Origin of the sequence: Roseomonas sp. BN140053, assembly GCF_047690175.1 — a bacterium.
Taxonomy (GTDB): domain Bacteria; phylum Pseudomonadota; class Alphaproteobacteria; order Acetobacterales; family Acetobacteraceae; genus Roseomonas.
On the sequence record NZ_JBLLEB010000006.1, the window covers coordinates 1 to 55,418 of the forward strand.

General features: G+C 72.0%; 45 protein-coding genes, 1 tRNA gene, 2 rRNA genes and 1 pseudogene (1 of these 49 running past the window's edge). 23 read left to right on the top strand and 26 right to left on the bottom strand.

What is annotated here, in order from left to right; translation table 11 throughout:
* The 5 genes from ACLIBK_RS08005 to alaS form a co-directional block, all read left to right on the top strand.
* Positions 1–127: ribosomal RNA gene (locus ACLIBK_RS08005) — 23S ribosomal RNA — on the top strand; the annotation flags it as partial.
* Between the two features lie 108 nt (positions 128–235).
* Positions 236–350: ribosomal RNA gene (rrf, locus tag ACLIBK_RS08010) — 5S ribosomal RNA — on the top strand.
* 41 nt (positions 351–391) lie between these two features.
* Positions 392–465, top strand: a tRNA-Met gene (locus tag ACLIBK_RS08015).
* A gap of 65 nt (positions 466–530) precedes the next feature.
* Positions 531–3,323, top strand: a complete 2,793-nt coding sequence (locus ACLIBK_RS08020) for a phosphoenolpyruvate carboxylase (protein WP_415386721.1) — start codon at positions 531–533, stop codon at positions 3,321–3,323.
* A gap of 99 nt (positions 3,324–3,422) precedes the next feature.
* The gene (gene alaS / locus ACLIBK_RS08025; RefSeq protein WP_415386722.1) at positions 3,423–6,071 is read left to right on the top strand and encodes an alanine--tRNA ligase; all 2,649 of its coding nucleotides are present in this window, start codon (positions 3,423–3,425) and stop codon (positions 6,069–6,071) included.
* A 41-nt stretch (positions 6,072–6,112) separates the two neighbouring features.
* On the opposite strand, the gene ACLIBK_RS08030 is transcribed toward alaS, so the two are convergent.
* From ACLIBK_RS08030 to ACLIBK_RS08050, 5 genes are all read right to left on the bottom strand, one after another.
* The gene (locus ACLIBK_RS08030) at positions 6,113–6,895 is read right to left on the bottom strand and encodes an SDR family oxidoreductase (protein WP_415386723.1); all 783 of its coding nucleotides are present in this window, start codon (positions 6,893–6,895) and stop codon (positions 6,113–6,115) included.
* Positions 6,896–7,030: 135 nt separating this feature from the next.
* Positions 7,031–7,426, bottom strand: coding sequence for a RidA family protein (locus tag ACLIBK_RS08035; RefSeq protein ID WP_415386724.1), 396 nt, complete (start codon positions 7,424–7,426; stop codon positions 7,031–7,033).
* Positions 7,427–7,446: 20 nt separating this feature from the next.
* Complete coding sequence (locus tag ACLIBK_RS08040) at positions 7,447–8,352, bottom strand: alpha/beta hydrolase (RefSeq protein ID WP_415386725.1); 906 nt, start codon at positions 8,350–8,352, stop codon at positions 7,447–7,449.
* A gap of 171 nt (positions 8,353–8,523) precedes the next feature.
* Positions 8,524–9,000, bottom strand: a complete 477-nt coding sequence (locus ACLIBK_RS08045; RefSeq protein WP_415386726.1) for a flavin reductase family protein — start codon at positions 8,998–9,000, stop codon at positions 8,524–8,526.
* Positions 9,001–9,202: 202 nt separating this feature from the next.
* Positions 9,203–10,006, bottom strand: a complete 804-nt coding sequence (locus ACLIBK_RS08050; RefSeq protein ID WP_415386727.1) for an SDR family NAD(P)-dependent oxidoreductase — start codon at positions 10,004–10,006, stop codon at positions 9,203–9,205.
* Between the two features lie 298 nt (positions 10,007–10,304).
* Between ACLIBK_RS08050 and ACLIBK_RS08055 the strand changes: the two genes are divergently transcribed.
* Positions 10,305–10,640, top strand: a complete 336-nt coding sequence (locus ACLIBK_RS08055; RefSeq protein WP_415386728.1) for a hypothetical protein — start codon at positions 10,305–10,307, stop codon at positions 10,638–10,640.
* A gap of 122 nt (positions 10,641–10,762) precedes the next feature.
* Here the strand turns inward: ACLIBK_RS08055 and ACLIBK_RS08060 are convergent, their stop codons facing one another.
* The gene (locus ACLIBK_RS08060; protein ID WP_415386729.1) at positions 10,763–13,876 is read right to left on the bottom strand and encodes an efflux RND transporter permease subunit; all 3,114 of its coding nucleotides are present in this window, start codon (positions 13,874–13,876) and stop codon (positions 10,763–10,765) included.
* Positions 13,873–15,078 (bottom strand): efflux RND transporter periplasmic adaptor subunit, encoded by a 1,206-nt coding sequence (locus tag ACLIBK_RS08065; protein WP_415386730.1) that lies wholly within the window; start codon positions 15,076–15,078, stop codon positions 13,873–13,875. The genes ACLIBK_RS08060 and ACLIBK_RS08065 overlap by 4 nt, the downstream gene beginning before the upstream one ends.
* A gap of 384 nt (positions 15,079–15,462) precedes the next feature.
* Here ACLIBK_RS08065 and ACLIBK_RS08070 point away from each other — a divergent pair, with 384 nt between their 5' ends.
* Positions 15,463–15,633 (top strand): hypothetical protein, encoded by a 171-nt coding sequence (locus tag ACLIBK_RS08070; protein WP_415386731.1) that lies wholly within the window; start codon positions 15,463–15,465, stop codon positions 15,631–15,633.
* Positions 15,634–15,699: 66 nt separating this feature from the next.
* Here the strand turns inward: ACLIBK_RS08070 and ACLIBK_RS08075 are convergent, their stop codons facing one another.
* The 3 genes from ACLIBK_RS08075 to ACLIBK_RS08085 form a co-directional block, all read right to left on the bottom strand.
* Positions 15,700–17,187, bottom strand: coding sequence for a helicase HerA domain-containing protein (locus ACLIBK_RS08075; RefSeq protein ID WP_415386732.1), 1,488 nt, complete (start codon positions 17,185–17,187; stop codon positions 15,700–15,702).
* A gap of 145 nt (positions 17,188–17,332) precedes the next feature.
* Positions 17,333–18,574 carry a hypothetical protein gene (locus tag ACLIBK_RS08080; RefSeq protein ID WP_415386733.1) on the bottom strand — a complete coding sequence of 414 codons (1,242 nt, stop codon included), beginning with the start codon at positions 18,572–18,574 and terminating at the stop codon, positions 17,333–17,335.
* A gap of 176 nt (positions 18,575–18,750) precedes the next feature.
* Positions 18,751–19,434 carry a YqgE/AlgH family protein gene (locus ACLIBK_RS08085; protein ID WP_415386734.1) on the bottom strand — a complete coding sequence of 228 codons (684 nt, stop codon included), beginning with the start codon at positions 19,432–19,434 and terminating at the stop codon, positions 18,751–18,753.
* A gap of 188 nt (positions 19,435–19,622) precedes the next feature.
* Here ACLIBK_RS08085 and ACLIBK_RS08090 point away from each other — a divergent pair, with 188 nt between their 5' ends.
* The 3 genes from ACLIBK_RS08090 (at position 19,623) to ACLIBK_RS08100 (ending at position 21,440) form a co-directional block, all read left to right on the top strand.
* Positions 19,623–20,105: a peroxiredoxin gene (locus ACLIBK_RS08090; protein WP_415386735.1), complete on the top strand. Its 483-nt coding sequence runs from the start codon at positions 19,623–19,625 to the stop codon at positions 20,103–20,105.
* Positions 20,102–20,392 carry a hypothetical protein gene (locus ACLIBK_RS08095; RefSeq protein ID WP_415386736.1) on the top strand — a complete coding sequence of 97 codons (291 nt, stop codon included), beginning with the start codon at positions 20,102–20,104 and terminating at the stop codon, positions 20,390–20,392. The genes ACLIBK_RS08090 and ACLIBK_RS08095 overlap by 4 nt, the downstream gene beginning before the upstream one ends.
* Before the next feature lie 256 nt (positions 20,393–20,648).
* Positions 20,649–21,440, top strand: a complete 792-nt coding sequence (locus tag ACLIBK_RS08100; RefSeq protein WP_415386737.1) for an SDR family NAD(P)-dependent oxidoreductase — start codon at positions 20,649–20,651, stop codon at positions 21,438–21,440.
* A 68-nt stretch (positions 21,441–21,508) separates the two neighbouring features.
* Here the strand turns inward: ACLIBK_RS08100 and asnB are convergent, their stop codons facing one another.
* Genes asnB through ACLIBK_RS08115 form a run of 3 tightly spaced genes read right to left on the bottom strand, consistent with a single transcriptional unit; the run spans position 21,509 to position 25,289 of the window.
* Positions 21,509–23,263 carry an asparagine synthase (glutamine-hydrolyzing) gene (gene asnB, locus ACLIBK_RS08105; RefSeq protein WP_415386738.1) on the bottom strand — a complete coding sequence of 585 codons (1,755 nt, stop codon included), beginning with the start codon at positions 23,261–23,263 and terminating at the stop codon, positions 21,509–21,511.
* Positions 23,263–24,360 carry a glycosyltransferase gene (locus ACLIBK_RS08110; protein WP_415386739.1) on the bottom strand — a complete coding sequence of 366 codons (1,098 nt, stop codon included), beginning with the start codon at positions 24,358–24,360 and terminating at the stop codon, positions 23,263–23,265. The genes asnB and ACLIBK_RS08110 overlap by 1 nt, the downstream gene beginning before the upstream one ends.
* Entirely contained in the window at positions 24,357–25,289 is a 933-nt protein-coding gene (locus ACLIBK_RS08115) for a glycosyltransferase family 9 protein (protein ID WP_415386740.1), read from the bottom strand. Before ACLIBK_RS08115 ends, ACLIBK_RS08110 begins: the two co-directional genes overlap by 4 nt.
* A gap of 126 nt (positions 25,290–25,415) precedes the next feature.
* Here ACLIBK_RS08115 and ACLIBK_RS08120 point away from each other — a divergent pair, with 126 nt between their 5' ends.
* On the top strand, positions 25,416–26,264 hold the full coding sequence (locus tag ACLIBK_RS08120; protein WP_415386741.1) for a YgfZ/GcvT domain-containing protein: 849 nt from the start codon (positions 25,416–25,418) through the stop codon (positions 26,262–26,264).
* 116 nt (positions 26,265–26,380) lie between these two features.
* Here ACLIBK_RS08120 and mdoH read toward each other — a convergent pair whose 3' ends face one another.
* The 3 genes from mdoH to ACLIBK_RS08135 form a co-directional block, all read right to left on the bottom strand.
* Positions 26,381–28,570 (bottom strand): glucans biosynthesis glucosyltransferase MdoH, encoded by a 2,190-nt coding sequence (mdoH, locus tag ACLIBK_RS08125; protein ID WP_415386742.1) that lies wholly within the window; start codon positions 28,568–28,570, stop codon positions 26,381–26,383.
* Positions 28,558–30,075: a glucan biosynthesis protein gene (locus ACLIBK_RS08130; RefSeq protein WP_415386743.1), complete on the bottom strand. Its 1,518-nt coding sequence runs from the start codon at positions 30,073–30,075 to the stop codon at positions 28,558–28,560. The genes mdoH and ACLIBK_RS08130 overlap by 13 nt, the downstream gene beginning before the upstream one ends.
* A 170-nt stretch (positions 30,076–30,245) precedes the next feature.
* Positions 30,246–31,388: an NAD(P)/FAD-dependent oxidoreductase gene (locus ACLIBK_RS08135; RefSeq protein WP_415386744.1), complete on the bottom strand. Its 1,143-nt coding sequence runs from the start codon at positions 31,386–31,388 to the stop codon at positions 30,246–30,248.
* 360 nt (positions 31,389–31,748) lie between these two features.
* On the opposite strand from ACLIBK_RS08135, the gene ACLIBK_RS08140 reads away from it, so the two are divergent.
* From ACLIBK_RS08140 to ACLIBK_RS08165, 6 genes are all read left to right on the top strand, one after another.
* Positions 31,749–32,831 (top strand): methionine ABC transporter ATP-binding protein, encoded by a 1,083-nt coding sequence (locus ACLIBK_RS08140; protein WP_415386745.1) that lies wholly within the window; start codon positions 31,749–31,751, stop codon positions 32,829–32,831.
* A complete protein-coding gene (locus tag ACLIBK_RS08145; RefSeq protein ID WP_415386746.1) occupies positions 32,831–33,496 on the top strand; it encodes a methionine ABC transporter permease in 666 nt (221 codons plus the stop codon). The genes ACLIBK_RS08140 and ACLIBK_RS08145 overlap by 1 nt, the downstream gene beginning before the upstream one ends.
* Positions 33,497–33,570: 74 nt before the next feature.
* A complete protein-coding gene (locus ACLIBK_RS08150) occupies positions 33,571–34,398 on the top strand; it encodes a MetQ/NlpA family ABC transporter substrate-binding protein (protein WP_415386747.1) in 828 nt (275 codons plus the stop codon).
* A gap of 246 nt (positions 34,399–34,644) precedes the next feature.
* Positions 34,645–35,652 (top strand): MBL fold metallo-hydrolase, encoded by a 1,008-nt coding sequence (locus ACLIBK_RS08155; RefSeq protein ID WP_415386748.1) that lies wholly within the window; start codon positions 34,645–34,647, stop codon positions 35,650–35,652.
* Positions 35,653–35,748: 96 nt separating this feature from the next.
* A complete protein-coding gene (locus ACLIBK_RS08160) occupies positions 35,749–36,099 on the top strand; it encodes a cupin domain-containing protein (RefSeq protein WP_415386749.1) in 351 nt (116 codons plus the stop codon).
* 236 nt (positions 36,100–36,335) lie between these two features.
* On the top strand, positions 36,336–37,997 hold the full coding sequence (locus tag ACLIBK_RS08165) for a peptide chain release factor 3 (RefSeq protein WP_415386750.1): 1,662 nt from the start codon (positions 36,336–36,338) through the stop codon (positions 37,995–37,997).
* A 129-nt stretch (positions 37,998–38,126) separates the two neighbouring features.
* Here the strand turns inward: ACLIBK_RS08165 and ACLIBK_RS08170 are convergent, their stop codons facing one another.
* Complete coding sequence (locus tag ACLIBK_RS08170; RefSeq protein ID WP_415386751.1) at positions 38,127–38,996, bottom strand: YihY/virulence factor BrkB family protein; 870 nt, start codon at positions 38,994–38,996, stop codon at positions 38,127–38,129.
* Positions 38,997–39,200: 204 nt separating this feature from the next.
* Between ACLIBK_RS08170 and ACLIBK_RS08175 the strand changes: the two genes are divergently transcribed.
* Complete coding sequence (locus tag ACLIBK_RS08175; RefSeq protein WP_415386752.1) at positions 39,201–39,368, top strand: hypothetical protein; 168 nt, start codon at positions 39,201–39,203, stop codon at positions 39,366–39,368.
* Between the two features lie 129 nt (positions 39,369–39,497).
* Here the strand turns inward: ACLIBK_RS08175 and ACLIBK_RS08180 are convergent, their stop codons facing one another.
* The 4 genes from ACLIBK_RS08180 to ACLIBK_RS08195 all read right to left on the bottom strand — a co-directional run bounded on the left by ACLIBK_RS08180 (position 39,498) and on the right by ACLIBK_RS08195 (position 44,071).
* Positions 39,498–39,743 (bottom strand): DUF2171 domain-containing protein, encoded by a 246-nt coding sequence (locus tag ACLIBK_RS08180; protein WP_415386753.1) that lies wholly within the window; start codon positions 39,741–39,743, stop codon positions 39,498–39,500.
* Between the two features lie 149 nt (positions 39,744–39,892).
* The gene (locus ACLIBK_RS08185) at positions 39,893–41,188 is read right to left on the bottom strand and encodes a multidrug effflux MFS transporter (protein WP_415386754.1); all 1,296 of its coding nucleotides are present in this window, start codon (positions 41,186–41,188) and stop codon (positions 39,893–39,895) included.
* Entirely contained in the window at positions 41,185–43,011 is a 1,827-nt protein-coding gene (locus ACLIBK_RS08190; protein ID WP_415386755.1) for an ABC-F family ATP-binding cassette domain-containing protein, read from the bottom strand. The genes ACLIBK_RS08185 and ACLIBK_RS08190 overlap by 4 nt, the downstream gene beginning before the upstream one ends.
* Positions 43,012–43,321: 310 nt before the next feature.
* Complete coding sequence (locus ACLIBK_RS08195) at positions 43,322–44,071, bottom strand: hypothetical protein (protein WP_415386756.1); 750 nt, start codon at positions 44,069–44,071, stop codon at positions 43,322–43,324.
* A 200-nt stretch (positions 44,072–44,271) separates the two neighbouring features.
* On the opposite strand from ACLIBK_RS08195, the gene ACLIBK_RS08200 reads away from it, so the two are divergent.
* On the top strand, positions 44,272–45,285 hold the full coding sequence (locus ACLIBK_RS08200) for a hypothetical protein (RefSeq protein WP_415386757.1): 1,014 nt from the start codon (positions 44,272–44,274) through the stop codon (positions 45,283–45,285).
* Between the two features lie 326 nt (positions 45,286–45,611).
* Positions 45,612–47,321, top strand: a complete 1,710-nt coding sequence (locus tag ACLIBK_RS08205) for a DEAD/DEAH box helicase (RefSeq protein WP_415386758.1) — start codon at positions 45,612–45,614, stop codon at positions 47,319–47,321.
* A 282-nt stretch (positions 47,322–47,603) separates the two neighbouring features.
* On the opposite strand, the gene ACLIBK_RS08210 is transcribed toward ACLIBK_RS08205, so the two are convergent.
* From ACLIBK_RS08210 to ACLIBK_RS08225, 4 genes are read right to left on the bottom strand one after another with little or no spacing between them, the layout of a single operon-like run.
* Positions 47,604–48,416, bottom strand: coding sequence for an ABC transporter permease (locus ACLIBK_RS08210; protein WP_415386759.1), 813 nt, complete (start codon positions 48,414–48,416; stop codon positions 47,604–47,606).
* On the bottom strand, positions 48,416–49,255 hold the full coding sequence (locus ACLIBK_RS08215) for an ABC transporter ATP-binding protein (protein ID WP_415386760.1): 840 nt from the start codon (positions 49,253–49,255) through the stop codon (positions 48,416–48,418). Before ACLIBK_RS08215 ends, ACLIBK_RS08210 begins: the two co-directional genes overlap by 1 nt.
* Before the next feature lie 39 nt (positions 49,256–49,294).
* Entirely contained in the window at positions 49,295–50,437 is a 1,143-nt protein-coding gene (locus ACLIBK_RS08220) for a hypothetical protein (RefSeq protein ID WP_415386761.1), read from the bottom strand.
* Positions 50,434–51,453, bottom strand: a complete 1,020-nt coding sequence (locus ACLIBK_RS08225; RefSeq protein ID WP_415386762.1) for a hypothetical protein — start codon at positions 51,451–51,453, stop codon at positions 50,434–50,436. Before ACLIBK_RS08225 ends, ACLIBK_RS08220 begins: the two co-directional genes overlap by 4 nt.
* A gap of 179 nt (positions 51,454–51,632) precedes the next feature.
* Here ACLIBK_RS08225 and rfaE1 point away from each other — a divergent pair, with 179 nt between their 5' ends.
* Positions 51,633–53,108, top strand: coding sequence for a D-glycero-beta-D-manno-heptose-7-phosphate kinase (rfaE1, locus tag ACLIBK_RS08230; RefSeq protein WP_415386763.1), 1,476 nt, complete (start codon positions 51,633–51,635; stop codon positions 53,106–53,108).
* A gap of 94 nt (positions 53,109–53,202) precedes the next feature.
* Positions 53,203–54,546 carry a dGTP triphosphohydrolase gene (dgt, locus tag ACLIBK_RS08235; protein ID WP_415386897.1) on the top strand — a complete coding sequence of 448 codons (1,344 nt, stop codon included), beginning with the start codon at positions 53,203–53,205 and terminating at the stop codon, positions 54,544–54,546.
* 190 nt (positions 54,547–54,736) lie between these two features.
* On the opposite strand, the gene ACLIBK_RS08240 is transcribed toward dgt, so the two are convergent.
* Entirely contained in the window at positions 54,737–55,210 is a 474-nt protein-coding gene (locus ACLIBK_RS08240) for an MmcB family DNA repair protein (protein WP_415386764.1), read from the bottom strand.
* Between the two features lie 89 nt (positions 55,211–55,299).
* Here ACLIBK_RS08240 and ACLIBK_RS08245 point away from each other — a divergent pair.
* Positions 55,300–55,418: pseudogene (locus tag ACLIBK_RS08245) on the top strand (YcgN family cysteine cluster protein) (its annotated part continues 360 nt past the right edge of the window); the annotation flags it as partial.

Consider the following 55,418-nt stretch of genomic DNA (forward strand, 5'->3'; position numbering starts at 1 on the left):
CGGGAAACCAGCCTCAAAACCAGGTCTCCCCAAGGGCCGTGGAAGACCACCACGTCGATAGGCCGCAAGTATACGCCAGGTAACTGGCTCAGCTGAGCGGTCCTAATCGCCCGATCGATCTCATCCCATCACCGCCGCAGGGGACTTCGTGTCCCCGCCGCGCGCAGCACCAAACCGCACCACACCGCACCACACACACACACTCACCCCTCCCTCATACGTTCCCCTCCGGTGGCCTGGTGGCCCTAGCGGGGCTGCCACACCCGATCCCATCCCGAACTCGGCCGTGAAACGCCCCTGCGCCCATGGTACTGCAGCTCAAGCTGCGGGAGAGTCGGTCGCCGCCAGGCCGCCCGAGAGGAACGTTTCCCTGTCCCACAAACACCACCGACGCGGGGTGGAGCAGCCCGGTAGCTCGTCAGGCTCATAACCTGAAGGTCACAGGTTCAAATCCTGTCCCCGCATCTCCCTTTTGCCCTCAAGCATTATTGCACACGACAGTTGGCCTTCGCAGGCGCAGCATGGTCGTGATGCTCGACATTCCCAAACCCGACCTGCTCACCCTCGTATCCGATGCCCGCAAGGCGGCAATGGATGATCCGTTCGGAAGTCCGGCACTCGCTGTGGCTCTGGGACTGAGCCGGCGGTTGGACGATGGAACACTGTCCCGCAGTGATCTCGCGACAGAGCTGGAACAACTCGGCCAAGGTGCCTTCCTTCAGCGCGCTCACCACCTGAACCAAGCTGTGGGCGGTGCGGTGATGAACCGTGCCGATCGCGACCTCGCCCTGGTGGCAACCCAGGTCGCGCGTCCCGACCCTGATGACAGTCCCGTGCCTCTCGCAGTGTTCCGGTCTGCCATCGAGCGGCCCCGCGCCGCGGCGGTGTTCACCGCACATCCCACCTTCAGCCTCTCGCCCGACACCAATCGGGCCCTGACACAGGCTGCGGAGGGCACCCCACCCGCCGGACCTTTGCCGCTGCGGCCCCGACCTCCAACACTGGACCAGGAATTCGCACAAGCGACCGCTGCCATCATCAACGGTCGTGATGCTTTGGACCGCCTTGCCGCGGCCGTATTCGGCACGGCCAGGGAAATCTGGCCGGACCGTTGGACCTCACTCAATCCCCGGCCTGTGCTACTCGCCTCCTGGGTGGGGTACGACACCGATGGCCGAACCGACATCGGCTGGCAGGATACACTGCGGCTTCGACTCGCCATGAAGCGTTTGCAACTCGTGCGCCTAGCCGCGCAATGTGCCGCCCTACCCGAAGACTGTGCCGGTCCGCTGCATCAGCGTGTGTCCCAGGCACTGGAGGCCGTTGAGGCGCAGATCGCTGCCTGCCCCCCATCTGGTGCACCCTCGGCGGAAGCGACCCAGGCTTTCGCCCGAGCATTGATCACGCAGCGCGATACCGCCACCACCACCCTCGACCCTTTCCTGGAACTCTTTCCGGCAGCCCTGAAGGCGGCACCGGATGATCAGACACGCCTGGCGCTCTGCGTCGCGCGGGCCGGACTCGTGGCCCATGCGCTTTCCCTGGCCCATACCCATGTCCGCCTGAACGCGTCTCAACTGCACAACGCCGCCCGCCTCCGCTTCCCGCAGCTGGGCGGCGGCCCCGACGATCCTGCGCTTCGCCGCACTCTCTTCTCGGCGGTCAACGCCGCGCTGGACGAGGTGCGGCCTGAACCTGTGGACCTCGGCGGCCTCCTGGCGGAACAGGCCAGTGCTCTGCGCCTGATCATGACCGTTACGCAGATCGCCAAGCACGTCGACGCCAGCCAGCCGATCCGCTTCCTCATCGCCGAAACCGAGAGCGGCCTCACGCTGCTGGTTGCCCTGCTCCTCGCTCGCCTGTGCGGCGTCGAGGACCGCCTGGAGATCAGCCCGCTCTTTGAAACTGCCGAAGCGCTGGAGCGCCGCGGCGAGCGCGTGGTGGAAGAAGCGCTGCGTTCGCCGCATTGGCGCGCCCACCTCAAGCGCGTCGGACGGCTCTGCCTGCAGTTCGGCTATTCCGACTCTGGCCGCTACATCGGCCAGGTCGAAGCGTCACACCTCATCGAACGCCTCAAGCTCCGCGTGGCCGAGCTACTCGGCCGCTACGGCCTGGGCGAGCTCGAAGTCGTGCTCTTCGACACCCACGGCGAAGGCCTGGGCCGCGGCGGCCACCCCGATGGCTTGGCGGCCCGCCTGGACTACCTCGATCCCCCCGCCGTGCGCGCAGCCTTCGCGGCACACGGGATCCACACCCGGCTGGAAACCAGCTTCCAGGGCAGCGACGGCTACCTGAACTTCGGCACTCCCGCGCTTGCGGAGGCTACCGTCGCCCGCATCGCCGAGCACGCCTTCGCTCCCACCCGCCAGGACCAGCCGGACCCCGTCTACGCGGAAGGTGGTTTCGCTGCCGACCTCTTCGCCGGCGCCCGCGCCGATGTTGCCGCCTTGGTGGAAGACCCCGGCTACGCCGCCCTGCTGGGCGCCTTCGGCCCGGCGCTGCTGGACCGCACCGGCTCCCGCCCTGCTGCGCGCCAGAGCGATACGGGTGGTCCCGCCACCATCCGCCATCCGCGTGAACTGCGCGCCATTCCCAACAACGCCGTGCTCCAGCAGCTCGGCTTCCTCGCCACGGTGACGCATGGCATGGGGCAGGGCGCCTCGCGTGAGCCGGAGGCCTTCGCCGACCTGCTGGAGCGCTCCCCACGCTTCCGCAACGCCATGGCCTTCGTGCGTGCCGGGCTGACGCTGTCCGACCCGGATGTGCTGCGCGGCTATGTCGCGAGCCTTGACCCCGGCACCTGGCTCGACCGCGCGGCGCGGACCCGCCGACCTGGCCGGGCCGCCGCACTGATGAAGGTCGCCGACGCGCTGGAAGAGCTCGGGCTGGGCGATCGGGCGCGTGGCGTGCTCCGGCGGCTTCTGGCCGACGACGTGCTGCTGCGTGGCGCCTGGCCCGGGGAAGCGCCGCGCATGAGCGACCGGCTCTTCGCCGTGCACGCCATCCGACTATGCCTGATCCATCGCATTTGGCTGCTGGCGGTGGACATCCCGGAGTTTTCCCCGCGCCATGGCGTCGTGCGGAATGGGCTGGTGCAGCGCCTGCTACGCCTGGATGTGGAAGGGGCGGCCGCCCTGCTGGACGAGGTCTTCCCCGCCGCTGCCCCGCCGGAAGCCGCCCTGGACTTCGGCGAGCCTCCGGCCCCGCGCCATGAAGGCTACGGCCGCGAGCGCGCCGAGATCACCGAACCGCTGCGCGAGCTCTTCGCCCTGGTGCGGCAGGCCAGCGCCGTGATCTCCCTGGAATGCGGTGCCTTCGGCTAGAGGAGAGGCAGTCTGACCCTGGCCCCTCGACGGGCCAGGGGGGGCGCGCTAAGGGCTGGGTTCCATTCCCGTCCAGTTTCGAGATCACCGCGCCGGACAATGACCAGCAGCAACGACATCCGCGCCACCTTCCTGGACTACTTTGCCCGTGACGGGCATCAGGTGGTCGAGAGCAGCCCGCTCGTCCCGCGCAACGATCCGACCCTACTGTTCACCAATTCCGGCATGGTGCAGTTCAAGAACGTCTTCACCGGCCAGGAGCGGCGCCCCTATTCCCGCGCCACCTCGTCGCAGAAATGCCTACGCGCCGGTGGCAAGCACAACGACCTCGACAATGTCGGCTACACCGCCCGGCATCACACCTTCTTCGAGATGCTGGGGAACTTCTCCTTCGGCGACTACTTCAAGGAACAGGCGATCCTCCACGCCTGGACCCTGCTGACCCGCGACTTCGCCCTGCCCAAGGAGAAGCTGCTGGTCACGGTCTATTCCGAGGACGAGGACGCCGCCGCCCTGTGGCGCAAGGTCGCGGGCCTTTCGGACGACCGCATCATCCGCATCCCGACCTCCGACAATTTCTGGCGCATGGGCGACACCGGACCCTGCGGCCCCTGCTCGGAAATCTTCTTCGATCACGGCCCCTCCATCCCCGGCGGCCCGCCCGGCAGTCCGGACGAGGACGGTGACCGCTTCATCGAGATCTGGAACCTCGTCTTCATGCAGTTCGAGGAAGGACCGCCCGGCATTCGCGCCCCGCTGCCCCGGCCCTCGATCGACACCGGCATGGGGCTGGAACGCTTCGCCGCCATCCTGCAAGGCAAGCACGACAACTACGACATCGACACCTTCCGCGCCCTGATCCTCGCCTCGGCCGAGGTCACCGGCCAGGACCCGGACGGTCCCTTCAAGGTCAGCCATCGCGTGGTCGCCGACCACCTGCGGTCCGGTGCCTTCCTGATGGCCGATGGCGTGATGCCCTCCAACGAGGGCCGCGGCTACGTGCTGCGCCGTATCCTGCGGCGCGCCATGCGCCACGCCCACCTGATGGGCGTCCAGCAGCCGCTGCTGTTCCGCCTCGTGCCCGCGCTGGTGCGCCAGATGGGCGGCGCCTTTCCGGAACTGCTGCGCGCCCAGTCCCTGATCGAAGAAACCCTCCGCCTGGAGGAGACCCGCTTCCGTACGCTGCTGGATCGCGGCCTCGGCTTGCTGGCGGAGGAAACCGCGCGTCTCGGCGAAGGTCAGTCCCTGCCGGGCGACGTCGCCTTCCGCCTCTACGACACCTTCGGCTTCCCGCTCGACCTGACCCAGGACGCCCTGCGCGCCGAAGGCCGCGGCGTGGACACGGCAGGCTTCGAAACCGCCATGACCGAGCAGCGCCGCCGCGCTCGCGCCGCCTGGGCCGGTTCCGGCGAGGCCGCCACGGAAACCCTCTGGTTCGACCTGCGCGAGAAGGTCGGGTCCACGGAGTTCCTCGGCTACTCCACCGAGAAGGCGGAAGGCGAGATCCTCGCCCTCGTGGTGGACGGCCAAGTCGTGGACCGCGCCGCTGCCGGCCAGGAGGTCGCGGTGCTGTTGAACCAGACGCCCTTCTACGCCGAGAGCGGCGGGCAGGTCGGCGACACCGGCCTGATCTCCGCCGGCGATGCCTGCCGCATCGTGGTGCGCGACACCCAGAAGAAGCTGGGCGACCTCTTCGTCCACCTCGGCACGGTCAGCCACGGCGAGGCCAGCACCAGCTTGGCCGTGCTGGCGGAGGTCGACCACGACCGCCGTTCCAGCATCCGCGCCCACCACAGCGCCACCCACCTGCTACACGAGGCGCTGCGCCGCCGGCTCGGTAACCACGTCGCCCAGAAGGGCAGCCTGAACGCGCCGGACCGCCTGCGCTTCGACGTGTCACAGCCCACCCCCATGAGCCCCGCCGACCTCGCCTGGGTCGAGAGCGAGGTGAACGACCGCATCCGCCAGAACGGCGAGGTGACCACCCGCCTGATGACGCCCGAAGCCGCGGTCGAGGTCGGCGCCACCGCCCTGTTCGGCGAGAAATACGGCGACGAGGTACGCGTGGTCGGGATGGGCCACGACCCGCTGGCCACCGAGAAGCACGGCGTCTACTCGCTGGAACTCTGCGGCGGCACGCACGTCGCGCGCACCGGCGACATCGGCCTGTTCAAGATCCTCGGCGAGAGCGCCGTGTCCGCCGGTGTCCGCCGCGTCGAGGCCGTGACCGGCACCGCCGCCCTGGCGGTGATCGAGGCTGCGGAGCGCAACCTGCGCGAGGCCGCGATCGCGTTGAAGAGCACCCCCGCCGAAGTTCCCGCCCGCGTTGCCGCCCTGCTGGAAGAGCGCCGCAAGCTGGAACGCGACATGGCGGAACTGCGCAAGAAGCTCGCCACCGGTGGCGCGGCCGCGGAGGTCGAGGAAGTCGGCGGCCTGCGCCTGGCGCTGCGCGAACTGGGCGAAACCCCGGCCCGCGACCTTAAGGGCATTGCCGACGCGATCCTGAAGGCCGGCACGGCCGACGTGGTGGCGCTGGTTTCCACCGCCGAGGGCAAGGCCAGCATCGTGGTGGCGGTGGGCGAGGCTGCCCGGGGCGGCGCCGACGCGGTGGCGCTGGTGCGTGCCGCCAGTGCCGCGGTGGGCGGCAAGGGCGGTGGCGGCCGGCCGGAAATGGCCCAGGCCGGCGGTCCGGAAGCCGATAAGGCAGCCGAAGCCCTGGCCGCGGTGCGCCGCGCCATCGGCGCCTGAGCCGAGCCGGGCGCGGGTCTCACCCGCGCCTGACTGAACCACTACATCAGCAGTGACTGCGCGCCGTCGATCCAGACGGGCGTGCCGGTGATGTGGCGCGCCCGGTCCGAGGCCAGGAACAGGATCAGCTCCGCCACATCCTCCGAGGTTCCGGCCACCGTGCCGGTGAGCGGGATATCGCCCGCCGGGTATTCCGCCGGGAAGCGCGCCTCTTCCTCGTTCCGCTTATGCGTGTTGTCCGTGATCTCCGTGCCGATGCGGCCGGGGCAGACGGCGTTCACCCGGATATTGTGCTTCGCCAGTTCCAACGCCGCCATCTGCGCCATCGCGACCTGCGCAGCCTTGGTGCAGGAATAGGCGGTGGCGCCGGCGCTGGTGAAGGTGCGCGTGCCGTTGATCGAGGCGGTGATGATGATCGACCCCGACCCGGCCTTCTTCAGGTGCGGCACGCTGTGATGCAGCGTCAGAAAGGCGCCGCGCAGGTTGGTGTTGACCGTGCGGTCCCACTCCTCCGGCGTCAGGTCGTCGATGGGCGCCCAGACGCCGTTGATGCCGGCATTGGCCACCACGATGTCGAGCCGCCCGAAGGTGCTGATCACCTCGGCCACAGCGTGCTTCATGCCGAGGTCCTCGGCGACGTCGGCCACCAGCACCAGCGCCTCGCCGCCCTCGGCGCGGATGGCTTCGGCGGTCTTCTGCACCTCCTCGCCGGTGTGGCTGAGCACGGCAACCTTGGCGCCGGCCCGCGCCAGCAGCTTTGCCGCCGCTTCCCCGATGCCCGATCCGGCACCGGTCACCAGCGCGACGCGACCTTGCAGTTCCATGGAAAACCCCGTCCTTCGATCCCGCCGCACCGGCCCGGCGATCGGGGCCGATCCCGGGGAGTGGTGCGCGAGCTGTTCTCTCAGCGCGAGGCTTCGGAGGCGGTTGCGGACGGAAGCAGCGGCCTCGCGGGGTTCTCAGCGATCCGGCAGGGCGGCGATGGCCTGGATCTCCACGCGCATGCCGGGGGCCACCAGCCCTGCCACCACCACGCTGGCGCGATTGGGAAAGGGCGCCCGGAAGAACTCCCGGTACACCTCGTCCACGGGGGCCATGTCGGCACCGTCCACCAGGAAGATTGTGGCCTGCACCACGCCGTCCAGGCTTCCCCCTGCGGCTTCCAGGCTGTGGCGCAGGTTCTCCAGGGTCAACCTTGCCTGCTGGCGGATGTCGCCCTGCAGAACGCTGCCATTAGGCTGTACGGGCCCATGGGTGGTGAACAGCAACCCGCCCGAGCGGATCGCCCAGGAAAACGGCTGGCCCGGCACTGGCAGTCCCGTGTCCACCTCCTGCTTCAGGCTGTTCTCTTGCATCGGCTGTTGCTCCGTCGGCATCATGGGCTGGCGGGCGTGGACAGTGCCTCGGGAAGGAGGCCGGCCACTGCCCGGCCCAGCGGTGTTCCCAGGTCGGCCAGCTCGTCCAGCAAGCTGAAATGGTCGCGGCGGGACAGCAGCAGGTTCGCCGTGGGGCAGCCCGCCTCCCGCCACTGCCAGGCGAGATGCCGGCTCTGCTCGTGAAAGGCGGTAGGCTCGTTCTCCCCCACAGCTACCACCAGTGGCAGGCTCCGTTCCGGCCGGCTGCGCACCGGGCTGAGCGCTGTCGCTTCCGCCGGCGTCATGCACACCGCCTCATTGACGTAGCTATGCCGGATCGGCTCCAGCTCGAACACGCCCGACAGCAGCGCGAGCCCACCAGCCCTCACCACTGCCGTTCCGCCCGCCCCTATCTGCGACATGGCCGCGAGATGCGCCCCGGCCGAATGGCCCGCGATGACCATCCGCGACGCATCGACGCCAAGCGCGCCTGCCTGCTCCTGCAGCCAGAACAGCCCGCGCCGCACCTGTCGCACAATCTCCGACAGCGACACCTCCGGCGTCAGAGGGTAGTCCAGCACGGCCAGATTGATCCCGGCCGCGGTCCAGGCATCGGCCATGAAGCCGGATTCGTCCTTGGACACCGCCTGCCAGAAGCCGCCATGGATAAACACCAGCAGCGGCGCCCCGGACGCCTCTGTCCGGTACAGGTCCACCACCGCGCGCGGGTGGCTGCCATAGGGCAGGGCGGCGCGGAAGCGGTCCCCGTGTCGGCGCTTCTGCTCGGCCGTGCGGTTACGCCAATCTTCCAGCACCGGTGCGAGGGAGCCGATGAAGCGGCTGGGCGAATAGTCGCGATCCAACTCCTCGCGGCTGCGCTCGGCAGACAGGAAGAGGGAAGTCTGTTGCAGCTCGACGGCGGACATCGCGACCCCGGATGGTTGTCGGCAGGCTAGGCCCGGGACTCGGTCAGCTGGAACATGTCGTGGGCTCGCCGCGGAACGAAGCGGCCCGCTTTCAGGCTCACGCTAACGCTCTCGGAGAAATGCAATTCAGAGTTGCATATCATTCCGAGCCCTCCCGAGGTCGCCGGCGCTTCACGCCAAGCCACGGTAGCGGCCACGGTAATGCACCAGCGGCTCGCGCTCGCTCGCCTCGGCATGCAGCACGTCGCCCACGATGATGGTGTGATCGCCGCCGGGCATGGAGGAAGCGATGCGGCAGTCGATCAGCGCCAACGCACCGTCGATTGCCGGGGTGCCGCTCGGCAGCAGGCGGTAGGGAACCGTGGCGAACTTGTCTTCGGACTTGCCGGCAAAGGTGCGCGACACCTGTTCCTGTTCCGCGGCGAGGTAGTTGATGCAGAAGTGCTCGCTTTCCAGGATCGCCGGCAAGGAGGTGGAGCGGTTGTCCACGCAGATCAGGAACTGCATGGGCGAGATCGAGAGCGAGGTCACGCCACTCATGGTCAGGCCGAAGAGTCGGCCCGCGGCATCTCGGGTGGTGATCACGGCGACGCCGCTGGCCCAATGCCCGGCGACATGACGAAAGGTCGCGACATCAACCTGGGTCATTCTCGTTTACTCCCGTACCAGCAGCGGAATTCCAGCCACGCCGCGCCAGTGCGGGCGATGAGCGGCCCGGGGATGCGGCGCGGAAAGGCCAAGCTGCCATCCCGGCCTTTGTCCGGCTAGAGGGCGGCGGCATTCCACTGGCGAAGGCGGAAGGCTGCCGCTGTGTGACGCGGCGACCTCCCCGGATGCGAAGGATGCCGCGTCACACGGCGGCGGTGGCGCCGCCATCTACAGGGATCACGGTGCCGGTCAGGAAACTGCCGGCAGGTGAGGCCAGCAGCAGCGCCAGCCCCTTGATCTCCTCGGGCAGTCCGATGCGCCCCAGCGGCACCATCTCGGCGAACATGGCCACCACGTCCGGTTCACGGTGCAGCCGTCCGCCGGCGATGTTGGTCAGGAAAGGGCCGGGGGCGATGGCGTTCACCAGCACCTTGTGCGGCGCCAGTTCCACTGCAGCCTGCCGCACGAGGTTGAGCACGGCCGCCTTGGTAGCGGCATAGGCGTAGCCCACCATCGGCTCGGCCCGGATGCCGCCGATGGAGGCCGTCACCACGATGCGTCCACCGCCGCCCGCCTTCATGTGCCGTGCCGCGAACTGCATGGTGTTGACGGTGCCGGTCAGGTTCACCCGCAGCACCTTGTCCCAGTTCGCGTGGTCGAGGTTGCCGAGTTCACCGTCCGGCGACAGCGCGAAGCCGCGCCCGGCACTGATGCCTGCATTGGCGAACACGATGTCGAGCCTTCCATGCTTCGCCGCCGCGCCATCGATCACCGTGGCGAGTCGCTCGGCATCGCCCACGTCCAGTTCCGCCGTGTCGGGCATCACAGCAGCGGTGGCACCGATTCGTGTGGCGGCGGCTCGCAGCCCCGGCATGTCCAGGTCCGTCATCACCACCTGCGCCCCGGCCTCGGCCAGGATTTCCGCGTAGGCGAGACCCAGGCCGCTGGCAGCACCAGTAACCAGCGCGACCTGTCCGTGCAGATCGAACATCCCGGCGATGCTCACGCGAAGTCCCCCGACCGGGGGAGTGGGAAGCTGCGGGTCATCAACCCTCCACCATGGCCGAATCCGTTGCCGGACAAGGTTTTTCCTCCCAGGAAGATTTGCTGATCGGCCCGCTCCGGACGGCTCGCAACGAGGCTAGGACGACCGAACAAGGCGGCGCAATGCCCACCGTGACCTCGATGTGCCGTTCGCGGCCGCGTTCTCCATGCAATCTCCCGTCAGGGCAATTTTCCTATTGCGAACGAAAGCGGAACATGAAGATAGTAGCACTCAGGAACATCGAGCGAGGAACAGTGTCATGGCCACGGGAAAGACCCCTGCACCGACGCAGGCCGCGCTGAAGCGACTGGCGGAACTGGCCCAGAAGGGTGTCGGTTCCGGGCGGATGCAGCGCGAGGTGGAAAGTATCGTCGCGAACTGGCTGGGCCAGCCCGGAGCGGATTCGATCCATGCCGAAGCCAGGGAATGGCTGGCGGAAATCCGGGACGAACTGACCGCCGGGGTTTCCGATGCGGCGGAGCAGGCTGACGACCTGGACCGCAGCGACACGGTGGGGCTGCGTCACGCCGAGAAGTCCCTGGCGGCCCTGGCCGCGGCGCGAGACGCCCTGGTTCGCGCCTATGCCAGCCTGTAGCGGCACAGTGGCCCGCTGCACCCGGCGGCGCTTTTCCCGCCGGGGCACGAGCCTGGGCGGCCGGCGAAGCTCCGGCCGCATCCGCGCCCCACGCGGCAATGTAGGGCGCTGAGGACCGGCGGCTATTCCGCCGGCTGCGGCCGGATGTCGCCGATCCGCGGATTGCCCGCCGCACCGCCGCGCCAGCTGCCCACCCACTTCCCCAGCGCGTCGAAGCCGAGATACAGCACCGGCGTCACGAACAGCGTCAGCGCCTGGCTGACCGCGAGACCGCCGATCACCGCCAGTCCGAGCGGCTGGCGCAACTCGGCGGCGGCACCCCAGCCAGCCGCGATCGGGATGGCGCCGGCCGCGGCCGCCAGGGTGGTCATCAGGATCGGCCGGAAGCGCAGCAGGCTGGCGTGCCGCACGGCGGACAGCGCGTCCTCGCCCTCGCGCTGCCGGGCGAGGGCCACGTCCACCACCATGATGGCGTTCTTCTTCACCAACCCCACCAGCAGCAGCACGCCGATCACGGCGATCACCGACAGGTCCAGCTTGAACAGCCACAGCGTCGCCAGTGCGCCCAGCGCCGCGGCCGGCAGGCCGGACAGGATGGTCAGGGGGTGCACCAGGCTCTCGTAGAGCACGCCCAGCACGACGTAGACCACCAGGATGGCCGCCAGGATCAGCATGCCCTGGCCCGCCAGCGCCTGCTGGAATACCTGCGCCGTGCCGGAATAGGCGCCGATCACGCCGGTGGGCATGCTCAGCTCCTGTTGCGCCTGATCGATCGCTGTGGTCGCGTCGCCCAGTGCCACGCCCGGCGCGAGATTGAAGCCGATAGTCACTGCCGGCAGCTGGCCCTGGTGCCCCACCGTCAGCGGCCCGGTGGTGCGCTGCACCGACGCCACCGCATCCAACGGCACCAGCTTGCCGGAGGAGGAGCGGAGATACAGCTTGCTCAAACCGTCCTCGTTGCGCTGGTCTTCGGGCAGCGCTTCCACGATCACGGGATAGGCATTGGCCTCGGCGTAGATGGTGGAGATCTGCCGCGCCCCGAAGGCCGAGTAGAGCGCCTGCCGCACCTGATCCACCGTGACGCCGAGGGCTGCGGCGCGGTCGCGGTTCACCTGTACGGACACCACGGGGGCATCCAGCGTCAGGTCGGTGTTGACGTCCTGCAACAGCGGGATCTGGCGCAGCCGCGCCGCCAGCCGCTGCGCGAAGTCATAGAGCGGCCCGGTTTCCAACCCCTGCAGCGTGTAGATGTACAGCGTGCGGGCCTGCCGCGCGCCGAAGCTGAGGTTCTGGATCGGCTGCAGGTACACGGCCAGTCCCGGCACGCGCGAGGTCTGCCGCCGCAGCTGCTGGATCACCTCGCCCACCGGCGGCCGCTGGTCGCGCGGCTTCAGCTCCACGAACATGCGCCCCTGGTTGACCGAGAGGCTGTTGCCCGAAGCGCCCACCGAGGACGACACGGTGGTCACGAAAGGGTTGTCCTGGATGATCTGCGCCGCCTGCCCTTGCAGGTCCAGCATCGCCTCGAAGGAGGCGTCGCGCGGCCCTTCGGTGGACACGCTGACGAGGCCGGTGTCCTCGATCGGGAAGAAGCCCTTGGGAATGGTCACCGTCAGCCAGCCGGCCACGGCGAGCGAGGCCAGGAACAGGCCCCAGACCAGCAGCCGCCAACGCAGCGCGTAGTCCAGCAACCAGGCATAGGCGCGCTCCACCGCCTTGAAGCCGCCCTCCAGCATCGAATCCAGGCGCGACGGCTTGGCATGCGCGGGCAGATAAGCGGCCATCAGCGGCGTCAGCGTCAGCGACACCACGCAGGACACGGCCACGGCCAGCGACACGGTGGCGGCAAAGGCGTTGAACACGCGTCCCACCACGCCGCCCATCAATAGGATCGGCAGGAACACCGCGCAGAGCGACAGGGTGATGGAGATGATGGTGAAGCCGATCTCGCGCGACCCGCGCAGCGCTGCCTCGAAGGGCGGCACGCCGTCCTCGATGTGGCGCACCACCGCTTCCAGCATCACGATGGCGTCGTCCACCACCAACCCCACCGCCAGCGTCAACGCCAGCAGCGTCACGTTGTCGATGCCGTAGCCCAGCAGGTACATCAGCCCGAAGGTGCCCGCGAGCGAGATCGGCACCGCCACCATCGGGATCAGCGTCGCCATCAGCCGGCGCAGAAACAGCCACACCACCAGCACCACCAGGCCGATGGCGATCAACAGGCTTTCCTGCACGTCGTGCACGGCAGCGCGGATGGAGGTGGAGCGGTCCAGCCCGACGTCCAGCGTCGCACCCGGCGGCAGCGCGGCACGCAGCGCGGGCAGTGCGGCGCGCACGCCGTCCACCACGTCCACCGTGTTGGCGTCGGGCTGCCGCTGCACCGCGAGCGTCAGCCCTTCCTTGCCATTACGGAAGGAGCGGATGCGGTCGTTCTGCACCCCGTCCGCCACCTCGGCGATGTCGGACAGCCGCACCGGCGCACCGCCGCGCCCGGCAACGACGAGGTTGCCGAAAGCCTCCGCGTTGGGCGGCTGGTCGTTGGCGCGCAGCACGAGCTGCTGGCGCGGCCCGCTCAGCGTGCCCACGGGCGTGTTGGAATTGGCGGTGGCCACGGCGCCGCTGACCTGGTCCAGCGTCAGCCCCAGAGCGGCCAGCCGGTCGGCCCGCATCCGCACGCGCACGGAATAGAGCTGCTCGCCGAAGGTGATCACCTGCGCCACGCCGTTGACGCGCGACAGCGAGGGCGACACCAGCGTCGAGGCGATGTCGTTGAGCTTGTAGAGCGGCACGTCGCCGCCTGACAGCGTCAGCAGCAGCACCGGCGCGTCGGCCGGGTTGGACTTCCGGTAGGAAGGCGGCTGCGTCATCTCCACCGGCAGGCGACGCTGGGCGCGGGTCAGCGCCGCCTGCACGTCCTGCGCCGCAGAATCGATGTCGCGGTTCAGCACGAACTGCAGCGTGATCTGCGTCGTGCCCTGGCCGGAGGAGGAGGAGATCTGGTCGATGCCGGCGATGGTGGAGAATTCGCGCTCCATCGGCAGCGCCACCGAGGTTGCCATGCTCTCGGGACTGGCGCCGGGCAGCTGCGCCGACACGGAGATCACCGGGAAGTCTACCCGCGGCACCGCCGCCACCGGCATGGAGAAGTAGCCGAGGATACCCGCCAGCACTGCCGCCACGGCGAGCAGCCCGGTCATCACCGGGCGGCGGATAAAGGGTTCGGACAGGTTCATCGCGGGGCGGCTTCCCCGGCGGCGGACTGGTCACCGCGGGCCCGGGGCTCGCCCCCGGCACGCGGCCGTTCACCATCCCCGCCGGGCTGCCGCAACGCCACCCGGGCCCCATCCTGCAAGCGCTGCGCGCCTTCCGTCACCACCGGCTCGTTGTTGGCCACTTGCGCCCCGTCCAGCACGGCGCGGCCGGAAGCGTAGCGCGACACCCGCACCGGCACGCGGCGGGCGATGCCGTTCTGGCCGTCCGGCTTCACCGCGAACAGGAAGGAGCCTTCCGCGCCGCGCTGCACGGCCGCGGCAGGAACCGACAGGGTGTTGGGATCGGTGCGGGGGATCAGAGTGACCTCCAGGTACTGGCCGGGCCAGAAGCGGCCTTCCGCGTTGTTGAAGCGCCCCTTAAGCCGGATGGTACCGGTGGTGCTGTCCACCGCCGTATCCACGAAGACCAACTCACCCTCTGCGGCCGGGCTGCCATCTTCCGGCGCACGGGCGCGGACCTTGGGCGTTTCGCCCCGCGCCCGGGCGGCACGTAGCTCCCCCAGCCAGCGTTCCGGCACGGAAAAGGTGACGAGGATCGGGTCGGTCTCGGTGATGGTGGCCAGCACCACGCCTTCGGACGCGCGCACGAAGTTCCCCGCCTTCACCGGCAAGGCGCCGAGCCGGCCATTCCCCTCGGCCCGGATGGTGGCGAAGTCCAGGGAAAGCTGGGTCTGCTGCACCACGGCCTCGTCGGCCCGCACGGTGGCGGCCAGGGCGGTGGCATCGGCCTGGGCCTGCTCGGCCCGCTGCGCCGAGGCATAGGCGTCGGAGCGCAGGCTGGCATAGCGCTGGGCATCCGCCCGCGCCCGGGTCAGCTGGGCGCGGTCGCGTTCCAGGATGGCCTGCTGCTGCGCCAGCAGCGCCTGGCTGGTGCGGCTGTCCAGGGTAAAGAGCACCTGGCCTTCGCGCACCACCTCGCCCTCGCGGACATGCACCTGCTCGATGGCGCCGTCCACGCGGGCGCGAACGGAGATGATCCGGGTGGCCTCGCCGATGCCGTTGCTGACCACCTCCACCGGCACGTCGCCGACGGTGGCGGGCGCGGTGGTCACGGAAACCGGGGGCGCATTGCCAGGACCGGGCTGGGCCGGCCGTTCCTGCGCCAGCGCAGCGGGGGTGGCGAGCAGCAGCAGGGCCAGAAGGCATCGTCGTGCAGGCAGCATGGTCTGGATCGAGCCTCCGGAGCTCCTGATGTGGGTCAGGCCGGGCCGATACCTAGCCCGGCGACATCCTGCCGCAAGTGCGAAGAACGTTTCGTAAGATGTCTTCCGAGTTAGATGACGTCCCCCCGTTCCAGACGCAGGGCGGATGCGGCGTCACGCGACGCCGCCCATGCCGGGGACGTGATCAGCACTGGCCCACCAACGGGAAGGGGCGCCTTTACCTCTTCGCCGACCCGCTCTCCCGCCCGGATCTCACCAGGCTCACGTCAGCAACTCCGGAGTAGCCTGACCGACGGTGTCGCAACGTGCCGACGCGGCCTCCTGCCTTCCTCGCGCGTTGCCAATCGGGACCACCACGACACCCTCCCCGCGGAGAAGCCAGCCATGCCGACCGAACCCACTCCGTCCCGCGACGAGCCACCCGCGGAACAGGAGCCCACCATTCCCCGGCCGCCATCGCCGGAAGCCCTGGACCAGATCAGCGAGGAGCAGGCCATGATCACGGATGAATGGAGCGGCGACGCCCCGGCCAAATCGCCCGAGCCGCAGCGCTGAGGCTGGGCTGACCCGGAGCGTTTCCCGCCGCGCCACCGACGCGCGGCGGGCCTGCGAACCGTTATGTCAGGCAGCCTCGGCCGCGTCGGCATCCCCGGGGGCGGTTTCCCAGCCCAGCACCACCATCGCGACCCGCCGGCCGGCGCGATCCTGCTGCACCACGATCATGCCCTGCTCTTCCAGGTAGGCGAGCTGGCGCCGCGCCCGCCCCAGCGACCGCGTGCCGTAGGCAGTGGCGATGGCGGCGTCGGAAGGGCAGGGCTGGCGGTGCAGCGCCGCCCGCGCCAGCAACAGGAAGATGCCCTGCACTTCCTCGGGCAAGCCCGCGGCGCGGGCCGTGGCCTCGGCCCATTCCGGCCGGGCGGCCTCGGCCGAATCCACCCCGGCCCGCGCCAGGGCAAGCCGCCGGCGGAACGCCGGCAGGTCCAGCGGCTTGCCGGGCAGAGCGCGGATACGGCAGCGCACCAGGAAGTCGGCATAAAGCACGCTGGGCGGCCGGAAGGCGGCTTCCGGGTCCTCCAGCAGCTGCGCCATCACGGCATCCAGCTGCTTCTCCTGCTCGGCCAGGGCTTCCGGGGAGGGCGGCGGCTCGGGCTCCGGGGTGCGGCTGTGCAGCGGTGCCGGTCGGGCAGCAGCGAGTTGCGCCAGGATATCGGCCGGCGGCGCAGGGGCGCGGCGCGGCACGACGCGGCCGGGCTCGGGCGGCGGCGCCAGGATCGCCTCGCGCACCGCCTCGGGCGCCGACTGGGGCAAAGGGGTCAGCTTGGGCCCGGCCGAGCGTGTGGCGGTTTCCACCGCGCCGATCCGCATCGGCAGCGGCCGCCGCGACATGGCCGGGCCGAGCGCCACGAAGTTGCCGCGCGGCAGGTCACGGAACATCTCGGCCTGCCGGCGCTCCATGCCCAGCAGGTCGGCGGCGCGCGCCATGTCGATGTCCAGAAAGGTGCGGCCCATCAGGAAGTTGGACGCCTCGGCCGCCACGTTCTTGGCCAGCTTGGCCAGGCGCTGCGTCGCGATCACCCCGGCCAGGCCGCGCTTGCGCCCGCGTGACATCAGGTTGGCCATGGCGCCCAGCGACAGCCGCCGGGCCTCGTCCGAGACCTCGCCCGCCGCGGCGGGGGCGAAGATCTGCGCCTCGTCCACCACCACCAGGAGGGGAGTCCAAAGGTCGCGATCCGCCTCGAACAGCCCGTTCAGGAAGGCGGCGGCATGGCGCATCTGCCCGTCCGCATCCAGCCCTTCCAGGTTGAGCACCACGGAAACCCGGTGTTCCCGCACCTGTTCCGCCGCCTGGGTGATCTGCCGCTCCGTTTGCGCCGCCGCGTCGATCACGAGGTGCGGGTGCCGGTCGGCCAGAGTGGTGAAATCCCCTTCCGGGTCGATCACCGCCTGCTGCACCCAAGGTGCCGACTGTTCCAGCAAACGGCGCAGCAGGTGCGACTTGCCCGAGCCGGAATTGCCCTGAACCAGAAGGCGGGTGGACAGCAGCTCCTCGAGGTCCAGGGTCGCGGGCGAGCCGGCGCTGGTGGTGCCCATCTCGATCGCGATGGTCATGGAGTCTTCCTGGAAGCAGCAATCGGCACGGTGCGGCCTTGTAGCACCCCGCGCCCGGCGCGTCCTCTCGGGCCGACGACCTTCAATCGTCTCGACCCGGTTGGACCCGCCATCACACCGGCCCGTGCCGCGATGCCACCCCTCCTCAGCCCACCGCGGCCGCCATTCCCGGGCCCATGGCCGCGAACAGGCGTCGCTGTTCCCGGAACTCCGCCGCCAGCGGCTCGTCCACCACGCGCTTGCCGTCGCGCGACTCCACTTCCAGCAACCCATTGTCGCAGTAGCGGTCGTCGTCCCAGCCGAGATGCGACAACACGGGGTAGAAGCAGAAGCCTTCCAGCGGCAGGCCGGCGCGCATGGCGATCCGCACCTCCTCCCCGACATAGCGCAGCCAGCCCGCGCGTCGGTCGCCCTCGATGCTGGTTTCCGACAGGAACACCGGCCGGCCGTAGCGCGCATGGGCGGCCAGCAGCAGCTCGTGCAGTGGGCGAAAGCGAGGATCAAAGGGCGAGAGCGGCTCGCCCCCGTCCAGCCACTGGTTGTTCCAGTAGTAGTTGATGCCCACCACGTCGAGGATCTCGGGCCCGCCACCTAGTTCCGGGTCCAGCCGGCCGGCCAGCATGTCCCAGGCCTGGAACTGCCCCTGGTTGTAGGACTCGGCCGCCGCCTCATGCCCGGGGCGCGGCGCGATGTGGATGATCGGGTCGATGGCCAGGAAGCGCGCCCCCGGTGCTGCTTCGCGCACCGCATGGGTGGCAGCCACGACGCAGCGCACCAGCTGGCGCTTCAACTCGTTGCCGCGGCCGTGGGCGCGCGGCGGCATGCGGGCGTGGTCGCCGCCGGCCCAGGCCAGGAAGGAGATCTCATTCACCGGGCAGACGATCGGCGCCCGGCCGGTTTCCTCCAGGTGCAGCCCGGCGAAGGCGTGGCAGAAGCGCGCGAAGCGCTCCACGAAGGCGCCCGAGAATACGTCTAGCCCGTCCGGCCAGCCGTAATGGCACAGGTCCCAGGACACCTGCGTACCGACCTTTTCCGCCGCCCGCAGCATCGGCAGCAGGGAGGACCAGTCATACTGCCCCGGCGAGCGCTCGATCAGGTGCCAGCGCAGCCCGTCGCGCACGGAGCGGATGCCCATCTCCGCCAGTTGCCGGTAGTCCTCCTCCACGCGCCGGTCGTGCTGCGTGCCCGCGCTCAGGTCCAGCCGCTGCCCGTTGCCGCGGGTATGGGTGGAGCATTCGAAGCCGCCCATGAAGAAGGAGCGGAACAGGCTGGGCCGGAAAGCTAGCCCCGGCGTGGCCTGGGGCGAAGGAAAGGGAAGGGGAGCACTGGGCTGCGAAGGCGCCGCATCGGGCAGTGCCCGTTGGCGGAGACTGGACTGGGCCGACATGGCTCTCCAGGACGTGGTTTCGGACGGCAGAGGTGCAGCACGGAGCCGCGGTGCCGCGCCAGCCCCCGGAAACCCCGCCGGAGCGCAGCGCGCGCGAATGTGTGGACCGCCCGTTACACCGCCTGACGTGGCGTCACGCCCCGAGACCCGAAGATCCCGGCCGGAACCGCCGCCGGTCAAGCACGGCCGGCGGTTCCCACCAGCAGCAACGGATCCACCCGCAGCTTCGCGAGGGCGCGGCGCCACTTGGCGTCGTTTTCCTCTTCCTCGAATAGCAGGGCCTCGTCCGGTGTCACGTTGAGCCAGGCATTGTGCTGGATCTCATCCTCCAGCTGCCCCGGCCCCCAACCGGCATAGCCCAGGGCCAGCAGGCCCCGGCGCGGCCCGCCGCCGGTGGCGATGGCCTTGAGGATGTCCACGCTGGCCGTCAGCGCCAGACCGGGGTCCACCTGCAGGCTGCCCTCGCTGGACCAGTCGGCGGTGTGCAGCACGAAGCCGCGCCCGCCCTCTACGGGTCCGCCTGCATGCAGCGCGATGCGCCGCTGCGGCGGTACCGGCGCCACGTCCAGCTGCTTCAGCAGCTCGTCGAAGCTGAGATTGTCCAGGGGCTTGTTGAGCACGATGCCCATCGCCCCATCCGGTGAATGCGCGCAGACGCAGATCACGCTGCGCGCGAAGCGCGGGTCCTGCATGGAAGGCATGGCGATCAGCAGCTGCCCGGCCATGTAGCCTTCCGCCGCCAGCACCGAAGCCTTGACCTTGCCCGGGCGACGGCGCGCGGGACTCCGCTTGCCGCCGGGGGTGGCCTCGCCGCCCTCGCCGGGGTCGGGGGTTTCGTCGTCTTGCGTGCGCCTCGCCATCCCCTCGAATGTGGCGGGCCGCCGGGATGGCCGCAAGCACCGTACGGCCGCCGAACTCTTCACGCGCGCGAGCGTGCGCGACCGTTGCCAACCCGGATCGCCCCCGCGGCGTTGACAGCGGGCGGAACGGGGCGGAGACCTCGTTCTCCCCTCCGGCGCCGCTGCGCCCGCAACGGAAAGCATGCCCAATGACCATCCAGCCCGGCGATACCATCCCCGCGGTCAAGCTGATGCAGGCCACGGCCGAGGGCCCGCGCGAGGTGGACACCGGCACGCTCTTCGCCGGCAAGACCGTCGTGCTGTTCGGAGTGCCCGGCGCCTTCACCCCGACCTGTTCCGTCAAGCACCTGCCCGGCTTCGTGGAAAACGCGGCGGCGCTGCGCAACAAGGGCGTCGACCTCGTGGCCTGCATGGCCGTCAACGACGCCTTCGTGCTGGCCGCCTGGGCCAAGGACCAGGGCATCACGGACGAGGTGGTGATGCTGGCCGACGGTTCCGCCAACTTCACCCGGGCGCTGGGGCTGGAACTGGACCTCGGGGCGCGCGGCATGGGCGTGCGCTCGCAGCGCTTCGCCCTGGTGGCCAAGAACGGGCTGGTGACGCATGTGGGCATCGAGGCTCCGGGCGCCTTCGAAGCCAGTCGCGCCGAAGCCATCCTGGACGTGCTTTGAAACGCAACCCGGCCGATCTCGGCCAGTGGGGCTTCTTCGCCTGGCAGACTGGCTGGGTCTTCGCCCTGCGCAGCGCCGAGCTCTGGGCCACCCCGGCCACGGCCGGAACCACCCTGGCCGAGATGGCCATGGAGAAGCAGCGGGCCTTCGCCGATGGCTGGGCGGCTGCCAGCCAGGTCGCCCTGCGCGGCGGTGACGCCCAGGCGGTGGCGGAAGCGGCGATGCGCCCGTCGCGCCGCCGCGTCGCCGCCAATGCCCGCGCCCTGAGGCGCAAGCACGGCGGCTGAAACCCCCGGCCGGGCGCCGGAACTCTTTGTCCACCAGGGTCCGCTGCTGCACTCTCGGGGCATCGTGGCGTCGCCCGGGCCTGAACACACCTCGCTAGGCGCGTGAGCCCTCGCGGGAAAACCGAAACCCACGCAGGATGTGATGCACCCGGGCGACTCGAGGACGGCAACCCCGCCCGGCGCCCCCGCGCTTGAGTTCGCGGCGGCACTGGGAGTGCTGCGCCACAACTCAAAACGCCGGCCGAGGAACCTTTCCATGATGCTGCCAGGCCCGATGGCTCTGCAAGGCAAGATCGCCGTGGTCACCGGCGCGGATTCCGGCATCGGCCAAGCCATTGCCGAGCTCTTCGCCCAGAGCGGTGCCCATGTCTGCATCGCCTACCACACGGATAATGACGGTGCGGAGGAAACCGCCCGCCGCGTGCAGGCCACTGGCCGCAAGGCGCTGGTCGTACGCACGGATGTCGCGGACTCGGCCGCGGTGGAGTGTCTGTTCCGGCAGGTCGAGGACGGGCTGGGCGTGCCGGACATCCTGGTCAACAACGCCGGCGTCGGCATGGGCAAGAAGACCCCGGTGGCGGAGATCGAGGATCATCAGGTAGAGTGGGTGATCCGCACCAACCTGCTCGGCCCGCTCTTCTGCGCCCGCGCCTTTATCCGGCAGCGCTTGCGCGCCGGCGGCGGCGGGCGAATCGTCAACATCTCATCCGTGGCGCAGCACCTGCCTACGGATGGCAGCGCGCCCTACGGCATGTCCAAGGCCGGGTTGGGGTCCTTCACGCGCTCGCTGTCGGTGGAACTGGCCGAGAGCAAGATCAACGTGAATGGTATCGCGCCGGGCCTGATCCAGACGCCGATGACCCAGGAACGCCTGGACGACCCCGAGAAGCGCGAAGCTTCCTTCAAGGAAATCCCCTGGCACCGCGCTGGCCAGCCGGAGGAGATCGCCGGCCTCGCACTGTTCCTGGCCTCCGACGCCGCGGACTACGTCACCGGGCAGACCTGGGTGATGGATGGCGGCCTGACCATGAACTGGGGCGGTGCCTGATCCCCAGCCTTACCCGGCAGCAGGCCGTTAGCTAGCCGCCGGCATTTCTCCGGCCACCTGGCCTCGCCTCAGCGTTCCGCCAGCACGGCCAGGGTGTCGCCCTCCATCCGCCGGCCCTCGATGTGGCGGGCGTGCCACAGGGCGTAGAACAGCAGGTGCCAGGCGGCGAATCCCTCACGCTTGCCGGCCGCGGCGCGGAACAGCGGCAGGATGCGGTCGGGCCGGGCGATTTCCGCCACCCCTGGCTGCGACGCCACCAGCGGTGCCAGCCGTTCCGCCGCCTGAGCGATCCAGCTGCCCATCGGCACGGTGAAGCCGCGCTTGCGGGCAAAGGGACGCGCCGCCGGGAATTCCCGCGCCAACCACTGTCGCAGCAGCCACTTGCCGGAATCCCGCCGCACCTTCAGCCGGTCCGGCAAGCGCCAGCAAGCCGCGGCGACGCCGGCGTCCAGGAAGGGCACGCGCCCCTCGATGCCGTGCGCCATCAGGCAGCGGTCGAGCTTGAGCAGCAGGTCGTTGGGCAGCCAGTCCGCCATGTCCAGCGCCTGCGCCGCCATCAGCCGCGACCGGCCGGGCATGGCCGCCGCCGCTTCCGCCGCCGCCAGCCCGTCGCGCCAGGCGCGGGGCGGTTCGCGCAGCACCTCCAGCCGGTCAAAGGCGCCGTGGGCGCGCATCGCCTTGCCGCCCAGCCACCACGGCCGCATGGCGGAGCGGTGCCGGCCGTAGCCCCCCAGCATCTCGTCGCCGCCCTCGCCGGACAGCACGACCTTGACCTCCTCGCGCGCCCGGCGGGCCAGGAACCAGGTTGGCACGATGGCGTAATCCGCCGCCGGATCGTCCATGGCGGCGACGATCTGCGGCAGATGGCGCCACACCTCCGCCTCCGACACCTCCAGCCGGACGTGCTTCGCTCCGGCCGCAGCGGCGGCCGCGGCGGCCTGGTCGCGCTCGTCATTGGGGCCGGTGTCGAAGCCCGCGGTGAAGGCCAGCACCGGCCGGTCGTTCAGCCGCGCCATGGCCGACAGCACCGCGGCGCTGTCCGTGCCGCCCGACAGGAACATGCCGTAGGGCACGTCGGCGCGCTGGTGGAACTCCACGCTCTCGGTGAAGGCGCGGCCGAAGCGGGCGATCGCCGCTTCCTCGCCGATCTCTTCGGTCGGGCCATCCGGCAGGGCGACGCGACGGTGGCGTTCCACCACGGCGCCATCGGTGACCGCCAGGGTTTCGCCGGGAAGCAGACGGTGGATGCCGGTGAAGATGGTCTCGGCGCCAGTGGTGAACTGCAACTGCAGCAACTCGTCGCGGGCTTCGCGACGCACGCGCGGTGCCACCAACCCCGCCGCCACCAGCGCCTGCGGCTCGGAGGCAAAGGCAAGGCCGCCCGCCACCTCCGCGATGTAGAGCGGCTTGATGCCGAAGGGATCGCGCGACAGCACCACCCGCCGCGCTGCGCGGTCGTGGATGGCGATGGCCCACATGCCCCGCAGCTCTTCCGCGAAGCCGATCCCTTCGCGGCGCCACAGGTGCAGCGGCGGCTCGCAATCGCTGCCGGTGGCGCAGGACAGGGCGTGCTCGGTGCGCAGCTCGGGGTTGTTGTAGACTTCGCCATTGGCGACCAGCGCCGCCGGCCCGGCAAACAGCGGCTGGTCGCCGCCGGCCAGGTCGATGATCGCCAGCCGCGTATGCGCCAGCGCCACATTGCCGGCGACGTGATGCCCCCGCCCGTCCGGTCCGCGATGGCCGAGTGCCCGCGTCAGGGCGTCCAGCACCAGCGGATCGGGCGACAAGCCTGGGCGCAGGGCGAGGCCCGCGATGCCGCACATCAGCCGGCACTCCCGGACAACAGGGCGTCCCGTTCGCTACCCCCAGCGGCCGCGGCGCGGGACCCGCCGGGGGCCACCGCGGCCAGGAAGCCGCGCCACTGCGCCACCACCGGACCCTCGGCGTGGTGCGCGGTGAAGGCGGCGCGGCCACCGGCGGCCAACCGCTTGGCCAGCGCCGCATCCGCCAGCACGCGGCCGATCGCCGCGGCCAGGGCATCCGGCGCTTCCACCGGCACCAGCAGGCCGTTCTCCCCGTCCGTCACCAGCTCGGACGGGCCCTGAGCCGCGGTCGCCACCAGGGGACGGGCAGCGGAAAACGCGTCCAGCACCACGTTGCCCAGCGGCTCGTGCCGGGACGGGCAGACCATCACCTCGCAGGCCGCGAGCAGCGCCGCCGTGTCCTCGCGCCAGCCCAGAAACGTGACGCGCCCGGCCACGCCCAACTCGGCCGCCAGCTGTTCCAGCGCGGCGCGTTCCGGCCCTTCGCCCGCCAGGAAAAGCTGCGTGTCCGGTAGCATCGGCAGGGCGCGGAGCAGCAGGTCGAAGCCCTTGTTGCGGTGCAGCCGCCCCATCGCCAGCAGCCGCCGCAGGCCCGGCCGCCTGGGCAGGGCTGCCGGCGCGGCACCGCGCAGGTCAGGAGCGAAATTCGGCAGGTGATGCACCCGCCCGGCCGGCCAACCCTGCGCCGCGATCCAGCCGCACAGGTCGCGGGTATTGGCGACGAGGTGGTCGCAGTTGGCGTAGTAGCGCAGGTCATAATAGCCCCCCAGCCGCCCCACCAGCGTCCAGGGATGCGGCGTCGGCGTGGCGGCGGCGGCGAAGCGGGCGGCGCGGTTCATCCAGGCCACCGTCACCGCCGGTCGGAAGCGGCGCAGCGCCCCGCGCAGTCGCGGCGCGGTGAACAGGTCCAGCGGCCCGCCGAAGCGCAGCGGCACCGACGGTAAACCACCCGCGCGCAGGCGCGCTTCCCGCCCGGCATCCCGGCGCAGCACCGGTAGCACCTCCTCGCCCGCCCCATGTAGGGCGAGGCACAGGCGTTCGAAGAACAGTTCCGCCCCGCCTACCGCGGCGCCGGCCATGACCTGCGCCACCCTCATGCGGGAACCCGGGAGGGCAGCAGCAGCCGCGCCGCGTCCAGCGCGGCGGCCACGGAAAGACCGGCCATGCTGCCGTCCGGCGCCATGGCGGCGCGGGCGGCCCGGCCCACGGGGGCGTATTCGTCGGCCGGGGTGGGGCCGAACAGGCCCAGGGTCGGGGTACCCGCCGCGGCGGACAGGTGCATCAGCCCGGAATCATTGCCCACGAACAGCGCGCAGCGCCGCAGCACCGCCGCCGCTTCCGGCAGGCTCAGCCTACCCACCAGGTCCAGCATCCCACCGGGATGAGCCGCCAGCATTCCGATCAGCGGCGCTGCCATGGCGTGCTCGGCGTCGCCCGGGCCGCCCAGCAGTACCAGCCTCGCGCCCGGCAGTGGCCCGTCGGCGGCCGTCAGCGCCCGCGCCAGGGCGGCGAAGCGTTCCGCCGGCCAGACCTTGCCGGCCCAGTTCGCTGTGGGGCCGAGCGCCAGGATCGGCCGGCCCGCCGCGGCGGGGTCGCCGTCCAGCAGCGCCGCCGCCCGCGCCTCGTCCTCCGGCGCCGTCCAGGCAACCGGGCGCGGCGCGGGGGACAAGCCAAGGGTTTCCGCGAGATGTCCGAGCCGGTGCCCGGGCCGCCGGCCGCCGCGCATCACGGCGCGCCGTCCGGTGCGCAGCAACCAGGCCAGGGCGGAGCCGCGCAGGTCTACCACCAGGTCCCAGCGCGTGCCCGCCACCTGCCGCCACAGGTCTAGCCAGTGCGCCGACAGGCTGCGCTTGCGCAGCACCAGCGTCCGTTCTCGCCCGGGCATGCGGGCGAAGACGCCCTCGGCCACCGGACCGCAGGCCACCGTGATGCGGGCACCGGGATGTGCGCGCAGCAGGTGGTCGAGCAGCCCGGTGGACAGCACGGCATCGCCGATCCGGGTAGAGGTGACGAACAGGACGCGCATGGCCCCCCGAGGCACAGGAACGGAGCGCGCCATAGCACGTCCCATCCGCCTTGCCGCCCCCGCCGTGCCGCAGCCTCCCGCGCGACGCCGCTTGCCCCGCCGCTGCCGCGACGCCACCTGTCCATCATGCCGATCGCCGATCTGCCCGAACGGGGCGTGGTGGAGATTTCCGGGGAAGACCGGGTCGCCTTTCTCCAGGGCCTCGTGTCCAACGACGTGTCCCTGGCCCGTCCCGGCGCCCCGCTGGCCGAGGCCGTCTGGGCCGCGCTGCTGACGCCACAGGGCAAGTGGCTGGCGGAGTTCTTCGTGGTGCCGGGAAACGAAACGCTGCTGCTGGACGCGGAAGCGGCCCTGGTGCCCTCCCTGATTCAGAAGCTGTCGCGCTTCCGGCTGCGCTCCCGCGCCAGCCTGCGCGACGCTTCGGCCGAATTCGTCGTGCAGGCCGGCTGGGGCGACAGCGCGCCGCCCCCCGGTGGCATCGCCTTCGCCGATCCCCGGTTGCCGCAGGCCGGTTGGCGGCGCCTGCGCCCGGCCGCCGAACCCGGCGGCGACGCTCCGGCGGAGGAATACGACCGCCACCGCCTGGCACTCGGCCTGCCCGACGGGTCGCGCGACCTGGAAGCCGAGAAGAGCGTGCTGCTGGAAGCCGGCTTCGACGAGTTGCGCGGCGTGTCCTGGACCAAGGGCTGCTACATGGGCCAGGAACTGACCGCCCGCACCAAGTACCGCGGCCTGCTGAAGCGCCGCCTGGTGCCCGTGGCCGTGGAGGGCAGCCTGCCGCCGCGCGGCACGCCCGTGCTGCGCGACGGGGTCGAAGTGGGCGAAATGCGCTCGGGCCGCGATGCCAGGGGCATCGCCTTGCTGCGGCTGGACGCGATCCGCGCTGGCACGCTGCTCTGCGGCGAGGCCCGGCTACGGCCCGAGCCCGCGGCCTGGATGCAACTGCCCGTCGCGGCGGAAGCTGCGGGCGCCTGAACCTGCTGCCCGCCGGAGCGGGCAAGGCAGGTCCCCCCGGCTGATGGGCGTGGAACCCGAAGCTCCGCCGGGCACATCACCCTGGGGGCGGCGAAGCCAGGAAGGCCCGCGAGTGGTCAGCCCCCTCGCTGCGCTAGGGCCAGCAGCCCGTCCACCCCGCCGGCATCGCCGAGCACCGCCGCCTTTTCCGCCCGGCTCAGCCCGGCTAGCGCTTCCTCCAGGCTCTCGGCCTCCGCCACCTTGGTCAGCCCCACCAGCAGCACGGCATCCACCGGGTCCCGGCGGGGCCGGCGCGGCGGCGGCAGCATCCGCCGATGCGCCTGCAGCAGTGCGGGATCGCCGGCCAGGCGCCACACCGCCTCGGACGGCACCGGCGGGGCATCGCGCAACTGACGGAACAGCAGGTTGGCACGCTGCAACGCTACCGGCGGGGTGCGCTCCTCGGGGATCAGCAGCAGCCCCAGCCGGCGCAGCCCCAACCCGATGCCCGCCCGCGCGGTCAGCGCCGCCAACGGGATGGCCAGCGCCAGCCCCAGCACGACCGGCAGCATCCAGAGCGCCAGGAAGGGCGACACCAGATAGGCCGCGATCCCAAAAGCCAGCCCGAAGAGGGTATGCGGCCAGTAGAGCCGCACCACCTCGCGCCAGCCCAGGCTGCCATCGTCGCGTCGCTGTGCCTGCCAGCCGGAATCCCGCCCCAGCAGGATAGAGAGCACATCCACCGACTGCGTCAGCATGGTCACCGGCGCCAGCAGTCCGGCCACCACGGTTTCCAGCAGCAGCGACAGAAAGGCGCGGATCGCGCCGCCGCAGCCGCGCCGCTCCGCCGGGCGGAGCAGCAGCGCCAGGAAGGCCAGCAGCTTGGGCGTCAGCAACAGCCCCATGGTGCCGATAAAGACCCACATGGCGCGCACCGGGTCCACGGTGGGCCAGTCCGGAAACAGCGTGTAGCCGCTGGGGAAGTAGCTCGGCCGGATGAAGCGGGCCTGCAGCGAGATCAGCACGCCCACGAACAGGAACAGCAGCCAGAGCGGCGCCGTGATGTAGGAGCCGATGCCGGTCAGCAGATGCAGCCGGCTGACCGGGTGCAGCCCGCGCGCCGTCAGCACCGCGGCGTGCTGCAGGTTGCCCTGGCACCAGCGCCGGTCGCGCAGCGCCAGGTCGGTCAGGGAGGGCGGGCTTTCCTCGTAGGAGCCGCGCAGGGCAGGGACCATGTGCACCGCCCAGCCGCCCCGCCGCATCAGCGCCGCTTCCACGAAGTCGTGGCTGAGGATGTGGCCGCCGAAGGGCTTGGGCCCGCGCAGCGTCGGCAGCCCCGCCTGTTCCGCAAAGGCCCGGGTGCGGATGACGGCATTGTGGCCCCAGTAATTGCCCTCTGCCCCGTGCCACCAGGCGATGCCCTCGGCGATCAGCGGCCCGTACACGCGGCCGGCGAATTGCTGCATCCGTGCGAACAGCGAGGCGCCGTTGACGATGATCGGCAGCGTCTGGATCAGCCCGACATCGGGGTGCCGCTCCATGGCGGCGACGATCCGCACCAGCGTTTCGCCCTCCATCACGCTGTCGGCGTCCAGCACCAGCATCTGCGGGTAGGCGGCGCCGAAGCGGCCGACCCATTCGGCGATGTTGCCCGACTTGCGCTCGGTGTTCTTCGGGCGGCGGCGATAGAAGATCCGCTGGTGGTCGCCGGTGCGCTCGCGCAGCGCCAGGAAGGCCGCTTCCTCCGCCACCCAGGCATCGGCATCCGTGGTGTCACTCAGGATGAAGATGTCGAAATGCTGTCCGACGCCGAGGGACGCGAGGGACTCGTGGATCGCCTGTAACTCGGCCATCACCCGCTCGGGGGCCTCGTTGTACACGGGCATCAGCAACGCGGTGCGGCTGGACAGGGTCGGCAAGGGCGCGTCGGCGGCGATCCCCAGGCGATTGCTGCCGCCGGATAGCACCACGAAGAAGCCGCACACGGCGCTGGTGAAGCTCAGCGCGATCCAGGCGAACAGCAGCACGAACAGGCCGAAAACGCCGTATTCCAGCAACGTCGGGCGATCGAGGTCGAGCACCCGCCACATCTCGCGCCCGCCCAGCACCGTCAGCAGCACGGCGCCGCCGATCACCAGCAGCCGCCGCCAGAACATCCCGCCCGGCGCCGAGGGACGCGCGGCTTCCCGCCGTTCCGGCCGCCGCCGCAGCGACTGCACGGGCATGGCCAGCGGCGCTTCCGGCGGCAGCGCGCGCCAGTCCGGCGCCGCGACCTCCGCCGCGGCCGAAAGGCCCGGCGCCGCGGCGGTGGCGGTCAGGGTGTCCATCGGTACACCCAGCTTTCGGTCAGCGGCTGCTCGCCCGCCTTGAGCAGGGCGCGCAACTCCACCAGCCCGGCGCCGCCCGGCAGCAGCTCGAAGGCGATGCGCCAGCCCTGGGCGTCGGGGTTGCGGCCCACCACCGCGTTCTGGATGCGGCCGGCATTGGCCGAGATCTCCAGCGTCGGGGTGGCATCGGTGGGCAGGGCGGCCAGCTTGCCGCCCGCCGCATCCAGCACGAAGAGCCGCGCATTTTGCCCGCCCGCGCCGGAGCGGGTGTCCACGATCTTGCCCAGCTCGGTGTTGCCCGGCGCGGTCGGCAGCCAGTGCAGCCGGTACACGAAGCCGTATTCCCCCTTGGCACGCAGCGGCTCCTTGGGGCGCCAGAAAGCCACGATGTTGTCGTGGATCTCGCCGGTGGTGGGGATTTCGATCAGCTGGATGCCGCCCTCGCCCCAGTCGCCGATCGGCTCCACCCACAAGCTCGGGCGCCGTTCGTAGCGCGCTTCCAAATCCTTGTAGGAAGCGAAATCGCGCCGCCGCTGCATCAAACCGAAGCCGCGCGGATTGCTGTCGGCGAAGATGCTGACCTGCAGGTCGCGCGGGTTGTTCAGCGGCCGCCACAGCTGCTCGCCGCGCCCCGTCGCCATCAGCAGCCCGTCGGAATCGTGCACGGCGGAGCGGTAATCATCCACGCCGGCGCGGTCGTTGGGCGCGAAGAAGAACATGCTGGTCAGCGGCGCGATGCCGGCGGCGGCGATGTCGACGCGGGGAAACACCGTGGTTTCCACGTCGAACACCGTGTCCTCGCCGGGACGGATGGTGAAGCGGAAGGAGGCGGCGGCGGACGGGCTGTCCAGCAGCGCGTGCACCACGACCGAGTTCACCCCCGGCCGCGGCCGCTCGATCCAGAAGGAGCGGAACACCGGGAATTCTTCCCCGGCGGGGTCGGCAGTCTTGATCGCCAGCCCGCGCGCCGACAGGCCGTAGCCCTGGTCCTTGCCCACGGCGCGGAAATAGGAGGCGCCGAGAAAGGAGCAGACCTCGTCGAAGTAGTCCGACCGGTTGATCGGCGCGTGCAGCCGGAAGCCCGCGAAGCCCAGGTCCCCGGCCGGCGGTCGCCCGACCTCGCCGAAGGAGAACAGGTCGGGGCTGTAGAGGATCGGCCGGGCGCGGCCGTCGCTCACCTCCAGCAGGTCCACCCGGGCGCCGTACAGGAAGCCGCGGTGGAAGAACTGCATCTGGAAAGGCAGGTTGTCGTTGCGCCACCAGGCCCGCTGCGGGTCGAAGCGCAGCATCCGGTACTGGTCGTAGGACAGCTGCGACAGCGGCGCCGGCAGGGCGGTATCCGGCGCGCGGAAGGGCTTTCCCGCCAGCTCCCGCGCCGCGTTGCGCACGGTGGACGCGTCGAAGGGTGTGCCGGCCTCGGCCTGGGCGGCCGCCGTGCGGACCGCGCCGAGGGCCGGCAGCAGGCCCAGCAGGAACGGCGTGGCGAGAGCGTCGCGACGGAGCAAGTGTCCCTCCGGAAAGGTGTGGGGCGCCTCCATACGCCGGCAAGGATGCGCCGACGGTCAAGGCCGGGGCGCTCATAGGCATGAAAATTGGGCGAGGGCGAGGCAGCCTCCCCGGCCCGACACCAGCAGCGGCGCTCCCCTGGGGCCGGAGGGGGGGCTGCTGCGCGGGATCAGCCCGTGCCGGCCGGCGCCGCGACCCACTGCCCCGCCGCGAAGCGGCCCGGGTCCAGCAGTGGCAGCACCGGCGCCAGCGCGCCGGGATCCTCCCCCTCCACCAGGGCCGCGAGCAGCCGTCCGGCCGCAGGGGCGGTCTGGATGCCGTAGCCGCCCTGGCCGCAGTTCCACCAGAATCCGTCCTCGCTGCCCAGTCCGATCGCCAGGCCGCGATCGGGGGTAAAAGTCCGCAGCCCGGCCCAGCGGTGTTCCACCCGCCGCACCGGCAGCTCCAGCGCCTGCTGCATCCGGTCCACCGCGACCGCGACGTCCAGCTCCTCCGGCTGCGCGTCGCGGGGGATGTCGTCCGTCTCGTCGGCGGGGCTGACCATCAGGCGGGATCGCGCTTCCGGCCGGGCGTACCAGCTCTCGCCCACATCCATCAGGGTCGGCCAGTCCGACACGTCGTGCGGCGCGGGGTCCACGATCACCGCGGTGCGCCGCTTCGGCTGCAGCCCCAGCGGCAATACCCCCGCCAGCACGGCGACCTCGTCGCCCCAGGCGCCGGCGGCGTTCACCAGCACCGGCGCGCGGAACACCGTCCCATCCGCGATTTCGGCGTGCCACAGCCCGGCCTCGCGCCAGATGCGCCCGGCGCGCGACCGCGTCGCCAGCACGCCGCCCGCCGCGCCCAGCTGGCGCAGGAAGCCGCCCTGCAGCGCCGCCACGTCCATGTCGAAATGGTCGCGGTCCAGCACCGCCGCGGAGGCATAGCCGGGGCGCAGCGCCGGCACCCGCTCCCGCAGCGCGGCCAGGGAGATCGGCTCCGCCGCCGTGCCCTGTTCCAGCAGCGCTTCCAGCCGCGGCAGCTGTTCGGGCGTGGCGATCTGCACCACGTCGCGCTGGCGAAACAGCGGCACGGCGGTGAAGCCCTCGGGCGGAGCTTCGAAGAACCCGCGCGAGGCCAGGGTCAGCGCCCGCGCATCGGGCGAGCCATAGTTCGGCGCCCAGATCGCGGCGGAGCGGCCGGTGGTGTGGAAGCCCGCCTGTTCCTCCGCTTCCAGCAGGGCGACGCGGCGATGCGCCGAAAGATGCGCCGCCGCCGTGGCGCCACCGATGCCGGCGCCCACCACGATCGCACCGAAGCTCTGGGTGTCCATGCGCCCATGGTGTGGCTGCCGCGCCGGAGCGGCAAGGGCGCCTCGTTGACAGGGCGGCACGACGACCCTAGGTCGGAAGGGCTCCGGTTCCGGCCGGGGCCGCGGGGATTTGTTGGATGCCGCTTGCGCCGCGACACCAAGTGCTAAAGCGCCAGGAAGCGGTTGCCGACCCTGTTTGGCGGCGCTTCGTGTGTCATCCGACGGTGTTGGAGGATCGCGATGCGCGCCGCCCTGTGTACCACCCGGACCTGCTGACCGCCGCCGCGCCGGAACGCTGAACGCCGCGTTCCCCGACGGCCCGCACCGTGTCGCGCGGTGCTTCCCGCGCGCCCCTCGTCCTCTTCCGGGTAGCCCTCCACCGTGTCCCATTCCCCGCCCGCCGCCATCCGGCTGCGCGACCTTGTCCGCCGCTTTCCCGGCCGCGGCGCCGCCACCACCGCGCTGGACGGCGTGTCGCTGGACGTAGCGCCCGGTGAGGTCTTCGGCATCGTCGGCCGCTCCGGCGCCGGCAAGTCCACGCTGATCCGCTGCGTCAACCTGCTGGAACGCCCGGATGCCGGGGGCGTGGAGGTTCTGGGCCAGGACCTCCTGGCGCTGGACGAACGCGGCTTGCGCGAGGCCCGCCGCGGCATCGGCATGGTGTTTCAGCACTTCAACCTGCTGTCCTCGCGATCGGTGGCCGGCAACATCGCCTTTCCCCTGGAAGTCGCGGGCATCCCGCGCGCCGAGCGCGAGGCGCGGGTGCGCGAACTGCTGCCGCTGGTGGGGCTGGACGCCAAGCGGGATGCCTTTCCGGCGCAGCTCTCGGGCGGGCAGAAGCAGCGCGTCGGCATCGCCCGCGCCCTGGCCTCCCGTCCGCGGCTGCTGCTGTGCGACGAGGCCACCAGCGCCCTGGACCCGGAAACCACCGGCGAGATCCTGGCCCTGCTCCGCCGGTTGCGCGACGCGCTGGACTTGACGGTGCTGCTGATCACCCACGAGATGGCCGTGGTGAAGGCCGTGTGCGACCGCGTCGCCGTGATGCAGGCCGGTCGCATCGTGGAACAAGGCCGCGTCTTCGACGTCTTCACCCGCCCGCAGCACGACATCACCCGCCGCTTCGTGGCGGAGGTGATCGGCCACGCCGTGCCGCCCGGCACGCTGGCCCGCCTGCCGCCCCCCGATCCCGGCGAGGTTCGGGAGGTGCTGCAGGTCCTCTTCGCTGGGCCGCACTCCACCCGCGCCGTGGTCAGCGAAGCGTCCCGCCGCTTCAACATCGACCTCAACATCGTGTCCGGCCGCATCGATGAGATCGGTGGCGAGCCCTTCGGCCTGCTGGCCCTGGCCGCCTATGGCGCGCCCGAAGCCCTGGCCGCCGCCACCGCCTGGATGCGCGAACTGGGCCTGGACGTGTCCGCCCCCGACCTCGCGGCCAGCCCCACCACCCCGGCGGAGCCCGCCTGATGCTGCCTTGGCTGACCCCCACGCTGGAAGACTTGCTGGTCGAGGCCGCCTGGCAGACGGCCGCGATGGTGTTCATCTCCATCGCCGTGGCCGTCGCGCTGGGCCTGCCGCTGGCGCTGCTGCTGCACGGCACCGGCCCCGGCGGGTTGCGCCCCAGCGGCGTGGTGAACCGGCCGCTGGGGCTGCTGGTGAACGCCGTGCGCTCCACCCCCTTTATCATCCTGATGGTGGCCATCGTGCCCTTCACCCGCCTGGTGGCGGGGACCTCCATCGGCACGGCGGCCGCCATCGTTCCCCTGGCCCTGGCCGCCACCGCCTTTATCGCCCGCCTGTTCGAGGGCGCGCTGCGCGAAGTGGACCGCGGCGTGGTGGAAGCCGCCCGCGCCATGGGCGCCACCCGCGCGCAAATCCTGCTCAAGGTGCTGGTGCCCGAGGCCATGCCGGGGCTGATCGCCGCCGTCACCGTCACCCTGGTCAGCTTGGTCGGTTATTCCGCCATGGCCGGGGCGGTGGGGGGAGGAGGCTTGGGCGACCTCGGCATCCGCTTCGGCTACCAGCGCTTCATGCCGGAGGTGATGGCCACGGTGGTCGTGCTGCTGATCCTCTTCGTGCAGCTGCTGCAATCCCTGGGCGACTGGCTGGTGCGCCGGGTCAGCCACCGATGACGCGCCCCGCCCCGAAACGCACCGGGGCCGGCGCGTTCCCACCCTCTGAAAACCCACCGAGGAAAGCCGAACCCATGCAGCGACGTTCCCTCCTCCTGGCCGCCTCCGGCGGCCTCCTCGCCACTGCCGGCGGGCTGCTGCCACGCCCCCTGCACGCCCAGGCCGCCGCGATCGGCACCGCCGCGCGGCCGCTGCGCGTCGGCGTGACCTCCGGCGTGCACGCCCAGGTGCTGGAGCGCGTGCGCGACGTGCTGGCCAAGGACGGCGTGACCCTGCACATCACCGAGTTCGGCGACTTCATCCAGCCCAACGCCGCCCTGGCCGCCGGCGACCTGGACGCCAATGTCTACCAGCACCAGCCCTTCCTGGACGCGCAGAAGGCCCAGCGCGGCTACGACTTCGTGGCGGTGGGCAAGACCGTGCTGACGGTCATGGCGGTGTTCAGCCGCAAGCATAAGACCCTGGCCGAGCTGCCCCAGGGTGCCCGCGTCGCCATCCCCAACGACCCCACCAATGGCGGCCGCGCCCTGCTGCTGCTGGCCCAGGGCGGCGCCTTCACCCTGCGTCCCGGCGTGGATTTCCGCGCCACCGTGGCCGACATCGCCGAGAACCCGAAGCGCCTGCGCATCGTGGAGCTGGAAGCGGCGCAGATCGCCCGCTCGCTGGACGACGTGGACGCGGCGGCCATCACCGGCAACTACGCCGTGCCCGCCGGGCTGAACCCCCTCAAGGACGGGCTGGCGGTGGAAGGCGCCGACAGCGTCTACACCTGCCTGGTGGTGGTGCAGCGCCGCGATGCCGAAACACCCTGGGCCAAGCGCCTCGCGGCCGGCTACGCCGACCCGACGGTGAAGGAGTTCGTGGCGCGCGAGTTCGGCGGCGCGGTGATCTCCGGCGCCTGACCCCCCTTCGGCGCGGGAGGTGGGCTGCGGGTCACTGCCGCTCGCTTCCTGGCCTCCCACCGATGCCGGAGGTCGGCCGGCACCCCGGTCAACCGCGTCCCATTCCGCCGCAAGCGCCCACCGGGGTAGCCGGCACCGCCCTGTGATCCGGCCTTGCAGCCCGGCCGATCCGTCGCAGGGTGCTTGGCATCGCCGCCCGGCCGGGCGAAGCATCACCCCCGACCCGGCCGGAGAACCCCCCGCACCATGCCCGATCCCAGCGCGCCGCCCCCACCTCCCGGCACCGCGGCCGAACTCCTGCCCGGGCTGCGCTGGGCGCGGATGCCGCTGCCCTTTCCCCCGCGCCACGTGAACCTCTGGTTCCTGCGCGACGGCGAGGGCTGGCTGGCCGTGGATGCCGGCGCCAGCACGGCCGACGCTACGGCGCTCTGGGAACAGCTCGCCGCCACCGAACTGGACGGACTACCGGTCACCCGCCTGCTGGTCACCCATTTCCACCCCGACCATGTCGGCCTCGCCGGCTGGGTCTGCGAGCGCTGGGGCGCGCCGCTGCTGATGCCGCGCACGGAATACCTGCTGGCCCGCTTCCTACGCCTCGACACCGATGCCGGCATGACCGCCCACCAGGTGGACTTCGCCCGCCGCGCCGGCTGCCCGGAAGACTACCTCGCCTTTCTCGCCAATCGCGGCCCGCTGTTTGCCCGCGCCGTGGTGCCGGTGCCGCGCGCCTTTACCCGCATCGCCGGCGGCGACACGCTGCGGATCGGCGGCCGGGATTGGCGGGTGCTGACCGGCGGCGGCCATGCGCCCGAGATGGCCTGCCTCCATTGTCCCGAACTCGGCATGCTGATCTCGGCCGACCAGATCCTGCCGCGCATCACTCCCTATGTCGGCGTCGGCGCCACCGAGCCCCTGGCCGACCCGCTGGCCGACTTCCTCCGCTCCAACGACCGGCTCCGGGCCATCCCGCCCGAAACCCTGGTGCTACCCTCGCATGGCGAGCCCTTCACCGGCCTGCACGAGCGCATCGGCAGCATCGCCGCCCACCACGCCGAGCGCCTGGACACCCTGGCCGCTGGCTGCACCGCCCCCCGCACCCTGTTCGAGGCCACCGCGATCCTCTTCCCCCGCGTGCTGGAACCCGGCCCCCTCGGCTTCGCGTTGGGGGAAACCCTGGCGCACCTCAACCGGCTGGTGGTGGATGGCCGCCTGCGCCGTGAGGACGGCGAGGTGCCGCGCTACATCACCGCGTGAGGCAGGGCGGCCCGGCCGCAACCCTGACCGCCGCCCCGTGTTGGCCCGCCAGCCCGGGACCCGCAGGCTGATCCCCCCGGCGCAGGAGGGTTTCCCATGGCGGATACCACGGTGATCAAGGTCGACGCAGCCTTCTCGCCGGTGGGCGCCGACGGCCAGAAATACCTTGCCAGCGGCAAGACCCTGTCCATGCGCCTGTGGGAAAACGAACCCCCCGGCGAGGGCAAGGCGGCTGTGCGCCGCGACTACGAAACGGTGGGCTACGCCATCGCCGGCCGGGCGGAACTGGAAACCGAGGGCCAGACCGTGATCCTCCAGCCCGGCTCCTCCTGGGTGGTGCCCGCCGGCGCCGAGCACCGCTACCGCATCCTGGAAGCCTTCACCGCGGTGGAGGCCACCTCGCCCCCCGCCCAGGTGCATGGGCGCGACGAAACCCCGGCCGGCTGACCCCGCATCCGCCCCCGCTTCATTGCCCGGGGCGGCAACACTGACTAGATGAGGGGGGAAGGTCGCCGGACCTCCTCCAGCGCGGCCCCCGGATCGGGGGACGGGCGCCCCGGCGACCCGCGCTCCGGGTCCCGTTTCAGCCCTCCACCCACGGTTTTCCGACCAGTGGGCCAGGGGGCTCCGTTCCGAGCAACCCGGTGGCGCCCGGCCCGCATATTCCCTCCGGAACCCGCCCGATGGACCAGTTCGCCCCCGCCGATCCCGCCGCCCTGCCGCAGCCCGCCCGCTCCAACAGTGCCGCGGACCCGCTGGCCGCGGCCGTGGCGCGGGAAGCGGCGCGGCGCCGCGCCTTCGCCATCATTGCCCACCCCGACGCCGGCAAGACCACGCTGACGGAAAAGCTGCTGCTGCGCGGCGGCGCCATCCAGCTGGCGGGGCAGGTGCGCGCCAAGGGCGACCGCCGCCGGACGCGCTCGGATTGGATGAAGATCGAGCAGGACCGCGGCATCTCCGTCGCGACTTCGGTGATGACCTTCGAGCGCGACGGCGTGGTGTTCAACCTGCTCGACACCCCCGGCCACGAGGACTTCTCCGAGGACACCTACCGCACGCTGACGGCGGTGGACGCGGCCGTGATGGTGATCGACGCCGCCAAGGGCATCGAGGCGCAGACCCGCAAGCTCTTCGAGGTCTGCCGCCTGCGCGACATCCCGATCATCACCTTCATCAACAAGATGGACCGCGAGAGCCGCGACATCTTCGAACTGCTGGACGAGATCGAGAAGACCCTCGCCCTGGACGTCGCCCCCGTGGCCTGGCCGGTCGGCGCCGGCCGCCAGTTCGTCGGCACCTTCGACTTGCTGAACCCCGCCCTGCACCTGATGGCCGAGGGCACCGGCGCCCAGCCCCTGTCCGGCCTGGACGACCCCAAGCTGGACACGTTGGTCGCTCCCGACCTGGCCGAGGAACTGCGCATGGGCGCGGAGCTCGCCGGCGCCTACCAGAGCTTTGACGTCGACCGCTTCCTGGAAGGCACCATGACGCCGGTCTATTTCGGCTCGGCGCTGCGCGACTTCGGCATCGGCCACCTGCTGGAAGGCCTCGCCCGCTTCGCGCCTCCGCCGCGCAACCGCGCCGCCGACGCGCGCGAGGTCGAGGCGCAGGAACCGGCCCTGACCGGCTTCGTGTTCAAGATCCAGGCGAACATGGACCCCAACCACCGGGACCGCGTGGCCTTCCTGCGCGTCTGTTCCGGCCGGTTGCAGAAGGGCGCCCGTTTGAAGCAGCCCCGCACCGGCAAGACCGTTCCGGTCAACGCGCCGCTCTTCTTCTTCGCCCAGGACCGCCAAGTGGCGGAGGAAGCCTGGCCCGGCGACGTGGTGGGCATCGCCAACCACGGCATCCTGCGCATCGGCGACACGCTGACCGAGGGCGAGAACATCAACTTCCGCGGTGTCCCCTCCTTCGCCCCGGAAATCCTTCGTCGGGTGATGATCGAGGACGCCATGGTCGGCAAGAAGCTGCGCACCGCACTGGAACAGCTGGCCGAGGAAGGCGTGGTGCAGCTGTTCCGCCCGCTGGACGGCACGCCTCCCGTGGTCGGCGTGGTCGGCGCCTTGCAGCTGGACGTGCTGGCCGCCCGCCTGCAGGCCGAATACGGCGTGCCCTCCCGCTACGAGTCCACGCCCTGGGGGCTGATGCGCTGGGTGGCCTCGGACGACAAGGCGGCGGTGGAGCGCTTCCGCCGTTCCGCCCCGCACGACACCGCCGAGGACCATGACGGCGAACTGGTGGCCTTCTTCACCTCGGAATGGCGGCGCAATCGCGCGGCCGAGGACTTCCCCGAGCTGCGCTTCCTGGAACTGCGCGAACAGCACGGGCTCGTTGCGGCGAAGTAGCGCTTGCCGCGAGCAGCCCAGGCCGCTGAGCCCAAGGCACGCCCGCCGCGAGCAGCCCAGGTTGCTGCGGCCTAGAAGGGCTGGTTGCGAGCAGCCCAGACGGGCCGTGGTCAGGAGGCGTTCGGGGCGTCAGCGGCTTGCCCGCGCCGCCTCCTGCCGCGCCAGCCGGTCGGCGCTGTAGTGCTTGGTGAAGGCCTTGGTGAACTCCGCCCCGAACAGGAAGATCAGGGCGGAGTAGTAGATCCACAGCAGCACCACGAAGAGCGACCCCGCCGCCCCGTAGGTCGTGGCGACGCCCGCCCCGGTCATGTACAGCCCGATGCCGTAGCGCCCCAGTGACAGCAGCAGCGTGGTCACCCCCGCACCCAGCAGCACGTCCCGCCAGGGCAGGCGCCGCTGCGGCAGCACCCGGTACATCGCCCCCACCGCCAGCATCAGCACCAGCCCGGACACGGCGGTGTTGGCGGCATCGGCCAGGAACTGCGTGTGCGGCAGCATCTCCAGGGTGTGCTTCAGCGCGGCCAGCAGTGCGTCCGCCACCAGCGTGGCGATCAGCAGCAGCCCTACCGCCAGGGTCAAACACAGCCCGGTCAGCCGCGTCCGCAGCGTGGAGCGGATGGCCGAATACTGCGTTTCCGAGCGCCAGATCATGTTCAGCGCCGATTCGATGGCCCCGAAGGTACCGGTCGCCGTGACGATGATGGTCACCAGGCTGATCACGGATGCGATCAGGCCGGAATCGAAGCGCCCGGCGCTGGCCAGCAGGTTGGTGATGGTTTCCGCCGCCGGGTCGCCCATCACCTCGCGCACCTGGTCGGCCACGGCGTTGCGCGCCGCATCCTGGCCGAACACGTAGCCGGCGATGGCCACCGCGATCACCAGCACCGGGGCCAGGGAAAAGATGGCGTAGAAGGCGATGGCCGCGCCGCTCATCATCGCGCCGTCTTCCAGGAAGCCCCAGAGGCTTTCCTTCAGCAGCACCCAGGCGCGACGCAGCATTCCGGTGGCTTTCCCTCAGGCTCACGGCCGGGGTGCCGCGGATTCGCCGCGCTCCTTGTAGCCCGGCCGTCCCCTGGCCGCCCCTGGTCCCAGCCCGGCCGCCGCCTTCCGGCCCGCCATGATGGCCTGCCACGACGCTGCGGGTAGCGCCGCGCCCGGCTTATCGCCACATAGGGGCCAGCGATAACACGAAGAGGAGCGCCGATGCGCAAGCCGAACTACAACTTCGAACGCGCCGAGCGCGACCGTGCCAAGCAGGCCAAGGCCGAGGCCAAGGCGCAGCGCAAGGCGGAAATCGCCGCGGCCGAGAAGGCCGGCCAGCCGATCCCGCCCGAAACCGAGGGCGAAGGCGAAACCTCCGACCGCGGCTGACCGCCGGCCTTTCCGCCCGCCACGCCCCGGCGCCCTTGCCGGCGCGCGGGGCGGGCGCCCAGCCCGGGGCCGCAGGACGCGGCCGCCGGGAAATGCGCGGGAAAGCGGAAGCCGGCTTCCCGCCCGGTGTCAGGCGGCGGGGCCGTCGGTTTCCCAGAACTGCGACACCAGCTCGCCCTTGAAGCTCATCCGGACCTTGTCGCCTTCCACGCCGTCCACCATGGCGACCGGAAGGTAATGGTGCTGCCCGGCCGCGCCGCGGTCGGTCTTGGTCAGCTTGATGCGGCCGCCATCGACGTGGTCGACGGTGCCGATATGGGCATCATCGGCCCCGATGATTTCCATGTGCTCGCGGATGCCTGACGTGTCGGACATGAAGGGGCTCCTGTTGCCGTGCGGGGGCACAACGGCTGAGGCGCGGGCAGGATGCAGCCCCGGCCGCGCGATCGCCCCCGCCTGCCATCTCGGCGGACCATTGCCTGCCGCCTCGGACCACGCTGCCCCGGCGGAACGCGTCCCGCCTCTCAGGATCGCGCGGCCCCGGCCCGCTCGGCCCGCAGCGCCGTCCAGAAGGCCAGCTGCCCGATCACCCCTGCCACCACCAGCACCACGGCCGCCGCCAGGGCAGGGTTGCCGCCCACCCCCGCCAGCGCCGTGCACAGCGCCCCGATCGCCATCTGCCCGAAGCCGTAGAGCCCCGCGGCCGAGCCGATCACCTTGGGGTTCACCCCCACCGCCTTGGTCAGCGCCAGCGGGCTGGACACGCCGCAGCCCACAGTGAACAGCAGCAGTGGCGCCAGGGTCAGCGGCACGCTCAAGTGCCCGCTCAGCACCGCCAGCAGGAACAGCACCGCGCCGCCCACGCCCAGCAGCGTGGCCCGCAGCAGCAACCGCTCGATCCCCACCCGCGCCACCAGCCGGTTGGCGATCACGCTGCCCAGCGTCACGCCCCCGATCAGCACGAGGTAGTAGACCCCCACCTCGTGCACCGGCCGGTGCAGCTGCTCCACGAAGATGAAGGGCGAGGCCGCCATGAAGGCGTACATGCTGGTGGTGGCGCAGCCGCCCCCCACCACGTAGCCCGCGAAAGCCCGCGAGCGTAGCAGCTGCCCGTAGTCCCGCAGCAGCGAGGCCGCCGATCCCCCCGCCGCGCGCCGCCCGGTTTCCGGCAGCCGCCAGGCCGACAGCGCGATCGTGGTCGCCCCCAGCGCCGCCAGTCCCCAGAAGATCGAGCGCCAGCCCAGCGTTTCCGAGAGCGCCCCGCCCAGGGACGGCGCCAGGCCCGGCCCCACCGTGACCATCAGGTTCAGCAGTGCCAGCCGCCCCGCCGCCGCGGTCGGCCCGGCGGTGTCGCGCACGATGGCCCGGCCCAGCGCCAGCCCGGCGCAGCCGCCCAGCGCCTGCAGCAGCCGCGTCGCCACCAGCCAGCCCGGCCCCGGTGCCACCGCCGCCAGCAGCCCCGCGGCGGTGTAGAGCGCCAGCCCGGCAAACAGCACGGGACGCCGCCCGAAGCGGTCCGACACCGGCCCGTAGACCAGCTGCCCCGCGGCCAGACCGATCAGGTACAGGCTGATGGTCAGCTGCATGGCGCCCGTGCTGGCGCCGAGGTCGCGCCCGGCCTGCGGCAGCGCCGGCACGAAGATGTGCATCGCCAGGGTGCCGCAGAAGGTCATCAGCACCAGCAGCCAGAGGGGAGGGGGCCGCACACCCCGTCCCGGCCCGGCAAGATCGGGCGCCGGGGTCTCGGCCAGCGGCGCGCCGGGAACGGGGGCGCCGCCGCCCGGGACCTCCCCCGTGCCGGCCGCGCCCGTCACGCTCACGCGCCCTCCAGCTCCTCCCGCAGCATCTCCAGCTCCAGCCACTCTTCCTCCGCCCTGGCCAGCTCCGCCTGCCGCTCCGCCAGCATCGCGGAGGCCTTGTTGAACCGCGCCGGGTCACGCGCGTAGAGCCCCGCCTCGCCCAGGATCTCGCCCAGCTTGGCGATCTCGGCCGAGAGCTTCTCCATCCGCCCCGGCAGGGTCCGCAGCGCCTGCTGCTCCTTGCCGCCCAGCCGCCGCTTCGGCGCTGCGGCAGCCGCGGCCGGCGGCGCCTCCGCCCGGGCCGGCGCCGCGCCGCCCGCGGCCGGCTCGGCCACGGCACGCGCCTGCACTCCGTGGCCGCGCTGCGCCACCATGTCGGAATAGCCGCCGGCATAGTCCTGCCAGCGCCCGTCGCCCTCGAAGGCGATCACGCTGGTCACCGTGCGGTCCAGGAAGTCGCGGTCGTGGCTGACCAGCAGCACCGTGCCGGGATAGTCGGCCAGCAGCTCCTGCAGCAGGTCCAGGGTTTCCAGGTCCAGGTCGTTGGTGGGCTCGTCCAGCACCAGCAGGTTGGAAGGCTGCGCCAGCGCCCGGGCCAGCATCACCCGCCCGCGCTCGCCGCCCGACAAGACACCCAGCGGCGTGCGCGCCTGTTCCGGCAGGAACAGGAAGTCCTTCATGTAGCCCACGACGTGCCGGTTCTGCCCGCCCACCTGCACCGTGTCGCCCTGCCCGCCGGTCAGCGCCGCCTGCAGGGTCAGGTTCGGGTCCAGGCTGGCGCGGCGCTGGTCCAGGCTGACCATTTCCAGCCCCGTGCCCAGCCGCACCTCGCCGCTGTCCGGGGGAAGGACGCCGGTCAGCATGTTCAGCAGCGTGGTCTTGCCCGCGCCGTTGGGGCCGACGATCCCCACCCGGTCGCCGCGCAGCACGCGGGTGGAAAAGGGCCGCACCACCGGCCGCCCGTCATAGCTCTTGCTGATCGCCTCGGCCGCCATCACCAGCGTGCCGGAGCCGCCGCCCTCGCTGGCCGCCATGGCCACCCGGCCGGGGGCCAGGTTGCGCTCCCGCCGCCGCGCCCGCAGCGCGTGCAGCTCGCCCAGGCGGCGGACATTGCGCTTGCGCCGGGCGGTGACGCCGTAGCGCAGCCAGTCCTCCTCGCGCGCGATCTGCCGCGTCAGCTTGTGGGCGGCGGTTTCCTCCTCCTCCAGCACCTGGTCGCGCCAGGCCTCGAAGCCGGCGAAGCCCTGTTCCAGGCGCCGGGTGGTGCCGCGGTCCAGCCAGACCATGCCGCGCGACAGCCCTTCCAGGAAGCGCCGGTCGTGCGAGATCAGCACCAGCGCCGAGCGCATCGACGACAGCTCGCCCTCCAGCCACTCGATCGCCGGCAGGTCGAGGTGGTTGGTCGGCTCATCGAGCAGCAGGATGTCGGGCTGCGGCGCCAGCACCCGCGCCAGCGCCGCCCGCCTCGCCTCGCCGCCCGACAGCACCGCGGGGTTCTCCTCACCCGTGAGGCCGAGCTGTTCCAGCAGGTAGCGCGCCCGGTAGGGCTCGTCCCCCGGCCCCATTCCTGCTTCCACATAGGCCAGGGTAGTGGTGAAGCCGCTCAGGTCCGGCTCCTGCGGCAGGTAGCGCACGGTGGCGCCGGGCTGCACGAAGCGCGTCCCGCCATCGGGCTCCACCAGCCCCGCCGCCACCTTCAGCAGCGTCGACTTGCCCGAGCCGTTGCGCCCCACCAGCGCCAGCCGCTCGCCGGCGGACACGCCCAGCGTGGCACCGCGCAGCAGGGGTGTCTTGCCGAAGCTCTGGCGGATCTCGGTGAGCAGGAGCAGGGGAGGGGAAGCCATGGTGCCGCAGCCCATAGCACGGCCCGTGCCCGGCGGCGCCCGGCGGTGCCGCAGGGCTGCCACCCACGGAGTTGCCGGGAACGGGCGTGCCCGTTGCCGCTGGGCCGCGTCGGAGGCCCGTCGCATCACCGGCACCGCGGTGCGGGCTGCGGCGTGCGGCCGAGCCGTTCTCGGCCACGGCCCGCGCCGTCACCGGCTGCGCGCTTCCCGCGAACCCACGGATCGCCCGCACCGCTCGGCGGGGTGCCGGCGCTGCGACAGCGACGCCGGCCGGCGCCGCGCCGGACCAGAAGCGCCCGGCGCCCGCACGCTAGTCGGGACTAAATTCCATGCCATCCTGCGTGTTGACGACGTGGCCGCCGAGCAGGTCGCCACCATCGGCGTACATGGCGGCCCGGCCCAGTTTCCCGTTGATGGCGAACCCTTCCCGCGCGCCGTAGCCCGTGGAAATCAGCGCAACCTTGGGGACGATGGCCTTGCCGCCGACATAGTAGGAGGCAGTTCCGGAAGCCTTGCCGTGCCGGGCGTCCCGCTTGCGCAGGGTCTTCAGCATGGTGGCCTCCGACTGTGAGATGAGGTTGTCCATCCGGGCCTCATCCACCATCCAGCTCCAGCCCATCTCCGTCCCGAGCATCTCGAAGGCGAGGCGCTTCACCTTCAAGGGCGTCCAGATGGCATTGTGCCGCATCCCGAAGGAGCCGGTCTTGGCCCCTTTCTTCAGCACGCGTGCCACGATCGTGGAGCAGTTCTTCCGAACCATCTGGTAGTGGGAGTTCTGCTTGAGCCGGATGGCATCCCACTCGGCCTGCATCGCGGCCTTGTTGAGGCCGTTGATCTTGATGACGTGGTCGGGCGCGTAGCCCTCTGACACGAGGTCCGAAAGGAAGTTCTTCGCCTTGAAGCTGGTTTCCTTGCCCACCAAGCTGGCCGAATCCTCCGGCCAGTAGCTGACATAGACGGGCTTGGTGGGACTCCAGCGGTCGCCGATCAGCATCGCGGCATGCCCGATATAGGTCTGGGTGCCCGCGAGGTTGTTGTTCCAGATCACGACAACGGTCATGGCCAGCGCTCCCAGGGAAGGGCCGCGCCATCCCGCGCGGCGATCAGGCTTTCTGGCGGCGGAATGACGGCTGGCGCATCGGGCCGGAAGCCACAATCTTTGTCCTGGCCAATCCAGGACAAAAAACGCGCCATGGAACGCAGCGAGAGATCGGGGTTCCGAGACCGGGGCCGGCGCCGTTCCGCAGGCCCCAGCCGCGCATGAGCCTGCACCCGATGGCCCGGGCGCGCGACTTCGCGGCCAAGCTCCGCCTGACCGCCGCGGCGCTGGGCTGCACCAGCCAGAAGGAGCTCGCGCTGGCCTTCCGGCGCCACGACCCCGACACTGCCTTCGACCTCGGCCGCTCCTACAAGTGGATGCAGGGCCGCACCCTGCCGCGCTCGGCACGGCTGTTCGAGGAATGGGCGGCGCTGCTCGACACCGGTCATTCCACCGAGCAGCTGCTGTCCTGCAGCCTGGAGGAATTCGGCGCCTGGATCGCCGCGCGCCACGGTCCCGTCCCGGTCCTGGCCGCCGCCTCCGCCAGCCCGGCAGCCGCCGCCGAACGCCCGGAGCCGCTGGCCCGGCAGGGCGCCGGCCTGCTCCAGGGCCATTACGCCTGCTACTCGCACGCCCAGTCGCCCTATTTCCAGGGCCGGGTGATCCGCGCCTCCCTGTTGGTCGGCCGGGCTCCTTCGCGCGGCGCACCGCCGACCGCACGCTACGCCCAGGCCATCACCGGCGGCATGGCGGAGGTGAGCGGGCCGGTGCGGATGTACGGCGAAACGCCCTGCCTGGAACTGAACGGCCCCGCCGGCAGCCTCGCCCCGGTGTTCATGACGCTGTTCCGCCCGACCCCGCCGGCCAGCGTCCTGGCGGGCCTGATGCTGAGCTTCACGGTGGTGGACCCGAACAACCAGCCGCCCTACGCCACGCGCTTCGTGGCCGTGCGCGTGCCCGAGGCCGGCCTGGCCGGGCTGGAACCGTCCAACCGCTACCTGGCCCCGGCGGAATGGCCGCCCTCTGCCGACCTCGCGGCGCTCGGGCTGGCGGTGGACGCCGCGCCGGAACTGAATGCCTGCATGCTGGATTGCCTGGGGCAGGGCAACTGGTCCGGCTCGGACCGCCTGCCCGCCGCCGCCTTTGCCCGGCTGACCGCGGCCTGCGACCGCGCCTGGCTGGCCACGGAGGAAGCCGCCGCCTTCCGCGGCGAGGCCCGCGCCGCCGCGTCCTGACCGACGAAAGGATCGCCGGCCACCCCAAAGCCCATCCCGCCCGGCAACGCCCCGCGAAACCGCACGCATGGGCGGCGCGCGAACTGAACATGGGACTTGGCGCCCCCGGCCCCCTACATGCTGCTGCGGAACACCGCCGCCCGCGACGCGGGATCGGTGCGGCCGCAGGACGGCAAGGTGAGAACTTGGGCACCCCGGAAGCCTGACCGGGGAGGATGCGCGCCCCGGCACGACCTTGCTTCCGAACTCCCCGAAGCGAGGCGCCTTTCGCGCCCGGCGCCACCGGCCAAGCCCGGTGCCGCCGTTCTTGACCCCTGGATCTTACGATGCCTTTCCCCACCCTGCCCATGCTGCTGCAATCCGCCCTGACGGAACGCGGCTACCTCGAACCCACCCCCGTCCAGGCCGCCGTGCTGGAGCCCGAAACGGCCGGCCGCGACCTGCTCGTTTCCGCCCAGACCGGGTCTGGCAAAACCGTCGCCTACGGCCTGGCCATGGCGCCCGAGCTGATCGGTGAGGCCGAGCGGCTGCCCGCCGCCGGCGCGCCCCTGGCCCTGGTGGTCGCCCCGACCCGCGAGCTCGCCCTTCAGGTCAAGGCGGAGCTCGCCTGGCTGCTCGCCGCCGCCGGCGGCCGCGTGGTGTCCTGCGTCGGCGGCATGGACCCCGTGGCCGAGCGCCGCGAGCTGGCCCGCGGCGTGCACGTCGTGGTCGGCACCCCCGGCCGCCTGCGCGACCACCTGGAACGCGGCAACCTCAAGCCCGATGCCCTGCGCGTCGTGGTGCTGGACGAGGCCGACGAGATGCTCGACCTCGGCTTCCGCGAGGAGCTGGAGGCGATCCTCGACGCCACCCCGGCCGAGCGCCGCACACTGCTCTTCTCCGCCACCGTGCCGCGCGGCATCGCTGCCCTGGCGAAGAGCTACCAGCGCGATGCGCTGCGCATCGAGGCCACCACCCAGGGCGAGCAGCACGGCGACATCGACTACCGCGCCACGCTGATCGCCCCGCACGAGGTGGAGCGCGCCGTGGTCAACGTTCTCCGCCTGGAGGACCCGCGCATCGCCATGGTGTTCTGCGCCACCCGCGCCACGGTGAACCGGCTGCACGCCAACCTGACGGAGCGCGGCTTCGCCGCCGTGGCCCTGTCCGGCGAACTCTCCCAGGCCGAGCGCACCCGCGCCCTGCAGAACCTGCGCGACGGCCGCGCCCGGGTCTGCGTCGCCACCGACGTGGCCGCCCGCGGCATCGACCTCCCCGACCTCGGCCTGGTGATCCACGCCGAGCTGCCGCGCGACCCCGAAACGCTGCTGCACCGGTCCGGCCGCACCGGCCGCGCCGGGCGCAAGGGCGTTTCCACCCTGCTGGTGCCCTATAACCGCCGCCGCACCGCCGACCGCCTGCTGCTCGAGGCCCGCGTCCGCGCCACCTGGACCCCGGCCCCGACCCCCGAGGCGATCCGCGCCCGCGACGGCGAGCGCATCGCCGCCCAGGTCGCCACCCTGGCCGAGGAAGAGGTGTCGGAGGACGACCTGACGCTGGCGCGCAGCCTGCTGGAAGGCCGTACCGCCGAAACCCTCGCCGCCGCCCTGGTGCGTACCCTGCGCGCGCCCCTGCCGGCGCCGGAGGAATTGTCGGACGTGTCCGAACGCCCCGCCCGCCGCGAAACCCCCGCGCAGGGCGAGCGCGGCGAGGCCACCGAGGGCGTCTGGTTCCACATGGATGTCGGGCGCGACGGCAACGCCGATCCGCGCTGGCTGCTGCCCTTCTTGTGCCGCCGCGGCCACGTGACCCGGCAGGAGATCGGCCGCATCCGCATCCTCGGCAACGAAACGCAGTTCGAGGTCGCCTCCTACGCCGCCGCGCGCTTCGCCGCCGCCGCCCGCAAGGCGGAGGGCGAGAACGCCGAGATCCGCGTCGAGCCGATGGCCCACCCCGCCCCCGGTGCCGCCCCCCGCGGCCCGAAGCACCGCCCCGGTGCCTCCCGCCCGGGCCCGCGCCCCGGCGCGGCCCGCCCGGCCTACCGCGCCCGCGGTTGACGTAGCGGCCTCGCCGCGGCGCGGCGGGGCGTTGTTCTCGGGTGGCCTGAGCGGTGGCCAGGGGCGCTGCCCCTGGACCCCGCCGGGGAGTTTAAACTCCCCGGACCACACGTTGAGTGCCTCCGGCGGGGGCGGGATGGCTGACGGTAGTCATGGGGGACAACGGCGTCCGGCCCGCCCCCGCCGGAGGCACTCATGAGGTCGAGGAGCCTAAGCTCCTCGCGGGGTGTCCAGAGGGGCAGAGCCCCTCTGGCCCTGGCCGGCACATCCGGGCCCCCAGCGTCACTCGCCGACGCTGAGCAGCGCGCCGCTTTCGCGCGCCCGGCGGAACTGCGCCAGGAAGGTCCAGCCCATCAGTCCCAGCCACAGCGCGTCCAGCCCATAGGCGGCGCCCAGGTGGCCCCAGGCGACGTGGCCGTCCAGCAGCGCGGCGCGCATGCCCTCGAACACGTGGGCGGCGGGCAGGGCGAGGGCCAGGGGTTGCACCCAGTCCGGCAGCGCCGAGACCGGGTAGAACACGGCCGAGAAGGGCGCGAGGCCGAACAGCACCGACCAGGCCAGCGCTTCCGCCCCCGCGCCGTGGCGCAACACCATGGCGGTGACCCCCAGCGCCACGGCCCAGCCCATCAGGCACAGCGCCGCGAAGAAGCCCACCACCACCGGCCCCATCGAGAACAGCCCGAAGCCGTAGAGCACCCAGGCCAGCCCCACCGCCGGCAGCACGCCCACCAGTGTCCGCCCCAGGCTGACCACCATCAGTGCCGCCAGCAGCTCCCGCGGTCGCAGCGGCGAAACGAAGATGTGCCCGAGGTTGCGCGACCAGATCTCCTCCAGAAAGGAGATCGCCACCCCCATCTGCGAGCGCAGCGCCACCTCCCACAGCAGCACGCCCCCCAGCAGCGCCCCCGCCGCGGCGGCCGCCACGCCGCGCCCGGAAGCCCCGCCCTGGGCCGCGATCCAGGAGGTCAGGAAGCCCCAGACCAGCATCTGCAGGATGGGGAAGTACATCAGCTCCAGCAGCCGCGGCCAGGAACGCCGGAACAGCGCGAGGTGCCGGTACACCATGCCCCAGACCCGGCGCAGCGCGGGGCGCATCACGCCGCCCCCGTCGCGGCAGGAAGGGCTGCCGCGGGAAGCGCCGCGTGGCCGCGGTCGCGGGCGATGTCCAGGAACACCTCCTCCAGGTCGTCGCGCCCGTAGCGCTGCAGCAGCTCCGCCGGGCTGCCCTGGTCCACCAGCCGGCCGCGCTTGAGCATCAGCACCTGCGAGCAGAGCCGCTCCACCTCCGCCATGTTGTGCGAGGCCAGCAGGATCGCGCAGCCGCTCTCCGCCCGGTAGCGCTCCAGCATGCCGCGCACCCAGTCGGCGGTGTCGGGGTCCAGGCTGGCCGTGGGCTCGTCCAGCAGCAGCACGTCGGGGCGGTTGAGCAGCGACTTGGCCAGCGCCGCCCGGGTCTTCTGCCCGGCCGAAAGCTGCCCGGCCGGACGGTCCAGGAATTCCCCCAGCGCCAGTTCCTCCGCCAGTTCCTCGATCCGCTGCGCCGCGCGCGGCACGTCGTAGAGGTGGCCGTAGACGGTCAGGTTCTCCCGCACGCTCAGCCGGTGCGGCAGCGACACGTAGGGCGAGGAGAAGTTCATCCGCGCCAGCGCTGCGAAGCGCCGCCGCGCCATGTCGTGCCCCAGCACGGTGACGGTGCCGGTGCTCGGCACCAGCAGCCCCAGCAGGATGGCGATGGTGGTGCTCTTGCCGGCGCCGTTGCCGCCCAGCAGCCCCCAGGTTTCCCCCGGCGGTAGGGCGAAGCTCAGGTCGTCCAGCGCCAGGGTGGCGTCGTAGCGCTTGCTCAGGTGCTGGGCGTGGATGGCAAAGGACATGCTGCCTGGATAGGCGACCGCCGCCCCACCCGTCAGCCCCATGGCCGATCCCGGCTGCGTCATCGGCCCCGGTTTCGGTGTGGCGGTGACGTCCACCGCGCCTCAACCCCGGCGGCGCTGCACCACCCGGCCCTGAAACAACGTCACCCCGTTCTGCCAACCCCAGGCAACGGCGGCGGAACTGTCGGCCGCGGCCAGTACCACCTCCACCGCGCCGGCGCGGGCCAGGTCCGGCAAGGGGCCGGGGGCGCGCGGCAGCGCCGCGGTGAAGGGCAGCCGCACTACCTCCACCCCTAGCGGCCCCGGCGGCAGCACGGCCAGCGCGGCGGGGTCGGGCGCTTCCAGCGCCAGGCGATAGCCGCGGTTGCGGGCGAAGTCGCGGCTGAAGCCGAAGCCGTCCGGGTCGTCCAGGATCTCCGCCGCCGCCACGCCCAGGCACAACAGCGGCTTCAGCGAGCGCGGCAGCGCGGCATCCAGCCGCAGGAAGGCGGCCGAGCTGAACCCGGCCAGCGGCAGCGGCAGGTGCAGCGCCCGCGGCGCCCCCAGCCAGTCCGGCCGCGCCAGCGAGGCCAGCAGCCGCCCCGCCACCGCTTCCGCCAGCCGTGCGGCCAGGGCCGGCGCGGCGGCGGGGTCGCGCCCGCCCAGCAGCCGGTCGGCCACGGCGGCGGGCAGCGGGCGCACATCCTCGCGCAGCAGTTCGGCAGCTCCCCCTTCGGCGGGCAGGCGGCATACGTCCTGGCGCGCGTGCAGCGGCCACACATCGGCCTGCACCAGGGCACGCTCCGCCTCGGCCAGGGTGGCCGGGTCCAGCGGCGGGCGCGGCGGGGCGGCGGGCACGGCATCCAGCCCCAGGCTGTGTTCCAGCGCCACCAGCACCGCCCCGGCCTCGTCCGGCAGGCGCAGCGGGCGCAGCACCCGGCGCAACTCCGCTTCCGGCAGGGCCCCGTCCAGCGCCGCGCGCAGGGTCGCGAACAAGCCGGGCGAGCCGGGGCGGGCAGGGGGCGCCAGCACCGCCAAGTCGCCATCGGGCAGGGCGAAAACCCGGCTCACCCCGTCGCGACGGGAGGAGGCGGCGTCGCGCAGCAGCTTCAGGTGGTGCGGGCGGTCCAGCCCAGGCGGCAAGGCGGTGGGGCGCAGCCACACCAGCTCGCGCGGGCTTTCCGTGGCGGTGCAGTGCCGCACCGCTGCCGCCAGCTCCGCCGCCCCGCCATCCACCGCCGGGGCGGACCGCATCGCGGCGCTCACGCGGCCGGCTCCGGGCTGGCGAGCAGCCGCTCCGGCCGGGTGCAGCCGCGGCGGCCGGCGGCCTCCGCGGCCATGGCGCGCAGCGCGCAATCGGCGGCGGTGCAGCCACCGCCGTCCGGGCAAAGCCGCCGGCGCAGGGCGGCCAGCAGCCGCGACGGGTGCGGCCCGGCGAATCGCCCGATGCCGTGCAGCAGCCCCCAGCGCAGCGCGTCCTCCGACGCCACGCCGTGCAGCACGATCCGCCCCACCCCCAGCGCCGCCACCACGCGGCTCTCCACCGACGCGAGTCGCGCATCCCAGCGCAGGTGCAGCGCCGCCCCCGGCAGCGCCGCGGGGTCGCACAAGGGCACCAGCCCGGCATGCAGCCCCGACAGCGCGAAGAGCCCGGCCGGGGTGCCGCGCGCCAGCGCGCCCAGCGGCAGCACGGGCACTACCGGCAAGGCTTCCAGCCCACGCGGCAGTTCCGGCCAGGACCCCGCCGCCACGTCCAGGTGCAAGGGCACGGCCACCGCGCCGCCCAGCAGTTCCGACCGCCCTTCCGCCTCCGCCAGCTCGGACGCCGCGCGCCGCAACCGCGCCTCGGCAGCGTGCCGGGCCAAGTGGGCCGGCAGCGCGGCGCCTCCCCGGCGCGAGGCGGTCAGCCAGATCCCGGCCAGCCGCGGCACCCCCGCCGCCGAGAGCCCGACGATCGGCCGGCGGCGCAGCGCCGGTTCCGCGGCCGCCCCCCGGCCCTCCGTCCCGGGCGCGGCGGCGACGGGCGGGCGGGGCAGCTCCGGCGCGGCGCCCTGCCGCAGCAGCGCCGCGGCGCCGAAGATCGGGGCCAGCGCGGCCTCTGCCCGGTCCAGCAGCGCCGCCGGCCCGCCCAGCAGCAGCGCGCCGTTGGCGGCGTCCTCCAGCACCCGGCCGTTGCTGCCGCGCGCCAGGTCCTCCAGCAGCGCCAGGGCCACCCGCCGGCGCGAGGCGGCGGCCTCCGGCGCCGCCGCCTCGCCGGGCGCCAGGGCCAGCCATTCGGCCACGCCCGCCCCGGCCGTGTCCGGCGGGCGGGACGCGGTTGCGAAAAGCGCGGCGGGGGTCGCGGGGGGGAACATCGGGCCGCGCCAGCCTGCCCGCTGTGCCGTTAAGGCATCGCTGATACGCGGGCCGCTTCGCGCAGCAACCTTGTGCCACCCGCGGCGCATCGGCTACCGAAGGGCTGATGAACGGCCAACTGCCGGAATCCCCGGCCCATACCGACCTCTCGGAGGCCGTGCGCGCCCTGAAACGCGCCTCCGTCCTGGTGGTCGGGGACGCGATGCTCGACCGTTTCGTGTACGGCCGCGTGCTGCGCGTGTCCCCCGAGGCCCCGATTCCCGTGCTCAGCGTCGAGCGCGAGGTCGCCATGCCCGGCGGCGCCGGCAACGTGGTGCGCAACCTTACCGCCCTGGGCTGCCCCGTGGCCTTCCTGTCCGTGGTGGGAGACGACCAGGCCGGCTCCGACCTGACGGCGCTGATCGGCGGGCAGGCCGGGGTGGAGCCCTGGCTGCTGGTGCAGGGCGGCCGCGCCACCACCACCAAGACCCGCTACGTCGCCATGGGCCAGCAGATGCTGCGCGCCGACCAGGAGAATGCCAGCCCGATCCACCCGCGGCTGGCGGACCGGCTGGTGCGGATCGCCCAGGACACCATCGCCGCCACCCGCGTCATGGTGCTCAGCGACTACCGCAAGGGCGTGCTGGGCGGCGACGTGCCGGAACGCCTGATCGCCGCGGCCAAGGCCGCCGGGCGCAAGGTGGTGGTGGACCCCAAGGGCGACGATTACAGCATCTATGCCGGCGCCGACCTCGTGACCCCCAACCGGTCCGAGCTGCGCGATGCCACCGGCATGTCGGTGGACACGGAACTGGCCGTGGTGGACGCCGCCCGCGCCCTGCGTGACCGGCACGGCTTCGGCGCCGTGCTGGTGACCCGCGCCGAGGACGGCATGACCCTGATCGAGGGCGACGCCGTGCACCATTTCCCCGCCGAAGCCGCCGAGGTGCACGACGTTTCCGGCGCCGGCGACACGGTGGTGGCCGTGGCCGCCGCCGCCCTGGCCGCCGGCCTGCCGCTGGCGGTGGGCGCGCGGCTGGCCAACATCGCCGGCGGCATCGTGGTGGGCAAGGTCGGCACCGCCGTGGCCCGCGACAGCGACCTGCTGGAAGCCCTGACCCCCGAGCGCGGTGCCCTGCGCAAGGTGGTCTCCCGCACCCGCGCCGCCGAACAGGCCGAACGCTGGCGGCAGCGCGGCTGGCGCATCGGCTTCACCAACGGTTGCTTCGACCTGCTGCATCCCGGCCATGTCCACCTGCTGGAACAGGCGCGCTCCTGGTGCGACCGGCTGGTGGTGGGGCTGAACTCCGACAGTTCGGTGTCCAAGCTCAAGGGCCCGACCCGCCCGGTGCAGGGCGAGGCGGCCCGCGCCGCGGTGCTGGCCTCCCTGGCCACGGTGGACCTCGTCACCGTGTTCGAGGAAACCACCCCCTCCGAGCTGATCCGCCTGCTGCGCCCGGACGTGCTGGTGAAGGGCGCCGACTACCGCGTGGACCAGGTGGTGGGCGGCGAGCTGGTGACGGAATGGGGCGGCGTGGTGCGACTGGCCGAACTGCTGCCGGGCAATTCCACCACCGCCACTGTGGCGCGGATCCGCGGCTGACCCGACCGGGCCAGGCGCGAGGCAGGCCCAGGCTGCCGGTGGCACCGACCGGGATGCCTGCCGGGGGCCGGGCGAGGGGACCGACGACGTGCCGATGAACTGGGCCGCCCTGCTGGACAGCCGCCGCCTCGGCGCCGCGGCGGAACTGCGGCCGGCGAAGGGCGAGCACCGCCCCTTCCAATCCGACGGCGACCGCATCACCTTCTCGCGCCCCTTCCGCCGCCTGCAGCAGAAGACCCAGGCGCATCCGCTGCCCTTCAACGCCCATGTCCGCAACCGCCTGGTGCACACGCTGGAGGTCGCCGCGGTGGGCCGGGCATTGGGCCACGCGGTGGGGCTGCGCCTGGCCGGGGAACTGGACGCCGCCGGCCGCAGCCCGGAGGACCTGGGCTCCCTGGTGCAGGCCGTCTGCCTCGCCCACGACATCGGCAACCCGCCCTTCGGCCATGCCGGGGAGGAGGTCATCGCCTCCCAGATGGCGCGCTGGCTGCGCGAGGAAGGCCGGGCGAGCGGGCTGGAACTGGACCCCGACCTCGCCTTCTTCGACGGCAACGCCCAGGGTTTTCGGGTGCTGACCCGCGCCGACGGGCATCGCGCCGCCGGCGGGCTGCAGCTGACCGCCGCCAGCCTCGGCGCCTTCCTGAAATACCCCTGGCCCGGCACCGACCCGCGCGCCGCGCGCGAGGGCAAGCCGGGGATCAAGTTCACCGTGTTCAACACCGAGCACGCGGTGTTCGAGCGGGTCACCGCCGCCTGCGCCCTGTCCGGCCCGCTGCCCCGTCACCCCGCCGTCTGGCTGATGGAGGCGGCGGACGACGTGGTCTACACCCTGGCCGACCTGGAGGACGCGGTGGAGCTCGGCATCCTCCGCTTTGCCGACTTTGCCGAGCTGGTGGGCCCGATCGCCGCGCTTCCCGCCGCCGCCCTGGCCGCGGAAGCCGACAACAGCGGCCGCATGGACCTGCTGCGCGAGCACGCCATCGCCCGCCTGACCGCCGCCCTGACCGAGGTCTTCGTGGCCCACCACGACGCGCTGCTGGCCGGCGAACTCAGCCCCGGCCGCGGACTGACCGACCTGCTGGCCCCCGCCGAGCCCGAACTGCACGCGGCCCTGGCCGCCGCCGCCCGCCGCACGGCGGACGTGGTGTACTTCAACGCCCGCAAGGTGGAGTTCGAGATCGGCGCCCACGACGTGCTGGGCAAGGCGCTGAGCGTCTTCCTGCCGGCCTGCCTGGCCTACGCCAAGGCAGATGGCGACCGCACCCAGCTCGGCCTGCGCGAGAAGCAGGCGCTCAGCCTGCTGCTGGACTACCACCCCCGCCCGGACATGAGCGCCACCGAGATCATGCGCTGCGCGGTGGATTTCGTGGCGGGCATGACCGACAGCTACGCCTCCTGGCTGGCGGCGCGGCTGCGCGGGCTGGACAGCCGGGTGTGACGCTGCGGGGCGCTTTTCCAAGTAAGTAAGCCGGGGGGAGGTATCCCCCCGGACCCCCTTCTATTTTCGGGAGTTTGAGCAGCGCCATCGGCCAGGGGCGCACCCGAAAACTCCCGAAAGAAGGAGGGGGCCCGGGGGAGTTCACTCCCCCGGCCTTCCCGACCGCGTCAGGACATTGGCTGCGAGGCAGCTACTCGCAGCGCAGCGCTGCCCGCATCTCCTGCGCCCCCGCCGGGTCGCACGCTGCGGCCAGCCGCCCGGCGGCGATCACGGCGAAGCGGTGCACCAGCGACTTGCGACGCGCCGCGGCCAGCGGCCGATGCGGCGCGTCGCGGATGGCCGTCATCTCGTAGCCGTCGGTGACCAGCAGCCCGATCTCCTCCGGGATCAGCTCCTGCGGGAAGTCGCAATCCACCGCGAAGAACAGCCGGTCGCACCAGTCCAGGTATTCCCGCCACTTGTTGTCGCTGAGGAAGTCGCGCGAGCAGGACTTCACCTCGATGGCGAAGAGGCAGCCCTCGCCGGTCAGCGCCAAAACGTCCAGGCGCCGGCCGCAGGGGATGGGAACCTCGGCCACGGGGGCCCAGCCCATGCGGGCGCAGTGGCGCATGGCACTGCGGCAGATCATCGCCGTGCGGTCGGGGATCGTCAGGTCGAGCGGCATCGGCGGGAGATCGCGAATCGGCCGGGGAGGAGTCAAGCGGGGCCGCGCCGCCCTTGCATCGGCCGGGCGCGATGCGCAGCTTGCCCGCCATGTCCGATGCCGCCCCGTACTGGAAAACCAAGCCGCTCCGGGCGATGAGCCGGACGGAATGGGAAGCGCTGTGCGACGGCTGCGGCCGCTGCTGCCTGCACAAGCTGCGCGACGACGA

Excerpts from the sequence above, each read along its gene's own strand:
- ACLIBK_RS08020 (WP_415386721.1), top strand. The coding sequence starts at position 531 with ATGCTCGACATTCCCAAACCCGACCTGCTCACCCTCGTATCCGATGCC.
- alaS (WP_415386722.1), top strand. The coding sequence starts at position 3,423 with ATGACCAGCAGCAACGACATCCGCGCCACCTTCCTGGACTACTTTGCC.
- ACLIBK_RS08030 (WP_415386723.1), bottom strand. The coding sequence starts at position 6,895 with ATGGAACTGCAAGGTCGCGTCGCGCTGGTGACCGGTGCCGGATCGGGC.
- ACLIBK_RS08035 (WP_415386724.1), bottom strand. The coding sequence starts at position 7,426 with ATGCAAGAGAACAGCCTGAAGCAGGAGGTGGACACGGGACTGCCAGTG.
- ACLIBK_RS08040 (WP_415386725.1), bottom strand. The coding sequence starts at position 8,352 with ATGTCCGCCGTCGAGCTGCAACAGACTTCCCTCTTCCTGTCTGCCGAG.
- ACLIBK_RS08045 (WP_415386726.1), bottom strand. The coding sequence starts at position 9,000 with ATGACCCAGGTTGATGTCGCGACCTTTCGTCATGTCGCCGGGCATTGG.
- ACLIBK_RS08055 (WP_415386728.1), top strand. The coding sequence starts at position 10,305 with ATGGCCACGGGAAAGACCCCTGCACCGACGCAGGCCGCGCTGAAGCGA.
- ACLIBK_RS08060 (WP_415386729.1), bottom strand. The coding sequence starts at position 13,876 with ATGAACCTGTCCGAACCCTTTATCCGCCGCCCGGTGATGACCGGGCTG.
- ACLIBK_RS08065 (WP_415386730.1), bottom strand. The coding sequence starts at position 15,078 with ATGCTGCCTGCACGACGATGCCTTCTGGCCCTGCTGCTGCTCGCCACC.
- ACLIBK_RS08070 (WP_415386731.1), top strand. The coding sequence starts at position 15,463 with ATGCCGACCGAACCCACTCCGTCCCGCGACGAGCCACCCGCGGAACAG.
- ACLIBK_RS08075 (WP_415386732.1), bottom strand. The coding sequence starts at position 17,187 with ATGACCATCGCGATCGAGATGGGCACCACCAGCGCCGGCTCGCCCGCG.
- ACLIBK_RS08080 (WP_415386733.1), bottom strand. The coding sequence starts at position 18,574 with ATGTCGGCCCAGTCCAGTCTCCGCCAACGGGCACTGCCCGATGCGGCG.
- ACLIBK_RS08085 (WP_415386734.1), bottom strand. The coding sequence starts at position 19,434 with ATGGCGAGGCGCACGCAAGACGACGAAACCCCCGACCCCGGCGAGGGC.
- ACLIBK_RS08090 (WP_415386735.1), top strand. The coding sequence starts at position 19,623 with ATGACCATCCAGCCCGGCGATACCATCCCCGCGGTCAAGCTGATGCAG.
- ACLIBK_RS08100 (WP_415386737.1), top strand. The coding sequence starts at position 20,649 with ATGATGCTGCCAGGCCCGATGGCTCTGCAAGGCAAGATCGCCGTGGTC.
- asnB (WP_415386738.1), bottom strand. The coding sequence starts at position 23,263 with ATGTGCGGCATCGCGGGCCTCGCCCTGCGCCCAGGCTTGTCGCCCGAT.
- ACLIBK_RS08110 (WP_415386739.1), bottom strand. The coding sequence starts at position 24,360 with ATGAGGGTGGCGCAGGTCATGGCCGGCGCCGCGGTAGGCGGGGCGGAA.
- ACLIBK_RS08115 (WP_415386740.1), bottom strand. The coding sequence starts at position 25,289 with ATGCGCGTCCTGTTCGTCACCTCTACCCGGATCGGCGATGCCGTGCTG.
- ACLIBK_RS08120 (WP_415386741.1), top strand. The coding sequence starts at position 25,416 with ATGCCGATCGCCGATCTGCCCGAACGGGGCGTGGTGGAGATTTCCGGG.
- mdoH (WP_415386742.1), bottom strand. The coding sequence starts at position 28,570 with ATGGACACCCTGACCGCCACCGCCGCGGCGCCGGGCCTTTCGGCCGCG.
- ACLIBK_RS08135 (WP_415386744.1), bottom strand. The coding sequence starts at position 31,388 with ATGGACACCCAGAGCTTCGGTGCGATCGTGGTGGGCGCCGGCATCGGT.
- ACLIBK_RS08145 (WP_415386746.1), top strand. The coding sequence starts at position 32,831 with ATGCTGCCTTGGCTGACCCCCACGCTGGAAGACTTGCTGGTCGAGGCC.
- ACLIBK_RS08150 (WP_415386747.1), top strand. The coding sequence starts at position 33,571 with ATGCAGCGACGTTCCCTCCTCCTGGCCGCCTCCGGCGGCCTCCTCGCC.
- ACLIBK_RS08155 (WP_415386748.1), top strand. The coding sequence starts at position 34,645 with ATGCCCGATCCCAGCGCGCCGCCCCCACCTCCCGGCACCGCGGCCGAA.
- ACLIBK_RS08160 (WP_415386749.1), top strand. The coding sequence starts at position 35,749 with ATGGCGGATACCACGGTGATCAAGGTCGACGCAGCCTTCTCGCCGGTG.
- ACLIBK_RS08165 (WP_415386750.1), top strand. The coding sequence starts at position 36,336 with ATGGACCAGTTCGCCCCCGCCGATCCCGCCGCCCTGCCGCAGCCCGCC.
- ACLIBK_RS08170 (WP_415386751.1), bottom strand. The coding sequence starts at position 38,996 with ATGCTGCGTCGCGCCTGGGTGCTGCTGAAGGAAAGCCTCTGGGGCTTC.
- ACLIBK_RS08175 (WP_415386752.1), top strand. The coding sequence starts at position 39,201 with ATGCGCAAGCCGAACTACAACTTCGAACGCGCCGAGCGCGACCGTGCC.
- ACLIBK_RS08180 (WP_415386753.1), bottom strand. The coding sequence starts at position 39,743 with ATGTCCGACACGTCAGGCATCCGCGAGCACATGGAAATCATCGGGGCC.
- ACLIBK_RS08190 (WP_415386755.1), bottom strand. The coding sequence starts at position 43,011 with ATGGCTTCCCCTCCCCTGCTCCTGCTCACCGAGATCCGCCAGAGCTTC.
- ACLIBK_RS08195 (WP_415386756.1), bottom strand. The coding sequence starts at position 44,071 with ATGACCGTTGTCGTGATCTGGAACAACAACCTCGCGGGCACCCAGACC.
- ACLIBK_RS08200 (WP_415386757.1), top strand. The coding sequence starts at position 44,272 with ATGAGCCTGCACCCGATGGCCCGGGCGCGCGACTTCGCGGCCAAGCTC.
- ACLIBK_RS08205 (WP_415386758.1), top strand. The coding sequence starts at position 45,612 with ATGCCTTTCCCCACCCTGCCCATGCTGCTGCAATCCGCCCTGACGGAA.
- ACLIBK_RS08210 (WP_415386759.1), bottom strand. The coding sequence starts at position 48,416 with ATGCGCCCCGCGCTGCGCCGGGTCTGGGGCATGGTGTACCGGCACCTC.
- ACLIBK_RS08215 (WP_415386760.1), bottom strand. The coding sequence starts at position 49,255 with ATGACGCAGCCGGGATCGGCCATGGGGCTGACGGGTGGGGCGGCGGTC.
- rfaE1 (WP_415386763.1), top strand. The coding sequence starts at position 51,633 with ATGAACGGCCAACTGCCGGAATCCCCGGCCCATACCGACCTCTCGGAG.
- dgt (WP_415386897.1), top strand. The coding sequence starts at position 53,203 with ATGAACTGGGCCGCCCTGCTGGACAGCCGCCGCCTCGGCGCCGCGGCG.
- ACLIBK_RS08240 (WP_415386764.1), bottom strand. The coding sequence starts at position 55,210 with ATGCCGCTCGACCTGACGATCCCCGACCGCACGGCGATGATCTGCCGC.